Genomic DNA, 42,053 nt, shown 5'->3' on the forward strand with positions numbered 1-42,053 from the left:
ATAACTGTTACACCTGCAGCAGGTATTACGCTTTCTTCTGCAAATGGAACAGATGCACAAACTGTATGTAACAACAGCAGTATAATACCAATCACTTATGGTATTTCAAATGCTACCAATGCATCGATTACCTCAGGTGCATTACCGGCAGGTGTTGGTGGTGCATTTAGTGGCAATGTATTTACAATTAGTGGTACGCCATCCCCTGGTGTAAGTGGTACATTTAGTTATACCATTACAACAAGTGGAGGCTGTGCTTCCGCAACAATAACAGGATCTATTACCCTACAGGCGCAAACTATTAGTCTTACTTCTGGTGTAGCTTCTCCGTCAGTTTGTAATAATGCGGCCATGTCAGCAATCACTTATACCATTGGCGGTACGGCAACGGGTGCTACTCTCTCAGGTGCACCTAATGGTGTTACCGGTGCATTGGTTGGCAATATTTTTACAATTAATGGTACACCAAATGATGCTAACGGCGCTTACAATTATATAATTACCACAACGGGAACTTCCTGCGCACCAGTAACTATTGGTGGCACCATTACCATACAAGCTGCTGCCACGGGCGGCACGCTACTCAGCACTGTATCTATTTGTAGTGGTGGAAATGGAACACTTACCCTTTCGGGACAAACCGGTACCATTCAACATTGGGAATATTCTACCAATGGAGGTACTAGCTGGACTTCTATTGCAAACGCTTCCATCACACTAACCTATACCAATGTAACAGTTTCTACCAGTTACCGCGTAGTGGTAGGAAATGGTTGTGGTAATGTAAATTCTTCAATAGCCTTAGTAGGTATTCATAATTATTGGACAGGAGCTGTTAGCAACGATTGGAATACAGGTGGCAACTGGGCCGATGGATTGGTACCTTCAACTTCTTGTCCGGATGTAACTATTCCTGCTGTAACAACTAACAATCCTGTTGTAAGCACAAGCACTTTAGCCATAACTAATCTAATCATTAAACCAACTGCTAGTTTAACCGTTAGCGGTTCCGGAATTTTGCAGATAGCAGGTACTATAACGAACACTGGAATTTTTGATGTAAGTAACGGTACGCTTGATTTTAACGGTGTATCCGCCCAGAGTTTTTCCGGTAGCCTGTTTGTTGGTAATACCTTAAAAAACCTTACCGTAAGCAATGCCGGCGGTCTTACTGTATCAGGATCAGGAATTCCTTTAAACATAACCGGTGTACTTGGCTTTGGCAATGTAGGTAACGCCAATCTAAATACAGGCGATAATATAGTATTGATATCTAGTGCATCAGGTACTGCTATGGTAGGTGATATCACAAATAATGGTGTAAATTCAGGCAATCATTTTACTGGCAAGGTAGCAGTAGAGCGCTATTATCCAGCCCGCCGGGCATGGCGCCTTGTAACAGTGCCTCTGTCTGGCACGGGCAGCGTGTTTAACACCTGGCAAAATGCAGGCACTTATATCTCTGGAAGAGGAACCTATGTTTCAGGCCCGGGAGCTAATATAGCCACAAACGGATTAGACCCAAGCCCGCGTAATAATACATCCTTAAGGCTTGGATCGGAGCTTGCCTATGTACCCAATACCAAAACCTTGTCGCTTTCTGGTTCTACGGGTACTGCTGATAACAAAGGATTCCTGATTTTTGTAAGAGGAGACCGGTTACCCGGACCTACTCTTTTCGATGCTGTTTCCAGCAACAACACAACTTTAAGCAGCACGGGTGCTTTGCAAACCGGAAATCAGCAGTTTTCAGCAACAGCAACTTTGGGAGGGTACACCCTTATAGGTAACCCTTATGCATCTCCTGTAGATTTTGCTAAACTTACCCTGAATAATTTAAGCAAAAAATTCTATGTGTTTGACCCCAATATTAACACCCAACAGGGAGCGTATGTAACCATGTTAGAGACATCTCCTAATTCAGGAATATACTATGGAACACCGAACCGTCCTGGTGGCCAAACAGGTATTATTCAATCCAGCCAGGCATTTTTTGTAAAAACATCCGGAGTTTCACCGTCAATATTATTTACAGAAAAATCAAAATCCAGTATTAATAATCTAAGTCTTTTCAGACCAATGAATCCAACGGTATCCCAATCCTTCAGAACCAATTTATACCTGATAGATAATAATGGCAATACAGTTTTAGCGGATGGTAATCTGGCAAAATTTGATAACAGTTATAACGCAGGTGTAGACTTAGAGGATGCCTTAAAATTTGGCAATGTGTATGAAACCTTTGGTATATTAAGCGGCAAAACTTCACTGGCTGTAAGCTTCAGACCGGTACTTACCAAAGAAGATACGATCTATTACAAATTCTCCAGAGCAAAGCAACTAAAATACCAGTTTGAATTTGAGGCTGATAATCTGGAACAGGATAATCTGGCAGGTTTTATAGAAGATAAATTTCTGAACAAGGCTACCCCAATCAATATGAACGGTACTACCCGGTTTTATTTTGAAGGAACGCCGGATGTAGCTTCCAGAGCAGAGGATCGCTTTAAAGTGGTGTTTAAACCCTCTGTTGTGTACACCAGTCTTACGGCCAACGTGCTTAACAGCGATATAGCGGTAGAATGGAATGTGGCCAGCGAAACAAACATCAAAGGGTACGATATTGAACGTTCTGCCGATGGGAATCATTTTACCAAAGTATCCGACAGGGCCAGTTCGGGCAACAATGCAACATCGGTTGGATACAACTGGCTGGATGTGTCACCTGCATTGGGTTATTACTATTACCGCATCCGCAGTATTAGCAATAACAATGTGGTTGGTTACAGCAATGTGGTTAAGGTAAAGCTCAACAAGAGTACACCAGCCATGTATGTATTCCCTAACCCGGTTACAGAAAACATCCTTCACCTGCAAATGAATAGCATGCCAAAGGGTGTGTATGGTACCAGGTTAATTAATAATCTTGGACAGGTGTTAGGCACCAGCTATATTGATCATCTGGCAGGCACGGGTACGGAAACCATTGAGCCAAATACCAGACTGCTTTCGGGGATATATCAACTGGAAATAACTGCACCGGATAAAAAAACAACTAGTATTAAAGTAATTGTGAAATAAACACACTATTGTCACATGAATTACCGACTGCCCCACTTTGGGGCAGTTTTGTTTTAAAAAGATGCCAAGCTAATAAATCGATTGGGAGTTTTCCTTTCAACGGCTGCACCCGGTGGGTTTTTAAACCAAACGGCGTAAGATTTGACAGCAACCGAAGATAAATAGTCATCAATGTTGGGCAGTATTAAATTTTTCGATAACTTTATGGTCAATTACTGTTAAAAATATCTACCTTCCATCCTCTGCAAAAATTTATTGCTTACTTTATAAAACAGAACTAATTAATCCCTACATTAATTTTTACTGCTAAAATTTAGCTGCTTCTAACCAATTCCTTTACAACGTATTACCTGTTGTTGAATAACTAACTACTCATTTAGTTGCCTTGCCGGTGCTGGTATTATTTGCCACTGCCTTTAACAATTATACACGGATTATTTTTATGCTGTTTGTTTTTAATTTATGTTATAAACAATCTTATAACATCCAGATTCCAAACTAAAATCAGGGTTAATTTAATTTGGTAATTCCTTTATATTTCATTTCAGCAATTGATGCAGAACAGCTGGAAGATCTTTTTAAAATCATAACATAAATTGCATGAAAACTACATTGTACGCTTTAGAAAACTGGAGTAAAGTATTGGATGCTGTAAAAAAAGGATTGTTATCGCTTCTGCCCCAACCTGCTTTGCAACCGGTTGCAAACAGGTTACCTAATAGAAGAGAAGACTTATTGCGGTCAGGAAGAAATGATAGTTAATTTATTGATTGCACAATTACAAATTTCGGTCACACCAACAATGATTAAGACGGCAATATCCCCGTCGTAAAAATCATCGATACCTGCCCTGTTACCTGCCGGGGCTTACTGATGATCATTTTTCATAGTCAATCGAATACATTGAAGCTTAGCTGGCTGATTTTAGTATCACTATTGTGCAACAGTAAACTAAAAGTTGCTGAAATTAATCAGCACTTTATGGTTAGTATTTCAAAGAAACACGCAGCTTAAATGTACGATTTTTAAAAAAGCAGGGTTAAGCAGGTGAGTTAGCAGCGGCAATCATTTCAAGATAAAGTTGTTTTTGAACTGTTCTCAGTTTTTTATCGGTAGTAGTAAAATAGCTATGTTGTTTAAAAAACTTAATTTGTATTACATTCCAGTCGTATTCAGTGGCCACAAAATTGCGTGCTTTTAATTCTTCAAATAAAGTACGACTAATGTTAAAAAAATCTGCCCGTCCAAGGTAATCCAGGTCTGCATCACAAATAATTTCCTCCTGTACAGTAAGCGGTGTTTGAGGAATTTTAGTGGCCATTATTAAACCGCACACGATATCAATTTGTTTATTTGTAAGGCCAAAGGCGGGCAGTTCCTTTTTAGCAAGATCGCATCCTGCAGTTTCATGCTCATGATAAGTAAAAAGAAAACCGGTATCGTGGTATAGGCAACCAGTTTTTAAAAGAAACAGCTCTTCCTGGTCAGTTATTTTTTCACTTTGTGCAATTCTTATTGCCTGCGTTTCCACATCAATGGTATGGTGCACCCCATGATACAAAAGATCATGAGTTAGTTCGTGGGCCAGCTTTAGCAAAATAGCTTTGCGTATATTCTCGTATATTTTTTCTAACATAAATTAACACAAACTTAACTAAAAAAATTAAACAGTAAAACGATAGATTGCGTGTAAAAATCAAAAGTATTTTACACTTTATGCGAAGATTTATAAATTGACTGTTTTGTAAACAGTTTTTTTTAAAATTTATTTCAGGCAAATAAAATAAAAACCTAATAATTAATTATCTCGGATATTGTTTATATTTGAATTACAATACTTCACGTTTCAAAAGTATTCTCTATAGTCAATTCCTATAATTAACAAATAAATCCTTCCTTTTATTTTACAATAATGATGCAGCTGCAAGAATTTGTGCTGTCTCCATTAACATGTAAATTGTTGAAATAAGTTCTATGCTAAACTTGGTTAACTTAATCTTTTAGACTTACTTTTTAACAACTTATTTTATGCGACGATTTTCTACCTTCAGTAGATCAATAAAATTATTATTGGTCATTGCACCTTCCTTTTTTTTAAGTGCAAAATTATTGGCACAGCAGACCAGTATTTCAGATTTTGTAATTTTTGGGGGCAGTAAAAGTAGTGGTCAGGCAGCGCCTTCAGCGCCTGGCTATGCTGTTCAGATAGGCTCTGCGTGTAATATTCAAGGTGGTTCTATTGGCAGTTTTGGTCTGGTAAAATCGACCGGAAACTTAACAGCCAATACAAATATTTTTAGCGGAGGTACTATTCAGCTTGCAAACGGGAATGTGGTAACCGGAAGAATTGCGGCAGCAAATTATCCTTATACAGCAGGAACTATTCTTTCAGTAGGATCCAGTACAAATATTGGCGGCAATATTGATGTAAATGGAAATATTATAATTGGCCTGGGAAATATATCAGGAAATGTTACACATCCTGCCGGGACAACCTACACCGGACCGTCCATTGGCTCAAGAAATATAATTGGTAAACCGGCTCTTCCAGTACTTCCTTCAATGCCGGCAATCAATACTTTTCCTACTGCCGGAACAGTAAATATTACTACTTCCCTGATCATTAAGCCAGGGTCATTTGGTAACCTTAGTTTGGCAGGAAATAAAACGCTTACCCTTTCAGGCACCGGGATATATGTTTTTAACTCAATAAAAAATTCCGGCAGTACCAATAATTTTGTTTTTGATTTTGGAAATGATCCCGTCGGTACCATCAAAATATATGTTTACGGGGATGTGGATTTAAATAAAGTAATGGTCAGCATAATCAATGGAGGGAGTGAATCAAGAATTTATAGTGAAACCCATGGTACTGGTTCAACTTGTTCCTACGGGCCAATTGCCTGGAATATAGCCAATGGATCTTCTGCGCAACCATTCAAATGGGTAGGTTCAGTTTGGGCGCCGTTCGCTGCCATTAATATTGGTTCGGGAGCAGGTTCAAGCTCTATTAAAGGGGCTTTATGGAGTGGTACACAAGTAAATATTCAGTCAAACAACACCATCACCTTCGCCCCATTTAATTTCTGTACACCACCCAATGTAAACGCGGGTGCAGACAAAGCGTTGGACTTCGTAAATCAAACTACACTAAATGGTTTATCCACTACTTCCGGTGTATCTTTTAGCTGGCAGACATTAAACGGTGGAGTAATCACCTCACCTGTAAATGCAGCATCCATTACTGTTTCCGCGGCGGGAACTTACGTATTTAAGGCTTCTTCAGGAAGTGGATGCTCTTCAACAGATACAGTTATTGTAACCGGTAAAAATAATAGTATTATTGGATCAGAATTGCAGTCCATATATGATAATTTTAATCCGAACGCGGCTCCTTCGCCCTTCTTCACTGTACAACATGACAGCATCTATATTGATATCATTACAGTAGAAGGACAATACGCAGCAGCGTTGGCAAAGTTTACCAACGCTCCCTTCGGGTTAACAAATCTTTTAAGTAACGGATCCAGTAATTTTATTATCACGGGGTTGTTTCCCATTAGCAAACTGCCATTATTAAATGTAGAGACTTCTTTGATTGTTTATGTCAGACCTTATTATGCAGCTTTTGGTAATAGTGGTATTGTAACAACTGCGGGTGATACCGCCATGCGTTCAAATCTTGTTCGCAATGGATACCAGTTACAGGGTGCGGGAGTTAAAGTGGGGGTAATTTCTGATAGCTATAATACCATTCTTGCCGGCACCTCCAATCCAAAAACAAATACCGCTGCCCAGGACGTTGCCAATGACGACCTGCCGGGCATTGGAAATCCTAACGGGAATACAATACCGGTAACTGTTTTGAAGGATTTTCCTTTTAAGCGTACCGATGAAGGAAGAGGCATGCTGCAAATAGTGCATGACGTGGCTCCCAAAGCAGAACTATTTTTCAGAACCGGATTTATCAGCGCAGGTGATTTTGCAACGGGTATCGGAGAATTAAAGCAGGCGGGCTGCAATATAATTGTGGATGATGTAACCTTTATTACCGAGCCTTTTCTTAAAGACGGTGTTGTAGCAGCAGCCGTAGATGCGGTTACTGCATCAGGCACCACCTATTTTTCTGCAGCAGGAAATTTTGCCAATAAATCATACGAAAATTCTTTTAACCGGATCACGCCTGCCGGGAAAGCACATGATTTTGGAGGCGGCGATACTTTGCAAAGCGTTACGCTCAAACCAGGAAACTATACAATTGTACTTCAATGGTTAGACGATATTTATTCTTTGGGCCAAACCTCAGGGGGTGGTACAAAGAACGATCTGGATATTTATTTAACTCCTGATGGAAAATCCCTTTTTGGATTTAACAGGAACAACACCAATGGTGATCCGATTGAAATATTACCATTTACAATAGCTGGTACCAGTCCGGTTAACACCAATATTTTAATTACAAATAATACACCTGGCAGTAATCCTGCACGTTTTAAGTACATCGTTTTTCAGGGTGATATTACCATCAACGAATACAATACTGGCTCTTCAACGCTTGTAGGACAGGCAAATGCTTTAGGTGCTATTGCAGTGGGCGCAGCCAGGTATGATAAAGTACCACCATATCCCGGACCATTAGCTGTAGAGTCTTTCTCTTCTATTGGTGGTACTTTTGTAAACGGTCAACAAAGAAAAAAACCTGACCTGGTAGCTCCGGATGGAGGCAACACTACCGTAAATTTAGGACCTGATTATCCGGCCAATGCACTGGATGGGTATCCTAATTTCTTTGGAACCTCGGCTGCGGCTCCGCATGCAGCCGCTGTTGCTGCGTTAATAATGGAAGGAAAGAAAAAGTATTCAAATCAGCCATTGACTTTACCAGGTGAAATTAGAAGCATTCTGCAGATTTCAGCCACAGATATGTATACCGCAGGATTTGATTTTACCTCAGGTTATGGATTTGTCAATGCCGATTCTGCTATGCGGACATTTGCCAAACCAGATCCAACACTGATTCATTTAGTAGTTCCTTCAGGTGTGGTACCGGGAACATCTACATTTACATTAACGGTGACAGGAGTAAATTTAAGCCCTACTTCAATAATAAAGTTTAGAGATTCAAGCCTTGCCACAACAGTACTTAATTCAGGTGCGGCCACTGCTGTAGTGCCTCCTTTTATTGGCAATCCTTTAATAAGCGTATATACACCTCCCGCCAGTATAAGTGGTTTGGATGGCGGATCCAGTGATAGTCTGAAATTTTTTACTATCGCTAAAAAAACAATCATTATTTCTGCAGACAACAAAACAAAGAAATTTGCGCAAGACCTGCCTGCTTTTACTACTACTATCCTGGTAGATAGTATTTCATTACAAAATACCCAACTAACCCTGTCAGATTTAGGGCTTTCAGGTATGAACTTAATTTCAGCGGCAACTGCCAGAAGTAGTGTCGGTACTTATGCTATTGTTCCTTCACGGGTATTTGATCTAAAAAATGCAGTTGATATAGGTCTTTTAGAACTCTATAATTATAAGTTCAATCCCGGAAGCATTACCATTGCAACATTACCGGTTACTGTTACAGCCAAAAGTTCCACCATTGTCTATGGGCAAAAAATTCCTGATATACAGTTTACCTATCAATTTAGCGGAATAAATATCTCAGATTCTGTGGGTTTATTGACTAGTATTCAATCCACTCATCAAAGCCAATTGGCGAAGGATGCATTGGGAAATGATATATTTGGGTTGGTAAATGGTAAAGCCATTACAATAGTAAACGGCCAGGCTGTACCAATTGTAAATGGGCAGGCGGTTACCATTGTGAATGGTAAAGCAGTAACTATTGTAAACGGCCAGGCTGTTCCAATTGTAAATAGCCAGGCAGTTACGATTGTAAATGGTGCACAAACCACCGGAACTATAAATGGCCAGGCTGTAACCATTGTTAACGGAACGGTTACTGATACCAGCAGAATTAATTTGACTGCTGCCCAGGTGAGTAACCTAAGTTTTTCGGCAACAGTACCAACGCTGCAAAATGCACACGACACCGTTAACAAAACACTGGTAAACGGCATTTATGTAACCGGAACTACCAAAGTGGTTGATATAACCCAGGAGTCAATTTTGGATTTTAATAATAACTCGGCCCAGACTTATATGCTGAGCTCTGTGTCTCAATCAACGCCTAAAGGATTGGTTGATATGGAATCCATTACAAATGGGCAAGCGGTGACTATTGTGAACGGGAATACAACCTCTGGAATTTTAAACGGTCAGGCGGTGACAATCGTGAATGGTCAGGCGGTAACGATTGTAAATGGTCAGGCGGTGACTATTGTAAATGGCCAGGCTGTTACCATCGTAAATGGCCAGGCAGTAACTATTGTAAATGGTCAAGCCGTGCCGATTGTAAACAATCAGAACAAAGATGCAGTGATAGTAGATTCAAGTGAAATTGGTCTGGGGATAAGTACATTAAAATCGCTGAATATGATTACAGGTCTTGAAGCGGGCAACCAGTTTGTGATTCCCGGAACGCTCTTGGACGATAATTTGGATATAACCCATATAGCGGGTATCATAACAATACTTCCAGCACCGGTTACTATTACCGTAGCTTCAGGCCAAACTAAAATATTTGGTTCAGCCGATCCAATATTTACTTTTGGTAATAATATTGGATTAAATACTACTGCCTTTAGGGGAGCGGTTGGCCGGGTAAGTACCAATGATGTTGGATCCTATGCGTATACATTGGGAACGCTTTCTGCCGGAACTAATTATAGTTTAAGTCTTTCTACTATAACACCCCTTTCAACTTTTTCCATTACTGCAAAAACAGACACTATATCACCAACCGCGGGGCAAAATAAAATTTACGGTGATCCAGATCCAGCAGCATTTACTTACACAGGTACCGATCCTTTGGCAACTTTCACAGGAGCACTAGGCCGGGTAAATGGCAGCGATGTGGGTAATTACGCATATACGCTTGGTAACCTATCTGCTGGTACTAACTACAACCTGGTTCTTTCCGCCACTGAGCCAGTATCCAGTTTTGCTATTACAATAAAAACAGTCACTATATCACCTAACACTGGTCAAAGTAAAACTTATGGTGATTCAGATCCGGTGGCATTTACTTATTCAGGCAGCTACCCTTTGGCAACCTTTACAGGAGTATTAGCCCGTGTAAGTGGCGGCGATGTGGGTAATTATGCCTATACCCTTGGTACCTTATCTGCCGGTACTAACTACAACCTGGTTCTTGCTACCACTGCACCTTTATCGGTTTTTGCTATTACAAAAGCTCTATTGTCTGTAAAAGCAGATGATAAGGTGATTTTTAAAGGAGATGTTAAACCAATATTTACATCAACAATTAAAGGGTTAGTAAACGGAGACAATCCCATCGTAAGTTATACGCTAAATCCTAACTATACTGGTGCAGCAGGTGTGTATTGTATTCAACCATCTTTGGATTTAACCAACTACACAGTCAATATTACGAATGGTAATTTATATGTAAATCCAAAAGGGTCAGGAGCTGAAGATGTTGACATCCGTCTTAGTTGTGTAGAAGATCGGGGTGCCGCATATCTTCCTGCCAACCGCAGGTATATTGCACATTTCTATGCCGAAAATGAAAATACAACTACCGTCTATGTACCCATTGGAAATGATAATAAGCTTACTTCCACCGGTTCATTCGATGGGTCTATGCAGCCGATGATATTTGTACCGGGAATTACGCATTACAATGTTCTTTTTGATGGCGGCACACTGAAATTGTCGCTGGGAACTTATAGTGGAAATACTAAAATAGTGGAATCAGTTACTGCCAGTTCTTCATCGTATAAGTGTGTCAATTATGCAGGGGGAAGGACTGATAATACCAATACGACGGCAGTACAGAATGCTTCGAAAATAGTACAGCCCGAAAAAAATCCGGCAGGCAATGTAAATGTATTTCCAAATCCTGCACGGAACCTGGCTACTATCTATCTATCCAATGATATCATCAATGTGAAGGGTTTATTGCTAATAGATGCCTATGGAAGGCAACATCCTGTAAAACTGGTCAGACAGGTTTCAAAGCACTCCATAGAAATTGATTTATCCGGGTTGGTGAGTGGTATGTATTTTATAAAAGTGAAGGGTGAAAATGGTTATAAAAACATTAATATTGTAAAAGAATAAAATGACAGGCAAAGAAAGGGAAACGATCAACGTACTTTGTAAAAAATATCAAGTTCACTATAAAAATCTATAGTGTTAAATGATTGACATGAACTATAAAAAATTAATTCTATGTCTGTCTCTTTTATCTGTTTCTCTGAAGGGTTGGTCGCAAACCGATGCAGTAAAAAAAACAGGTGGGGGAGACAGCATTCTTGTAAATATTTTATTAGATCAAAGCAAAAGTTATTTTGCTGATTCGCCGGCAAAAGCCATTGCCCTTGCCGTTAAGGCTAAAGGAATAGCAGATAATATTCATTTTCCCAAAGGTGAAGCGTACGCATTAAAAAATATAGGTATCGCTTATTATTATCAGGGCAAATATCTGGAAGCATTGGACTATTACCGCCAGTCTTTAAACTTTTTTAAAGAGATAAAAGATAATGTGGGCATTGCCAATGTGTACAGTAATATGGGCGTTGTTTATTACGAGCAGGGGGACGATGTAAAGGCACTTGAAAACTACCTGGAGTCTTTAAAGTATGCAGAACTTTCCGGTGATAAGCTCAGGATGCTGACCACGCTTAACAATGTGGGAGGAGTATATAACAATAAGCCAGCTACACACGATAAAGCACTTCAATATTATTTACTGGCGCTGCCCATTTCCGAAGCATTGGGTAGAAAAGTAGAGTTAGGCGCTATTTCCGTAAATATCGGTTCTATTTATGCTGATAAGCAGGATCATGCAAAAGCAATGGTTTATTTTAATAAAGCGTTGAAAGTATACGGCAATGCTGAAGGTAGCCAAAATGCTTACAATGCTATCGGCGAATTGTATAACAATGAGAAAAATTTTGATCTGGCATTGCAGAATCATATCCAGGCATTGACTATTGCAAAAAAACTAAACAATAAACTTTCTATTGTAAATTCCCTGATCGGATTGGGTAAAGTTTATGTAAAGAAAGGGGATTTTAAAAATGCCATTATTTATTTTAAAGAGGCCGAATCTCCGGCTTTAGAATTGAGTGCCAATACCCAATTAAAGGATATTTATGAAAAAATGTCTTTCTCATATGCATATTCTGCCGACTATAGAAATGCGTTTGAATACCAGACATTATTTTCGAACATTAAGGATACGCTGTATAATATAGCGAACGATAAAAAATTAGGAAGCCTGCAGAACGATTTTGACCTGCAAAAAAAGCAGGGAGAAATTAATTTACTTACAAAAGTGAAGGCTTTGAATGAGTTGCAGATTGAACGGCAAAAATTTGCCAGAAACGCCTTCGCCGCCGGTCTTGGATTGGTTTTTTTAATAGCGTTGCTTATTTTTAGAAACTATCGCGAAAAGGTTAAAACCAATAAAATTCTTGACCAGCAAAAAGTTCAGATAGAAAATTTATTATTAAATATTCTGCCTTCGGAAGTAGCAAAAGAATTACAGCTAAAAGGACAGGCCACCCCCAGAAATTACGAATCGGTTTCAGTGATGTTTACTGATTTTAAAAGCTTTACCATTCATGCCGATAAAATGTCGCCACAGCAATTGGTAGAAGAATTAAACACCTGTTTTATAGCATTCGATAATATCATTGAAAAGTACGGCCTTGAAAAAATTAAAACTATCGGAGATTCGTATATGTGCGCAGGGGGTATACCAACTCCTGATAAAAAACATGCCTACAATATTGTAAAAGCCAGTCTTGAAATTCAGGAATACATTGTGCTAAATAACAAAAGAAAATTTGCAGCAGGGCTGGAGCCATGGGATCTGCGCATAGGCGTTCACGTTGGGCCCGTGGTGGCTGGTGTTGTGGGTAGAAAAAAATATGCATATGACATTTGGGGCAGCACCGTTAATATCGCAAGCAGACTCGAAAGTAATGGAGAACCTGAACAGGTAAATATATCCGCCTCTGTATACGAGTTGGTAAAAAATGAATTTTCCTGCAGCTACCGCGGAAAAATATATGCCAAAAATGTGGGGGAAGTAGATATGTATTTTGTTGAGTCAGAAACCAGCATTTCAATTGATAAACACTCTTCCAGCACCATCTCCATTTAACAATTATTATCGAAGGATATCATCACCAGACCTTGCGGCGGACTATATTTTCTGCAATCCTTTTTTTCTTACTTTATCAGTAAAAATGATAAAAACTAAAATACAGGCAGCGGCAGTATGATAAAAATATAAAAAATTACTAACGGCTGTTCGCCGGTAATCCTTACCTGCTTATTTTATAGTTGTGAATACGTTATCCGCAACCTGTGCATTAATCAATCCTAAAAATTTATCATAAAGCACAGTGTAGTGGCCATCTTTATCTGAATATTTCAGTTGCTCCATTGTACTCCTCAGTTCATTTTGTATGTATAAATCTTTTTTTCCATATTCCCATATCGGTTGGAAGCACTCCAAAAAAAGTGGTTCAAAATCCCATTCACAGGTTTTTATCCTTGCATGTCCATCGTTGTCTTCAAAAACTGTTTTTATAATATTTTCCATCCTAATAAGAAACAGCCCTGTCAACGCATTGACGGCCAGTACTGCAGTTTCAGGATCATTTATACCAGGGCTCAATGCTTTTATAGCCACTTCTGCCAATTGATGAAAACCAAAATAATGATTCTTCTCAATGGGTTGTCCTTTATAAAAATCAACCGTGTCAATAATTCTTTTTTTATCTTCTTCCGTTAATTTTTTTGTACCAAAAAAAGCCAGCAGTGGTATGCCTTTTAATAAAAAACTTCCGGCAGGTTTCAAAAACCTTATCATGCCTTCAAACTCTACTGCCAATTCCAGCATCGCCATTTTATTAAACTCCTGAAAAAAATTTGAATCAGGTACATTAATATGCTGCGGGTTTCCCTGTGGTTCAAACGGAAAGGGCTGTTCAACAAAACATGCTTTTTTAAGACTTTTAAAAGTCTTTTTTCCTACATGCCCGATAATGATTTCAAATTTTACTAATTGAGTAACATAATGCAGAAAATAAATAAATAAAAAAATATCAAGTACCGTTAACAACAACAACAAATAAATACTTAATGCAGGTATATACACACCGGAGTAGATATCGCGGATGGTACTTAATAAAAAAAGTGCATACACAATGGTGCCGATATAAAACCCCAGTATAATTTGTTGAAAGCGATTACCTATCATACTTTCCAGCATGCGGTTGCTCATTTGCGAAGCTGCCTGGTTCAATAAGATCATTACCATTGAAAAGCTAAAAACCGTAAGCGAGATTATGCCACTGGCAATTGTGGAAACGATGGAACGGGCGGTACTGGCATCCTTTAACCTGACCCATGAATAATTGCCTTTGATTTGTTTACCCATCGCTGAAAAGTCGAGTTCAAGCATGGCCCAGGACAATAGCAGAAAACCTATCGCTATGATGGCAGGGAAAAACGCGATACTGTTTACCACAATATTGTAGCTTTTTCTAAGCCATTTGATCATATTATTGTATTAGTTAAGCGAATGAAAGTAAACGGAACAGAAGCAATCATCAATTACTATACCTGTTATTTTTGAGCCGCTAAAAAAGCGACCAGATTACTCAGTTCATTTTTATTAAGTATACTGCCGTATGCAGGCATGTTTCCACCGCCGTTTACAATCCGGATGGCCAGTTCATCCTTCGATAATCTATTACCAACGTTTGTAAGATTTGGACCGGCTTTGCCGCCATAGTCGTGCATGGTGTGGCAATACTGGCACCCTTTTACATAGAAGAGATTCGCGCCATGTGCAACGGAAGTATCGCCATGGCTATTTTTTATAACCGCCAAGGGCAATGCTTTGGTTTCAAATTTTGGCGACCATGGAGCCTTTAATCCCAACACCAGCAAACTGGTTACAAAAACCAGCACAATGATTACACCAAACATCGACCACGGCCTTTTTAAAGGGCTACGCTCGCCTTTATTTGATAAAAAAGGTATTGCCAATAAACCAACTACTGTAAGCACAGGCCCAAGCATCATGGCAATAGATTCTATACGTTTAGGCATTAAAGCGAAAAGCGCAAAAAATGGCAGCATGTACCAATCCGGATGAGGTGAAGTATGTACCATGGAAGGGTCTGGCGGACCGGTAAGTGCTGGCGCGCCAAAAATAAATGCAAGGCCAAGGATAATCATAATAATAACAGAACTAAACAAAACATCACCAATAACAGCATTAGGCCAAAATGGAACACCCTTTTCTTTTAAAAATATTTTATACCATTGGCGATAAGTAGCAGGATCTACCAAACGGCCCGCTTTGGGTGGTTCTGAAATACCATTTCTTAAAACGAGGTACAGGTGAAGACCAATAAAAGTAAACATCAGCGCCGGTATAATAAAAACGTGGTAAGAATAAAACCTGCTAAGGCTTTGGCCACCAATGGTGTCGCCACCTATTAGCAAACGGGCCATGTATTTACCCACTAGAGGTATTCTTCCCAACTGCTCCGCTGCCACAACCGACGACCAGACACCATTAGAATCCCAGCGAAGTAACTGCCCGGTAAAGCCCATAAAAATAGTAAGCAGTAGCAGAAATACACCACTTATCCAGTTCATTTCGCGGGGAAATTTATAAGAAGCCGTGATGTACACCCGCATCATGTGAACGCCCACCAAAATAATCATGCCCGATGCGCCAAAATAATGGATGCCTCTTAATACGTTTCCAAACTTAGCCTTATTGGTAATAAATTCCAATGACTGGTATGCGTTGTTGGAAGACGGCTGGTATAGCAACGACAATGATACGCCGGTTATCACCTGCAGTAAAAAACAGAAAAGCGTGCCACTTCCAAAAACATAACTCCACAATTTTCTGGGTGGAATCTTGTGGTTGAGCAATGGCTTTAGCAACCCGGTGATGCCTATCCTGTCATCGAGCCAGGCCCATATTTTTTTTAAGATTTTTTTCATTGAAAAGTAATCATGCTGTGAAGGGAAGCGATGCCGTTTTAATCTGAACCTGTCCATTGGAAACCCTGACATCATATTTTGTAAGTGGGTTTGGAGGTGGCCCTGCGGCTACCGTACCATCTTTGTAATAAACGCCGCCATGGCAGGGGCACATAAATAATTCCGCCTGTGCTTCCCAACGAACCGGACAACCCAGGTGCGAACAGTTAACGGCAAAGGCAATAAAATTATCCTTGTCCGTACGCCTGAGCCAGGCTGCAGATTGGGCGGTTACACCTGCGTAAGGTTCCGGATCAGCATTGGTAAAATTTACCAGACTGGTACTACCAATTTCAAAACCTTCAGGATTGCCCACGTTGCGCCATTGTGCCTTTTTCGTTTCTAAGATGGGTGCCAGCAAAGCGCTCATTACGGGAATTGCCGCCAAAGCGGCACATGCCCCAGCCAGGCCCAGACTTAATTTGAGCATAAATTTTTTTCTGGAAATCTGTTTTTCGTTTGTCTTATCAATCATGGCGTATAAGGTTTATCCACCCAACGAGTGAGATGATAAAAGTAATGAAACCGGCTAACGAAATCAGCCAGATAGTAAGCAAGCCCCAGCCCATAAAAGTTAATCCCAGCGCCATAAAAAATGGCCAGTAAGTTGGCTTCAGCAATATCTCAGGTTTGGCTTTCACCATTTCTTTTATTGGTTTTTTATTTTCTTCCATCAAATTAATTTTTTACAAGTTTTGGCAATGTAACAGGCTGATGCCAGTTGAACCATTTTATCAAAATAACCATACAGGCAGAGAGGTAAATAAAACAACAAGGCACCCACATAATAAGGCCGGCCATTTGTTGATCGATGGCTGCAGAAATATTCCAGTTGTTACGGATAGTCGGTAAAAAACCATACATATCGTGAACGTTTTCGTAATGCGGGTAAGTGCCCGGCGGTGCGAAGGTTATCATCAACCCCAATAAAGAACAGCACACACAGGCCGAAGAAAGGTATAAAACAGCACTCAATGCAGGCATTTTATTTTTTACATCAGGGCGTATAACCGGCCATGCAAATAAAATTCCTGCCATCAGTAAACTAATAAGGTGAACGTAATGCAAAATGCCCATTTGATGGGTTTCTCCCATCATCATCATTCCATCCATTAAAAACATTTGATTAAAAATGGACGGAATATGCCAGATCCACATTATGCCAACGCCTGCTATCCAAAACAAAAAAGGAAATTTCGCTGCCTTGCCGGAGATAAAATCAAATTGTTTTTTACACCTGTTTTCTACAGGAAAACCCGCCAGCAACAAAGGCGCTGCAATCAATAAAAGAATGGTATGCGTGGCCATATGCACACTGAACAGATAATTTTCACCCAAAAAGTGCAGCGGCGATAAAGTGCAGATTATCACTAAAAAAATACCTGTAAAAAAATAAATCGCCTGCTTATTTAATTTATAAAAATTGGTATAAAAATAACCAGCGCAAAGCAGCAGGATAAGGGTGACTATCACCCAATCAAAATTCCAATAATAAAATAAATCGTGCATGGGTTATCTTTTAAAATGATTAAAAAATGGCAATACGTACACCACCCCAAAAACAATGACCCAAACAATATCTACAAAATGCCAGTAAATAGCTACTGTGCTGATGGCACTTGAGTTTGGCCGGTTAAAATCGCCCAAAAAAACCAGTAACAACATAATGGATAAAATAACCAACCCAATAAAAACATGCAGCCCATGAAAGCCGGTAAGCGCATAAAAGCTGGTACCAAAAATACTGCCGCTGAGTGTGATGTTTTTATGAATGAGGTTAGCGTACTCATTGCCCTGGCCAACTAAAAAAATTGCACCCAGTAAAATGGTGATACCCAACCAAATTTTTAAACTATTTATTTTACCATGTTTGTATTTATTTTCGGCCAGCATTAAAGTAAAACTGCTGGCAACTAACATTACCGAGAAAATACCTGTTTTTTCAATATTAAGCTGCTCTACCTGGTGCGGTTCAAAACCGGCGTTATACGCCATGTACACAAAACCTATTATCAACGATAAAAAAAACATCGCTTCAGTGCCAACTACCAGTTTCATCATTGTTCTGTTCATCATCCTTTATTTTGATGTTTAATATCCCATAACGGTCTTGTGCTTTCAACAACCTGCACTTCATCAAAATTTTTTAAAGCTGGTGGTGATGAAGTTGTCCATTCTAAAGTAATAGCGTCCCAGGGATCTTTGCCCGCAGGTTTGCCCTGTTTAATACTTTTTTTGATGAGGTATAAAAATAACAGCATTGAAATGCCCATAGTAAAAGCACCCATGGTTGAAACAAAATTAAGTGTACCATAACCAGGCAAATTGGGGTAAGTAAAAACCCTTCTGGGCATACCCATTAAACCCAGTAAATGTTGCACCAAAAAAGTAAGGTTAAAGCCAATCACAAATAACCAGAAAAACCATTTGCCCAATTTTTCATCCAGTATTTTCCCCGTCATTTTTGGAAACCAATAAAACAGACCAGCGAACAAACCGAAGATAGTACCACCAATGAACACATAATGCAAGTGCGCTACTACATAATACGTGTCTGTCAACTGCCAGTCTATCGGCACAATTGCAAAGGCAATACCGCTTAATCCGCCAATCGTAAATTCTACCAAAAAAGCAATTGCAAACATCATGGATACAGAAAAACGTATTTTTCCGCCGTACATGGTTGCTAGCCAATTAAAAATTTTGATACCAGTTGGAATGCCGATGAGCATGCTGCTGGCGGAGAAAAACGCATCGACCGTGTTGCCCAGGCCAACTGCAAACATGTGGTGTATCCATACGCCAAACGCAAGCAGGGCAATGGCTACAGAAGAAGCCGCGATGTAGGAGTACCCAAAAATAGGCTTGCGGGAAAACACCTGAAACACTTCTGACAAAATACCAAATGGCGGCAAAATCAAAATATACACCTCGGGATGGCCAAACAGCCAAAACAGATGCTGCCACAACAGCGCGGAACCACCGTTTTCAGTATTAAAAAAATGGGCATTGAACTGCCTGTCCAATAAAAGCATTGATAAGGCAACATTCAAAGATGGAAAAGCAGCCAATAATAAAAAAGAATTGACAAATACCATCCAGACAAATAAGGATAATTTATTAAGCGCCATTCCTTTAACCCGATAATGTAAAATGGTCACAATTAGATTGACAGAAGTAGTAACACTACCAATACCCGTAATCAATAAACCCATGGCATAATAATCGATGCCTGGCGAACTGGAATAATTTTTTTGGTTTAGCGGCGCATAATTGAACCATCCCGCGTCTGGCGCACCACCTGCTAAAAAGCTGAAATACAATAATAGACCGCCAAAAAAAGTAAGCCATAAACTAAATGCGTTCAATCTTGGAAAAGCCATTTCATTGGCACCAATCATCAACGGTACCATGTAAACCGAAAACCCAAATACAGCCGGCATCGCAACCAAAAAAATCATAGTTGTGCCGTGCATGGTAAAAATCTGGTTGTAAGTTTCAGGGCTTAAAAAGTGGTTGAGCGGTTGCGCCAATTGGATACGCATCAGCAATGCTTCTGCCCCACCAATCAGGAAAAATAACAATGACACCAACAGGTACAAGATGCCCAGCATTTTATGATCGACAGCCGAAATCCATTGCAGCAGCCCCTGATCAGAACTTTCTCCCAAATTTGGGAACGATCTTAATGGATCTGGTATTTCAACCAATGCTTCCATACGTTACTTTAGTTGTGACAGATAATGTGCAATTGCCCGTAGTGAATCTTTTTCCAACATAAAATCGGGCATGTGAGCTCCAGGTTTTATCTGTTGTGGATGATTGATCCAATCATTTAAATTTGATTCGTTGTTTGCTAAAAGTCCGGTTAGCAGATATTGCCGGCCGGCCAAATGTGTCAAATCGGGGCCAACCACAGCAATGGCAGATGTCCCTTCTATTCTATGGCAACCTGCACAACTTTTGTTCTGAAATAATTCTTTTCCGGCTATAGCCTCTTTGTCCATTGGTTCTGCGGCCTTTTTAGTATTTGCCATTAACCAATTATTATAATCGGCTGTTGATTGTGCTACTACCTTTATCCGCATCCACGCATGCTGTGCCCCACAGAACTCGCTGCACGCACCAATATAATCACCCGGCTTATTAATATTTACCCATAAAAAATTTGTACGGTTAGGAATCATGTCCATTTTATTTCCCAACTCGGGTACCCACCAATCGTGTATCACATCTTTAGTTCGCAATTCCAGCAAAAGCTGTTTGCCCACCGGTAGATGTACTTCGTTTGCCGTCACCATTTTTGTAGAAGGATATTCCACTTCCCACCACCATTGATGGCCGGTTATAATTACGTCTGGTTTCATCGAAGCATTTACAGTTGGAGAAATTGCTTTTACAGTTATCACTGTTTCATAAAAAAAATAAATCAGTAATAGTGCCGGAACACCAATCATCAATGCTTCCAGTTTACCACTGCCGGTTGTTTGTTTTGGTTCAACATCATCGCCCTTTCGGTGGCGAAATTTTATACATATATAAGTTACCAAAAAAATAACTAATAAAAGCATACCCCCTGCCGCAATATTGAAGGAATGTAAAAGGCTGCTTATTTTTTCTGCTTGTTGCGAAGCAGGATTGCTAAAATATTGTAGCAAAATGGTTTTTTGCATCTTTATCAGGTTACTTTAAGTAAGATATTGCATCAATAAAATTTAAGCACAAAAGAATTATTTATGAACCAATAAAGCTCCATCAGCATTATTTTTAAATTTATCCTTCATCTTTCTAAAAATAAATTTACCAAACAACATGCCTAACAGCGGAGTAGTGCAATACAACCAAAAATCTTTCCAATTAACCGCTACAATAGCTGAAGCAAATGTTCGTGTATGATTCATGCTCATACCACTGAAAGGTGCTTAAAAAGTGATGATAAGTGTAATTAAAGAAGAGACTACAACGGGCGTGAACTTATTTCAACTTTTTTATCCCCATAAATAACACCGGCCATATCAACAAAAATTCCATTCCAAATAGTACCAATATCCCAGACTTCCCCGGCACTGTTACCACATAATTTATTTCGGGGTTTTTTGTCCACAATGGAAAAATCATTGCAACGAGATAAACAATTAAACTGCCACCTGGCAATTGTAAAACAATATTGAAAACGAATGGGCCAATTTTATATCACCTAAACTGGGAACAAAGTATCGCAACCATTTTCGGTGCCAATGACATTAGAGACGGAAATTTTCCTTGATGTATAAATTTTTATTTGACGCTGATACTGTAATTCCTGTTTTCCCAATGGCCGGCTTCCTTCCAAAAAAAGGTGAACACTATTTCTTTACCGGTAAGCTTTTCTGACGGTATGTCGATGTAATAAATACCGAATCCTGTATCAGCACTATCCGTTTCGTTGGCAGTTTGCCAATCATCAACAGACCAACACAATTTTGTGGCTGCTTCCGTTACAATCCTAAGTGAATTGCCTTTGACTATTCCGTTGCAAGGGAACATAAACCGCCAAATATCCAATTTATTTTTTGTACCTTTTTTGATGTAGCGTTCCATGGTATGGTCCGGCATATCAAAAACCTTTTTTTGGTTGATGGAAGCGCAAAGCTTTACGTATTCGGCATGTGCCCAAACCAATGGAATAGCAGAACCGGAATGTTTTCCAAAAAATAATTCTTTTTCGGGTATATCGTTGGTATCCCAAATCTGTTCAGAAAAAAGTTCGTGACTGGCGAAACTTTCCATTGTTTGCATTAGCTCCCTGGCTTTTTTCATATTACCAGCGGCTATTTCATAGTGCGCCCGCTCGCCTGTAAGTAACGGCCATGCCCTGCCAATGCCCGTTCCATCAAAAGCGCTTCCGTCTTCCTGTTCGCCGTATCCATCATTGATGTACCTGTGCCAGCAGGGGCCAGTGGGTGTTTCCACTTTTAGTTTTGCGTCAATAACTTTTATGGTATCCAATATTTTAGGATCATCGGCGCTGCGCAATCCAAAGCGCACCAGTGCCAGTGCGTCCACACTTATCAGTTCGTTTAATGCTATATTTTTTTTATCATCGGGCCTGTTTTTTAATCCAAGTATCTGTCCATCCAGTTGGCCCGAAAAGCAACCTGTGGGATTTATCCTGATATAGTAACCCTTAACGCCCACTTCTTGTGCCAGTGGCGTATCAGTAACATATAACCAGTCTTCAATTTTATGGTTCCAATAATCGGCCGTTTCCCGGCAGTACCGGGCCAACACAGCTTCATTATTTTTATCGGCCAATTGCGCAGCTACCAATAAAGCTGCAATACAGGTGGCGATGGTTGAAATAGAAATACCGCTCTCCTCCTCCCATCGTTCCTGCGGCGATAATGGTCCGTAGCGTAACAGAAAAATCACTGCTTTTTTAGCTGTTATCCATGCAATCCCTTTTAGATAATCATCCAGCATATTTTCTTTAATGCAACTGCCAATCAGTAAAATAGGGAATGCTGTTTGGTCTAATTGCAGTGCATTTAAATATGATGTCCCTTTTAACCACATATTTTGTGGCCAACAACCAGTTGGTTCCTGGGTAGCCATTAAATAATGGAGCACCCTTAAACAATCTTCACGGGCATTGAAAGCCAAAAATCCGCCTGAACATTCTACCAGGTCGCGGGGCCAAACCAAATGGTAACCGCCTAAATCACCATCGCCTCTGGTGTTGCCCCAGGGGATGGACATACTGGCAATAACTGCACCCGGAAAATGAAAAGCCTCATGCATGCGCATTACCGCAATACTGTTTCTGAACAATTTGCCAGACTTCAAATCTTCCGGGTTACCATTATTGATGGATTTGTGCCAATCTTCCCATTGCCGGATGTATAATTTTTTGGATGATTCAAATCCCGCCAATAAGCTGGCATGCGCATGCAACGCAGCTTCATCAGCGTCACGGCCAAAGGCAATGGCCAATGTAAATTCCGATGCATTACTTAAATCTATTTCCGCTGTCAGGGCCAGGTTGCCAGATGCTGCTTTTTGATATTCCCACTCCATTTTTTTGTGGGCAGCCAAATCGGTGTAGCCATCGGACGTTCCCACAAAACCTACCGATCTTTTTTTCCATGGCAACGAACAGGCAAGGGCGAGGGAAATACCTTCCCTTTTTGCAAACAACATGTGCACGCCTTTGTATTCGCCCAACCAGCCGGTATTGTCTGCACTTTGGTTACCGATATGCGGTGCCAGCAACACAAATAGCCCATAGTCTTTTTTATCGCCTTTTAAAGTTGTGAACCTTGTTTTTTGTAAAAAAGTATTCCTGCGTGGGTCGGTTAATATTTCCTTTTCTATTTTAAAAATTCCGTTGTTGCAGGTATTGGTTATTTTGAAAGCGGGAATACCATTTCCCATCATTTGAGTTTCGTGCTGTGTATCCCTTTTTTCTTCTGAAAAAAATTCTTTTCCGTCGGTTACGAGCATTCCCATATCGCGGATGCACGCATTGTCTTCCCTTGGAAAATAAATTTCATTTAAAATGCCATGGCTGATGGTAAAATTGATGGGGCTATTAGAACCGAGCGATTTTCCAATACCAGATTTTGCACTAGATGTCCATTTGCCTAAAATACCGGGACAACCCGGGGCATTTTTTTCGTTATTTTCCACAATAAGATATTTAAATGAAAGATGAAATACTGTCAACTTAATACATGGTTGAACAGCACTTCTAAAACAATCATTTAATAAATACAAACATCATTCCTCAACTCTCTTAAATGTGTTGCTTTTATTTATTTTTTAGAAAAATATTTTCGGACTTTTTAGTGTAATGCAGTGGGATAGACAAAACTTTTAAATTTAAATAATTCAAAAAATAAGCAGCGCAATTTTCTAGCGTTTAACAAGTTGTTTACAATTTTTTCCGTAACCCTTTTTAAGTCAATTTTCCTTTGAGCATTTTGCTGCAGGTAATCCCAATATAGCCTGTGAGAAACAGGAAGAATATAATTGGGTATGCTAATTAATCTAAAATAGTTGTTGCAGAAATAATGCTATAAAAAAATTATAATACCTCACTCTTTTCCACTTTCAAATTAAACTGCGCCTTGTTGTATGCAGTAAACGCTTTTAAATAATCGATCTGGATCTCTACATAAAACGGCTATTCTTGAAATATTTTAAACAGTTTGGTCGTTTCCAACTTTTACCTTTCCTTACTTCACCAGGTAACTTCTCTTATTAATTGCAATACTTTTTTAGCGATGCCGGTTTGCTCTTGGACGTTTTCAAGCTCTGTGTTGGATGTATATATTTCTTCATTAAACTGGCTTTTAAAATCTGCCAGTTTGTTTTTGATCTACCATAAAACAGAAAAAGCATCCATAGTAAATCTTTATCTTTCACGGCTGACTTATTGGATAGTAAATACCATCCGCCATCAACTAAAACAAAAAGATATCATCAACCAATGGAGGGACATGATAACAAAAATGATGAAAGAAAATAACGGGCACCATAATAAACAATGATTGCTATCAACAAATCACCATTCACCAATGCAGTGAAACCACACAGCAGGTAAACAGCATTTAAATATAAACTGTAACCATTTTTCCGCAAAAAATCTGTAGTCCCGCTGCGAAGGTCAAAAAAATAAAAGTTATGCTTCGCCTGGTTTATTTTCTGATTAATTGCAATGTGTAATTAATATACAGAGTTTACAACGTTGCGGTTTAAAAACAACCTGGTATAACCAATATTTATTTTTACGCTATTATTTATTGCAGCAACAATTTTTATTTTTTTTGTAAACAATTTATTTGGAATTAATGCTCATGTAAACTATCTGTATTGTGGTGGAAATAGTAAACACTTTATAGATAGGTATCTGAAAATTACTGAAACCTTGCTGAGCATACTTTATTTTACATCGCCCCAGTTTTCACCGGTTTTTATCCTGTGAATCTGCATATCGCTTACTTCATACTTTACTGCAAGCGCTTTTAAAGTGGAGCCTTTTGCCAATTGTTTTTTTATAACTTTTACGTTTTCGAGGGTTAGTTTTGTATTGCCACCGGTGCCGGTTTTTCTGGAAATTTTCCTGGCTTTTATTACAAGCGGACTACTTTGCGCATGACCCGATGCTTCAGCAATGTTGGCCCATTCAAGATTGGAAAAACGGTTGTCATCTTTTTTGTAGTTTAAATGAATGACAATATCCTGGGCTTTTTGTGGCGCTGGCAAAAAGTGCTGGGCCACCAAACGATGCAATAAGATTCCCCGGTAAACAATGTCGCCGTTTTTTTTCTTTTTTGTAAAACGCCAGATGGGATAACCCTCCTGCAACGATCCTTTCAATTGCACGCCATCGTTAGGATCTTTGTCAAAACAAACCAGCCTGCCCCAATTTGAAATAGCGTAACGTTTGCCAAAAGCACTCTTATGAAAAGCAAGCACTTTCCATATTTCTCCATCTATTTTTTTCATGTTGAAATTATTGAAGGTAACCCGGTAAAGATAAATTATTTAATAATCTAATTGCTTTTAAGAGTAGTAAAGATTTATGAGCCGATGCAAATAATTATCTTTTAATAAAGGCTGGTAATCCTGATAATAATGATCAACTGCCCGTATCTACATAATTTCAATTAACGTATTTTTGATAAAAATGAAAGATATGTCCTTACAGCTTAACAGAAGTACTTTTGGAAATCCTGCCAATGCAGGCAATGTTTTACCAAGGCAGGCTGCAGACGAATTATTTTCTTCCTGGGTTTTAAATCCACGTTTGCAACTACACATGAAGCAGGTAGCGCATTTAATGAAATGCTGGGCTGCTGAAAAAGAAAATTTTGATGAAGCGGATCAATGGAGATGGGAGCTGGCCGGGTTGCTGCATGATGCCGACTGGGATCAATGGCCGGATCAGCACTGTAAAAAAATAATTGAAGAGCTGGAAGCCAGCAATATTGATCCTGAAATAATTCGGGCTATCGCAAGCCACGGACCTTTGCATTTTGGTGTAGAACCAGTTACCGGCATGGATAAAATGTTGTACGCATTTGATGAACTAAGTGGTTTAATACATGCGTATGCGCTGATGCGTCCCAACAATTATGCGGGCATGGATTTAAAAGGAGTAAAAAAAAGACTGAAAGAAAAATCTTTTGCGGCCAATGTATCAAGAGAAGATATTGATGATGCCTGCGCCCGTGCCGGTGTTGTGTTGGATGAACTGATTAATTTTATTATTCCCCGCCAGGCAACGGTAAAATAAAAAATAGTAGCTTTTTAAAGTAGTTTGAATAGCTAGTTGGTGGTTTGTTTTTATAATTTATTTGCATGGCAGCAGGTGTCACCCTGCCTTAAAATATTTTATATCTTTCATAGATTAGTTTGTATAGGCGGTTACAATTATTATCACAATTCTTCAGAACAATGAACAACAATATCGTTATCAGATAAAACTGAATGATGCCTTATTGCGACATTTGTGGTGCACACTGAAACAATAATAATTTATAAAGCCTGTTGATAATATTGCATAAATAATCAGGGGATATTGCATTTAACTGGCAGTGGATATATTTGAATGATACACTTGATTTATATTGCAATAGTTAAAATAAACTCAGTAAAATATAAATCATAAACTAAAAATTAATGAAACAGGCAATTGTAAATTGTACCGTACACACCGGCGATGAAATAATAGAAAATGGTGTAGTGGTTATTGAAAATAGTGTCGTCCAGAGTGTACAAAAAGAACTGCCTGAAAATTGTGCACCCATCAATTTAGGGGGTAATAATATTGCGGCTGGTTTTATCGACATCCACATCAATGGCGGAGAACAATTCTATTTTACGCAGTCACCCACAGAAGAAGCCATCCATGATATTTATGAGAGCAGTTTGCAATATGGTACTACACATGTTCTTCCTTGCCTTATCACTTCTACACACGAAAATATTTTGAAGGGTATTGAAGCCATTAAAAATTACAAGGTAAAATATAACAACGGTGTAATTGGAATGCATTTGGAAGGACCGTTTATAAACCCCGTTAAACGCGGTGCACATCTGGCAAAATATGTGCGTACACCAACCAATGCAGAGCTGGAAGAAATTATCCGGTACGGAAAGGGGGTTATTAAATTAATTACTATCGCACCTGAATGTTTTACGGGTGAACAGCTTGATATGATGCTGGAAAGCGGTATTGTTGTTTCATCCGGCCATTCCAATGCAACCTATGAGCAGGCACAGCACGCATTTTCAAAAGGCATCACACTGATCACGCATTTATTCAATGCCATGACGCAGTTTGGCCATCGTTCCCCCGGCTTGGTGGGCGCTTCGTTAAGCAATGACACGGTTTATACACCTATTATTTTAGACGGTGCCCACTGCGATTATGCAGCAGCAAGGCTTGCGTACAAATGCAAAAAAGATAAACTGGTACTGATAAGTGATGCACTTTTTTTGAGCAAAAAAAAGAAGGAGTTTATCTGGGAAGGTTTCAACGCCCGCCTCGAAAATGGTTTTTACCGAAATGACGAAGGTAATTTAGCCGGTGCAGCCATTTCAATGGCCGATGCTGTACGCAATGCCGTATTGGAGTTAAATATTCCCGTAAGCGAAGCCATAAAAATGGCTACCTGCAGGGCAGCAAGTGCTATCAAAATGGAGGAGCAGGTAGGTAAAATTAAAACCGGTTTTCCTGCAACCTTTGTGCAATTCAACCATGACCTGTCCTTTGTAGAAGCCATGGTTTTGTAAAAGCCAGTTGTTACTTAGGTTATTCGGTTTATTGATTTGAATATATTGATTTTAAAGACTGGTTGCAACAAGGCAGACAGGAACCTTAATAACCGGGTAATTTTATTTTGTAAAATAACGATGGGCTGCATATTTTTGTTGAACTTACGTTTAGCTCACTAAAATATGATTGCTGTTTTTTAAGTAGTAAATATGAAAAGTTTTTATTGTTGTTTTTCAACTGCGGTTGTGCTTTTTGCTTTATCTGTTGCAAGAGTGTCTGCACAGGATACCATTGTAGTAAATTATCCTGCCAGGGATACTACAACTATAAAAGATGTAAAGCCAGGCAGATATTTAAAACCAGCGGCAGTAATACTGCCAGCTTCATTGATGGTATATGGTGCTTTAAAGCCTGAGGTAAATGGTATACGGCAACTGGATGATAACATCATGGCCAACATCAAAAAAAATCATGCTGATTTTCATACAACTGCAGACGATTATATGATGTGGGCACCTACCGCCTCAATTTATCTGATGGATGCTTTGCATTTAAAAACAAAACACAGTTTTACCGAACACCTTATTTTAGATGCGGGCTCATTAATAATTGCAGGTGGTGTGGGTTTTGTGATGAGAAAAATTTCTGGTAATATAGATGTCTACCATACACAGGATACAAAATTTCCAAGCGGTCATACAACTAACGCATTCAGGGGTGCAGAAATTTTTCACCAGGAGCTAAAGGATACGCATCCGGTATTTAGTTACACCGGTTACCTTGTTGCCACTTCAGTTGGTGTGCTCCGGATGTACAATAAGAGTCATCTGCTTACAGAAGTGATTACCGGCGCAGGGTTGGGTATTTTATCAGGTAAACTTACTTACTGGATTTTTGATAAAGTAAAATATAAAAGGAAGAAAAAGTAAACTGCACAACCCGCGTATCTTATTTATCTTTCACCTTCCCATTCTTTATAAAACTGCGCTAGAAAATTCTCCATAAATACATGTCTTTGTTCAGCCATTTGCCTGCCTGTATTGGTATTCATTTTATTTTTTAGCAACAGTAGTTTTTCATAAAAATGATTAATAGTAGGGGCGGTAGTATTTTTATATTTTTCTTTTGTCATATTTAAATCCGGTGCAAGGGTAGGGTTATACAATTCCCTGTTCTTAAAACCGCCGTAGTTAAAGGCCCTGGCAATACCAATTGCGCCCATGGCATCTAATCTGTCTGCATCCTGCACCACGGCCAGTTCCAGACTGGTAAATGTTTGTGTAAAATTGCCTCCCTTAAAAGATATGTTGCGAATAATGTTTGCTACCTGCTCAATAACTTCTTCTTCCACGTCAATGGATTTTAAAAATTGTGTTGCCGTAACAGGGCCTATTTCTTCGTTGCCACCATTAAATTTTGCATCGGCAATATCGTGCAATAAAGCTGCCAATGCAACTACAAAGCCATTTACATTTTCTGTTGCAGCAATGGCGGTTGCATTTTTCCATACCCTTTCTATATGCCACCAGTCGTGGCCACCTTCTGCATTTTGCAAAGTGACCTTCACAAAATTTATCGTTTCATCAATTATTTCTTTTTCAGTCATGGATATAAGTTGTATTTGTTTATCCATTTTTGTTAAAAAAAAAGGACGCCTGCAAAATAGCATAAGTTTTTTAATTAGATTGCCGGAAGTTTTAAAATAGGTATCAAATATTTTATTGCTTATCCAACATAAAATAACAAGGCAGCAGACCTTGAATGCCCGCCAAACGACCCCGTTTAAGCGGGAATAAAAACGGATTTTTTTTTAGCTCTGCTTAAACTTAATCATGGATATATCAACCTCTGTAAATTAATACCATGCCACCAGATAAAATTATTGTTATCCATCCGGGAATGAATCTTTCAGATTTGAGTATTTCTATTCTGTCTCTTTTTTGTTGTATTGTAATTAAGAAATGGTTATGATCTTCACGATTTCATCGTATTATTATTTCCCAGGCATGCACTGTATATTCATAATGGAGCAAAGGCAATTATCTCTTTGGTAAATAAGAATCGGTATTAAAATTGCTTATATCAGAAAACAAACATTCATAAAAAAAAATTGTTGTGTAATTAAACATTACGATTTTACATAAAAATCTGAACACAAAAATTTATTAAAAAAAAGAAAAATGAATATAATAGTAATAGGTGGGGGATTTGCCGGTGTAAATTTTGTAAAGACGCTGGCTAATAAAGAAGAATTTCAAATAACGTTGGTAGATAAAAATAATTATAATTTCTTTTCACCATTGATTTACCAGGTTGCAACTGGTTTTTTAGAGCCCACCAGCATTAGCTATCCCTTTCGTAAATTATTTTCAGGGAAAAAGAACATCCAATTCAGGCTGGCTGAGTTATTAAAAGTTGTGCCGGAAGAAAATAAAATTATTCTGGATGATGGCGAATTGCAATATGATATGCTGGTGTTTGCTACCGGTGCCGAAACCAATTATTTTGGTATCAAAAATGTGGAAGAAAACTCGTTGCCGATGAAAACCTTAGGCGATGCACTTGAAATGCGCAACCGGTTATTGGAAAGTATGGAAGCCGCTGCCATTAGTACCGACCCGGCTGAAATAAAAGCATTGCTGACCATTGTAATTGCCGGTGGTGGCCCAACAGGCGTAGAACTTGCAGGTATGTTTGCAGAAATGCGGAATGGAATTTTGCGAAAAGAATATTCTTTTTTATCTGGTAATGGCGGAGAAATTTATTTGATAGACGGGGTAAATGCTTTGTTAACTCCAATGAGTCCTGAATCACAAAAGGATACTTTTGAAGCGCTTACAAAACTTGGCGTGAAAATTAAATTAAACTGCCTTGTAAAAGATTATGTGGATGGTAAAGTTATACTTGCCAATGGAGAAACCATTGTTACAAAAAATTTAATTTGGGCTGCCGGCGTGTCGGCAAAAATGTTTGATGGGTTACCTAAAGAAAGTTATGGACGTGGAAAAAGAATGCTGACTGATGAATATAATAAAGTACAGGGCACACAAAATATTTATGCCATCGGCGATACCTGTTTACAAACTACCGATACTAATTTTCCCCAGGGTCACCCGCAGGTTGCCCAGGTAGCAATTCAGCATGGCAATATGCTTGCTAAAAATTTTCAATCAATTGCAGCAGGTAAGCCCGCAAATGCTTTTGCTTACAATGATAAAGGGTCTATGGCCATTATTGGCAGAAATAAAGCGGTGGTTGATATACCCAAACTAAAGTTGCACATGAACGGTTTTTTGGCGTGGCTGGCGTGGCTGTTTATTCACCTGTTGTCGCTGATAACTTATCGCAACAGGGCAAGAACTTTTTATAACTGGATGATTGCTTATTTTACAAAAGATCAATCGTTGCGCATGATCATACGTCCTGCAGCAAAAAATAAAGTTGCTTAAAGAGAAGTAAGCGTTTTAAAACTGCAGTTGAAAGATTGATTATTGTGATAGTAAAAAATTAAAATTCATTTTTTACCAGTTCATACAACCGTTCTACTTTTGCACATTGCTTTTTGTAAATTTCATGGTTTGCTACATCTGGCGTAAAAATATTTTCTGTTGAAAGATTAATCGTCGGGGGTAATTTTAGTGCATCTATTCCAGTGGTAACCGCACCCAAAGCAGCGCTTTCTTCAGCAGCACTCACTATCACCTGCAGGTTAAAAATGTCTGCCAGCATCTGCACCCAAAGGTTGCTTTCCGTAAAGCCGCCACTTGCATAAATCGTTTGTACGCCTGATTGCTCCATCAATACTTTACCAATAGTATACACATTGTATATCACCGATTCCATGGCAGCCCTTACAAGATGTGCGGTGGTATGTTTTATATCCAGTCCAAAATAAACACCCCTTGCATTGGGGTTCCATAAAGGCGCCCTTTCGCCCAAAATATATGGAAGCAGGAGCAAGTCATCACTGCCGGCAGCAACCGTTTCAGCCATGCACATAAATTCACGATATGCCGTTTTATCCTGTAGTAATTTTTCTTTCAGCCACTGAATTACAATAGCTCCATTGCTGCTTGCCCCACCAATAATGTATTGCTTCCCTCCCAGGTGGTAACAAAACGTCCGCATATTTTTATCTGTTTTGGGCTGCGTGGTAATAACTCTTGCAGCACTGCTGGTACCAATAGTAATGGCCATAGAGTCCTTGGCTGTGGCACCGCTGCCAAGGTTAGCCAACGCCCCGTCACTGCTGCCAATTACAAAAGGTGTTCTGGTAAAAGCGTGTAGCCGTTCAGTTAAATTGGTAGTACCAGATGCAGGTAAATATTCAATATGCGTTACCGGTACAATGGCCGATAGTTGTTTTTTATCAATCCCTGCAATGTGTAGAATTGCTTCCTCCCATTGCAGTTGAACCGTGTTTAATAATCCTGTTGCAGATGCGATGGCGGTATCAACAATATATTTTCCAAACATACGCTGAAAAACAAATTCTTTTATGCCAATGAATTTTGCCGCCCTTTTTAAAAGAGCTGGTTCTTCATTTTTAAACCACAATAATTTGCACAGTGGCGACATGGCATGAATGGGCACACCGGTAGTATGATAGTAATTTTTACCTTCTTCGGTTTGCCGCAACGCAACGGCTAACTCACCGGCACGGTTATCTGCCCAGATTATACAGCGGGTTAAGGGTTGATCATTTTCATCCATCAATATCAAACTGTGCATGGCCGCAGAAAAGCTGATAAATAAAGGCGTATGTTGTGGTAATTGTACAGCCAGATCTGTAAGACAATGAACAACGGCTTCCAGTATTTCTTCAGGATTTTGTTCACTTTGATTTTCCTGCGGATGTAGTATTGGATAGCCAGATGACTGTTTTGCCAATACCTGCCCGCTGGCAGTAAAAGCCATTGCTTTGGTAGAAGTAGTGCCGATATCAATGCCAATAAAATAATCCATGCTGTAGTTGATTGTGTAAGGTTACCCGTTTAATCCGCATCTAATTTACCAATTAATTATAACGCAGCTAAAATAGCTTTCGTGCAGGCACTATTTCTATAAATAAAACCAGGTTGAAGGCAACATTTAGATATCTTTATGAGCATAAAAGTCATCTTGAATTTATTTTGAAGAAATTTTTTCACCACTGATTCAAAATTCAACTGGTGCCAATTTTTTAATTGCCTGCTAAATAAAACAGCTATGTTTATCCGGCCCATAACACACCATAAATTATTTAATTATCAATGCAACAATAAAAGCAAAACAATTGCTATTAACTTTTAGAATTATTTATATGGTTAATCACAACACAGCATTGTCATTTTTTTTAATGATCGCCACTACTTTATTATTGTCTGTGCAAAGTACCAATGGTCAAAGGGTAAGAGAAAGTTTTAACAGCAACTGGAAATTTAAATTAGACAGTGCCACCGATTACAGCATGGCGTCAGCAAACACAAGTGGCTGGCGTACCTTAAATGTACCACACGACTGGAGCATAGAATTTGCCTTCGATTCCACCAGTCCAACAGGCAATGGTGGCGGCGCATTGCGTGGGGGGCTAGCCTGGTATATCAAAAAATTTAGTTTGCCGGTTGCGTCAAAAAATAAAATTGTGAGCATTGATTTTGACGGCGTATATATGAATAGTGAAGTGTGGATTAACGGCCATTGGCTGGGTTTGCGGCCGTATGGTTTTAGTTCTTTCCGGTATGATCTTACACCATATTTAAAATATGGTGCAGAGCAGAATGTGATTGCTGTAAAGGTGGATAATTCAAAACAACCCAATTCCCGATGGTATTCCGGCTCTGGTATTTATAGAAATGTATGGCTGGTTACAACGGATAAAATATATGTTGATCATTGGGGAACATTTATTACCACACCGGTTATCAATGATAAGTCTGCCACCGTGCGTATCAATACCAGTATCCGGATGAGTGGCAGTCAGCAAAAAAATATTTCAGTCACAAATATTATTTATGCTGCGGAAGGAAAAGTAGTAGCAAAAAAACGACTCTAAATATAGTTTTGAAAGATACTGTTACAAATGTTGAACAGGAACTGCAGGTACCTGCTCCAAAGTTATGGTCAGATACCAGACCTTATTTGTATAAAATGATAACCCAGGTTAGCAGCGGTGGAAAAATTATTGATGCCTACACAACAACAACGGGCATCCGCAGTTTTCTATTTGAGGTAGATAAGGGCTTCCTGCTAAACGGAAAACAGATTAAAATAAATGGTGTTTGCGATCACCATGATTTAGGTTGCCTCGGCACAGCCATTAATACCAGGGCATTGGAAAGACAGTTGGAAATATTGAAAGGTATGGGCTGTAACGGCATTCGCACTTCACACAATCCACCGGCACCGGAGCTGCTGGATCTTTGTGATAAAATGGGTTTTATTGTAATGGATGAAGCTTTTGATATGTGGAAGATGGCAAAAAATAAATACGATTATCATTTGGTGTGGGATCAATGGCATAAAAAAGATTTGCAGGATTTGGTGTTAAGAGACCGCAATCATCCCTCTGTTTTTATATGGAGTATCGGCAACGAAATACCAGAGCAATGGGACAGCAGCGGTAGTACAATTGCAAAAGAACTGGCAGGCATTGTAAAAGAACTTGATAATACCCGACCCATAACATCCGCAATGAATGATCCACAACCTGGTAACAAAATTTATAAATCCGGTGCGTTGGATTTGGTGGGGGTTAATTATCACCATCAAAGTTTTGCAAACTTTCAAAAGAATTTTCCAGGCCAGAAATTTATTGGTAGCGAAACGGTCTCGGCACTGGAAACCCGTGGACAATATGACCTCATTCCTTCTGACAGTATCCGCCGCTGGCCCAGTCGCTGGGACATCCCATTTAATAAAGGCAATAAGAACATGACGGTTTCCGCCTATGACAATGTATCTACACCCTGGGGATCAACACAGGAAGAAACATTGAAGGAAATGAAGAAACATGATTTTTTATCGGGGCAATATATCTGGACTGGTTTTGATTATATCGGCGAACCTACGCCCTATCCATGGCCTGCAAGAAGCAGCTACTTCGGTATCATTGACCTGGCTGGTTTTCCAAAAGATGTTTATTATATGTACCAAAGCGAGTGGACCAATAAAGATGTATTGCATCTACTTCCGCATTGGAACTGGAAGCAGGGAGATACAGTAGATGTGTGGGCCTATTACAATCATGCAGATGAAGTAGAATTATTTTTAAATGGAAAATCTGTTGGGATGAAAAAGAAAGCAGGTGATGACTTGCATATAATGTGGCGACTGCCATTTGAAGCCGGTACTTTAAAAGCCGTAAGCCGTAAAAAGGGTAAAGTTGTATTAACCAAAGAGGTTAATACAGCAGGCCCTGCATATAAAATTGAATTAATTGCCGACAGGAAAACTATTGCTGCAGATGGCAACGACCTTAGTTTTATAACAGTAAAAGTGCTGGATAAAAATGGAAATCTGGTACCTGATGCGGTGAACCTGGTACAGTTTGAAGTGACTGGAGGAGGAAGCATTGCCGGGGTAGATAACGGCAGTCAGACCAGTATGGAAAGTTTTAAGGATAACAAGCGGAAATCCTTTAACGGACTGTGTTTGGTAGTAATAAAGGCAGGTAAAATGAAGCGTGATATTCGTGTAAAAGCAACGGCAGTGGGTTTGCAGACTGCACAAATAAACATTACGCTAAAGTAAACAGATTAGAAACATGAAAAGAATTTTTTCGGTTGTTTTATTGCTTATTTTAATGCAACATAACTATGCACAGCTATTGCTTAAAAACAAGGTATTGATGTTTGCTTCATTTAGGGATAATGGAGAAGATGGTCTTCATTTGGCCTGGAGCAAGGATGGCTTAAACTGGACTGCGTTAAAAGGGGATAGTTCTTTTCTTACGCCAATAGTAAGTAAGGATAAGCTGATGAGAGATCCCTGTATCATTAAAGGACCTGATAATTTATTTCACATGGTATGGACGGTGAGCTGGAAAGATCAGGGAATTGGCTATGCCAGTTCGAAAGATTTGGTGCATTGGAGTACACAACAGTTTATACCAGTAATGCAACACGAACCAACTGCATTAAATTGCTGGGCACCGGAAATTATTTATGATGAGCAGCATAAAAATTATATGATCTACTGGTCAACCACCATTCCCGGCAGGTTTGCAGCAGGTGACACCAGTGGCGACGAAAAATACAATCACCGTTTGTATTATGTTACTACAAAAAATTTCAAAAAATATACAACTGCTAAGCTTTTATATAATCAGGGATTTAATGTGATAGATGCAACGATTCAAAAAGCGGGAAAAAAATATATACTCTTTTTAAAAGATGAAACCTTAAAACCAATACCGGAAAAAAATATCAGGATGGCAATAAGTGATGATTTAAATCGTGGTTTTGGAAAGCCTTCAGCATCCATAACCGGTCATTACTGGGCTGAAGGGCCTACCGCTGTAAAAGCCGGCAATAAATGGATGGTATATTTTGACAAATATACCGAAGGAAATTATGGTGCTGTAATTTCGACCGATTTGGTAAACTGGAAAGATATTTCTGCGATGGTCCATTTTCCAAAAGGCACAAGGCATGGAACCGTTTTTAGTATTTCTATCAATGAGTTTAAGCAATTTTTTAAATAGTGAAAGTGCTTTTCTATTATGGGCATTGTATGCCACAAAGAAGAACATATAAAAAAACAGCATGATACAAAATACCTGGTGGAACATTTGCAAAAATTTTATTCGGTGCAGCATAGCAATATATTTATTTGTTGCACATGCAAATGCGCAGCAAACAATTGTTCAATATTTATCAGGTACAGATAAAGACCATACAGTGCAGTGGGATTTTTTTTGTACCAAAGGAATGAATAGCGGCAAGTGGACAACCATCGCTGTGCCCTCCAATTGGGAGCAGCAAAGCTTTGGAGGCTATAGTTATGGTCATGATAAGATTAAAACAGATGAACAGGGTTTGTATAAATATAGTTTTAAAACAGACCAGCAATGGAAAAATAAAAAAGTATTTATTGTTTTTGAAGGCAGCATGACGGATACAGACGTAAAAATAAATGGCCGTTCTGCAGGTGCCATTCACCAGGGAGCATTCTACCGCTTTAAATATGATATCACCAGGTTGCTAAAGTATGGCACCAATAATTTACTGGAGGTTAAAGTAGATAAACAATCTGCCAATACTTCTATCAACAGGGCCGAGCGCAATGGCGATTTTTGGGTGCTTGGTGGTATTTACCGGCCGGTTTATTTAGAAATTGTTCCGGCAGATCTTATCGATAGGGTAGCCATTGATGCAAAAGCCAGCGGTGCCTTTAGTATGGATGTTTTTACACCCAATATAAAAGCAGGCAATACCATTGAAGCACAGGTGCAGCAATTAAATGGAGAAAATGTGGGCGATCCTTTTTTTATACCGACTACAGCAGCATCAGAAAAATCAGTTTTAAAAAATAATTTTATCAACCCGGATTTATGGAACCCTGAGTTTCCCCATTTATATAAAGTAAAAGTTTTGGTTAAAAACAAGGAAACTATTTTGCATACCATTACCCAAACCTTTGGTTTTAGAACTGCCGGACTTCGATTGCATGACGGCTTTTATGTAAATGGAAAAAAGGTAATTTTTAAAGGAGTGTGCCGCCACAGTTCCTGGCCTTTAACTGGCCGTACGTTAAGCAAGGAAATAAGCATTCTTGATGTAAACCTTATGAAGGAGATGAATATGAATGCAGTGCGGATGTCGCACTATCCGCCCGATCAGCATTTTTTGGATGTATGCGATTCACTGGGTTTATTTGTACTCGATGAGCTAACAGGCTGGCAGGCTGCCTACGATACTACCGTTGGCAGAAGGCTGGTAAAAGAACTGGTGATAAGAGATGTAAATCATCCCAGCATTGTATTGTGGGATAATGGCAATGAAGGTGGCTGGAACCGGGCATTGGACAATGACTACCAGTTGTACGATCCGCAAAACCGGTTGGTCATTCATCCATGGGAAAAATTTAATGGTACTGATACCAAACATTATCCCGATTATAATTATGTTGTAAATTCCTCGCTGTATAATAAAGACATATTTTTTCCTACCGAGTTTATGCATGGCCTGTATGATGGTGGTCATGGTGCCGGACTGGATGATTTCTGGAATGGTATTCTTCAGCATCCTTATGGTGCAGGTGGTTTTTTATGGAGTTTTCATGATGAAGGCATTGTAAGAATGGATAAGGATAGTATCATGGATACAGATGGTAATCATGCACCGGATGGCATTGTCGGGCCTTACCGGGAAAAGGAAGCCAGCTTTTTTACCATCAAAGAAATATGGTCGCCGGTGTATATAAAACAGGCTGCTGTAATGCCTGGTTTTGATGGCAGCATTGAAATAGCTAATCGTTATTTATATACCAACCTTAATCAATGTTTGTTTCAATGGAAGCTGGTTAAGTTGCCGGCGCCCAATGATAATACTGCAACAGCAAATACAATTTTAGCTTCAGGAAAAGCAACATTTATTTCATTGGCACCTGGCGAAACCGGATCACTGCAATTGAATTTGCCGGCTGCCTGGAACAACGGGGATGCATTGTATCTTACTGCATACGACCCATATAAAAAGGAAATATTTACCTGGCGCTGGCCATTGCAATCAACCGCATCTGTTACAAAAAAGATGATTCCTCCCCCAACAAACTCAGCCATTGAAACCAAAGAAGAAAGGCAAGATTTTATGGTGCAATCCGATGGTATCCATTATTATTTTGATAGAACAACCGGCTATCTTTCAAAAGTGATTAATAGCCAATCCACCATCTCTTTATCAAACGGGCCAATTGTTACCGATGTAAAACACACTTTAAAAGAGTTAAAACATTATGCCGATGGAGCGAAATTTATTGTAGAGCCCGTGTATGAGGGAGCATCTTATTTTAATGTAAAGTGGATATTTACTGCAGGCCAACCCGTTAAGCTCACATACAATTATTCGCAAAAAGGCGAAGCCCCCTGCATGGGCATCAGTTTTAATTATCCGGAAGAAAAAATTACAGGGATGAAATGGATGGGAGAAGGGCCCTACCGTGTTTGGAAGAACCGTCTGAAAGGGCAGCAGTTTGGTGTTTGGCAAAAAAAATACAATAATACCATTACGGGCGAAAGATGGGACTATCCTGAGTTTAAGGGCTACCATGCTAATTTGTACTGGGTGGTAATTGAAAACAAAGAGTCTTCTTTTAAAGTGTACAATGAAGAAGAAAATGTTTTTCTTCAAATGCTGAAACCGCAAAAGCCAGCGGGTGCAAATAACGATAATACAAGCCCTGCCTTTGCAGAAGGTAATATTGGTTTTATGAATGCCATCAGTCCTATTGGCACAAAGTTTCAGCCAGCCGCTAAAATGGGGCCGCAAAGCCAGCTAAATATGCAGTTGAATTCTGCGCCAATTAAAGGTAATTTGTGGTTTGATTTCAGGCCGAATCTTTAGCTGTAATTATTTTACAAAATGTTCAGCGATGATCTCGCCGCATTACCTGGCTTGCGAATCTATTGTAGAAAAATATTGATTCGAAATAACGGGAATTAGGGTCATTTTTTTCTGCTGCTTACTGAGCCACTTCCTTCCGAAGCCTTCACAATTACTATCAGTCTTCTCTGGCATTGGGGCTTGCATAATTATCTTTTAATTACTATCAAGGATATCTTTTAAAGCTGAAGGACAAAAATTTACAACTAATCCGGCTTCAGTTATAAAAATGAAAACTTTTCAATAACCAGCATAAATAAAATATTGTGCAAATAACTCTTTAGGAATAAAAAATCAGCCTGATAATAAAATTAAAAAAATTAGCGCAGTATGCAGGATGATATTTCCAACCCCTATGGAATATTGATTTGGGTGACTACACAATTGGCGCTGTGCAGAATTATTCTAAAACGGGCTATAAAAGGCATACGATACAAATACATCTTCCAATGATGATTAATTGTTTTCATCATTTTTGATTACTGATGTTATTTAATTACTACTATAAGGATGTACCACCAAAACCTTATACCAAGCTTTAGGCTTATCGTGCAAAAACAGCAAACCATATTTGTTGTAATTAGTATGTACCACTATAAAACCGGGCTATAGAAAATACACTGATCCATATATTTTGTAAACGGTTGTACCTATTAAACTTTCGTTGAAATAAGGTCTTTTAAGATTCTTCAATTAATTATAATTGGCAAAGGTTGAAGTAACCATATTATAATAAATATTTTATTGTACACTTTACTATGAGCAATTTATTTGAGGTTAAAGCGTTAGTTGCAATTATGGTAAAATCTATTGATTTGTCATAAATAAAAACATACATATAATTACCACTCTTTAACCACAATGTATGAATTGGATTGAAATAAGTTTTTGGACGTGCCTGGGGATTATATTTTATGCCTTTGTGGGCTACGGTATTGTGTTGTATGTTTTGGTAATAATTAAACGCATTGTTAAAAAAAACAAGGGCATATCAAAATCTTTTGAACCCGGTATTACCCTGGTAATTCCCTGTTTTAACGAGGCAGATATATTAGCGGATAAAATTGCCAATAGTAAGCAACTGGATTATCCGGCTGATAAATTAACGATTGTCTTTATTACGGACGGCTCTACAGACGGCAGCCAAAATTATTTACAAGCATGGCCCCAAATACAGGTGTTGCACGAGAATAGGAGAGGAGGAAAAACGGCGGCAGAAAACCGGGCAATGAAATATGTACATACGCCTTTTGTAATTTTTTCTGATGCCAATACAATGCTAAACAGTGCTGCTTTAAAAAATATTGTGCGGCATTTTGAAGACGATATAGTGGGTTGTGTATCTGGCGAAAAAAGAATTATCAACAATGCTGCTGACAACGCAAGTGCAGCAGGGGAAGGCATTTACTGGAAGTACGAATCATTGTTAAAAAGGCTGGATTCGGAGTTAAACAGTACATGCGGTGCCGCAGGAGAACTGGTAGCTTTTAGAACTTCGTTATACCGCGATTTACCGGAAGATACCTTGCTGGATGATTTTATGCAGTCGATGCAAATGGCCACTTCCGGCTATAAAATTGTTTATGAATCGGAGGCTTATGCGGTTGAGACCGCTTCTGAAAATGTGACTGAAGAATTAAAACGAAAAGTACGTATTTGTGCCGGAGGCTGGCAGTCCATTCACCGCTTGTATGGCCAGCTCACAATAAGAAAAACACCGTTGTTGTACTTTCAGTACCTATCGCACTGGGTATTAAGATGGACGTTTATTCCCTTTCTTTTAATTGCTTTCTTTGTATTAAATGTGTCAATGATAAAAACGGGTAGCCAGGTTTATGCTATAATGATGTTGGTGCAGGTAATATTTTATAGTGCTGCAATTGTGGGCTTTATTTTAGAAAACAGGCGGGTAAAATTTAAAGCGGTATTTGTACCTTATTATTTCTGCATCATGAATTATGCGGTGCTGGCGGACCTGCAAAGATATTTATCCGGACAACAAAAGGGAATCTGGGATAAAGCACAACGTAAAGTAATCACACATAATTAAAATCATTTCTGTTAATAAATAAAATAAATACAAATCTCAACAAGTTTCGATTTTTAAAAATCCAATATAATCAGTTATGAAAAAAGATCTATTCAATGGTGTTGTAAAATATACGGCGGCAGGCTTTATGCTAGGTGTACTACTAATCATCATTGGTCTCGGTTTGAGCTATGCTCATGGGTTTAGAGGTCCCTGGTTTCATATATTTGACTTTGCACCTAACTTTGTAATCATCATTTTTTCTCCCATTTTTTTAAGTCTTCTTTTTTATTTTATTGGTTTTAAAACAGAGCAACTTCTTTTATCGAACCGTGAAATAAAACAAAGTTTAGTGCTGCAGCAAATCAATAATTCTGCCGCAGATATCCAGTTAAAATTACTGGCAAAAGTGGTTGCGCAG

At 39.0% G+C, this 42,053-nt stretch carries 30 protein-coding genes; 15 read left to right on the forward strand and 15 right to left on the reverse strand.

What is annotated here, in order from left to right; genetic code table 11:
• A partial coding sequence (locus H7254_RS00885) for a T9SS type A sorting domain-containing protein (RefSeq protein ID WP_301931178.1) occupies nt 1-3,081 on the forward strand: 3,081 nt, incomplete at its 5' end.
• Between the two features lie 600 nt (nt 3,082-3,681).
• Entirely contained in the window at nt 3,682-3,843 is a 162-nt protein-coding gene (locus H7254_RS00890) for a hypothetical protein (protein ID WP_301924003.1), read from the forward strand.
• A 277-nt stretch (nt 3,844-4,120) separates the two neighbouring features.
• Here H7254_RS00890 and H7254_RS00895 read toward each other — a convergent pair whose 3' ends face one another.
• Nucleotides 4,121-4,717, reverse strand: coding sequence for an HD domain-containing protein (locus H7254_RS00895; protein WP_301931180.1), 597 nt, complete (start codon nt 4,715-4,717; stop codon nt 4,121-4,123).
• A 392-nt stretch (nt 4,718-5,109) separates the two neighbouring features.
• On the opposite strand from H7254_RS00895, the gene H7254_RS00900 reads away from it, so the two are divergent.
• Nucleotides 5,110-11,292 (forward strand): MBG domain-containing protein, encoded by a 6,183-nt coding sequence (locus H7254_RS00900; protein WP_301931181.1) that lies wholly within the window; start codon nt 5,110-5,112, stop codon nt 11,290-11,292.
• An 88-nt stretch (nt 11,293-11,380) separates the two neighbouring features.
• Nucleotides 11,381-13,345 carry an adenylate/guanylate cyclase domain-containing protein gene (locus tag H7254_RS00905; RefSeq protein WP_301931182.1) on the forward strand — a complete coding sequence of 655 codons (1,965 nt, stop codon included), beginning with the start codon at nt 11,381-11,383 and terminating at the stop codon, nt 13,343-13,345.
• A gap of 171 nt (nt 13,346-13,516) precedes the next feature.
• Here the strand turns inward: H7254_RS00905 and H7254_RS00910 are convergent, their stop codons facing one another.
• From H7254_RS00910 to H7254_RS00960, 11 genes are all read right to left on the reverse strand, one after another.
• Nucleotides 13,517-14,752 (reverse strand): DUF2254 domain-containing protein, encoded by a 1,236-nt coding sequence (locus H7254_RS00910; RefSeq protein ID WP_301931183.1) that lies wholly within the window; start codon nt 14,750-14,752, stop codon nt 13,517-13,519.
• Between the two features lie 65 nt (nt 14,753-14,817).
• Nucleotides 14,818-16,218 carry a cytochrome b N-terminal domain-containing protein gene (locus tag H7254_RS00915; protein ID WP_301931184.1) on the reverse strand — a complete coding sequence of 467 codons (1,401 nt, stop codon included), beginning with the start codon at nt 16,216-16,218 and terminating at the stop codon, nt 14,818-14,820.
• 10 nt (nt 16,219-16,228) lie between these two features.
• Nucleotides 16,229-16,687 carry a ubiquinol-cytochrome c reductase iron-sulfur subunit gene (locus H7254_RS00920; RefSeq protein ID WP_301931185.1) on the reverse strand — a complete coding sequence of 153 codons (459 nt, stop codon included), beginning with the start codon at nt 16,685-16,687 and terminating at the stop codon, nt 16,229-16,231.
• A 37-nt stretch (nt 16,688-16,724) separates the two neighbouring features.
• Nucleotides 16,725-16,931, reverse strand: coding sequence for a hypothetical protein (locus H7254_RS00925; protein ID WP_301931186.1), 207 nt, complete (start codon nt 16,929-16,931; stop codon nt 16,725-16,727).
• A 4-nt stretch (nt 16,932-16,935) separates the two neighbouring features.
• Nucleotides 16,936-17,766: a cytochrome c oxidase assembly protein gene (locus H7254_RS00930; protein WP_301931187.1), complete on the reverse strand. Its 831-nt coding sequence runs from the start codon at nt 17,764-17,766 to the stop codon at nt 16,936-16,938.
• Nucleotides 17,767-17,769: 3 nt separating this feature from the next.
• On the reverse strand, nt 17,770-18,333 hold the full coding sequence (locus H7254_RS00935) for a heme-copper oxidase subunit III (RefSeq protein ID WP_301931188.1): 564 nt from the start codon (nt 18,331-18,333) through the stop codon (nt 17,770-17,772).
• Complete coding sequence (ctaD, locus tag H7254_RS00940; protein WP_301931189.1) at nt 18,330-19,976, reverse strand: cytochrome c oxidase subunit I; 1,647 nt, start codon at nt 19,974-19,976, stop codon at nt 18,330-18,332. The genes H7254_RS00935 and ctaD overlap by 4 nt, the downstream gene beginning before the upstream one ends.
• A 3-nt stretch (nt 19,977-19,979) precedes the next feature.
• Nucleotides 19,980-20,930, reverse strand: coding sequence for a cytochrome c oxidase subunit II (coxB, locus tag H7254_RS00945; protein WP_301931190.1), 951 nt, complete (start codon nt 20,928-20,930; stop codon nt 19,980-19,982).
• Between the two features lie 57 nt (nt 20,931-20,987).
• Entirely contained in the window at nt 20,988-21,164 is a 177-nt protein-coding gene (locus H7254_RS00950) for an aquaporin (RefSeq protein ID WP_301931191.1), read from the reverse strand.
• 50 nt (nt 21,165-21,214) lie between these two features.
• Nucleotides 21,215-21,361: a hypothetical protein gene (locus H7254_RS00955; RefSeq protein ID WP_301931192.1), complete on the reverse strand. Its 147-nt coding sequence runs from the start codon at nt 21,359-21,361 to the stop codon at nt 21,215-21,217.
• 173 nt (nt 21,362-21,534) lie between these two features.
• Nucleotides 21,535-23,925, reverse strand: coding sequence for a glycoside hydrolase family 15 protein (locus tag H7254_RS00960; protein ID WP_301931193.1), 2,391 nt, complete (start codon nt 23,923-23,925; stop codon nt 21,535-21,537).
• A gap of 686 nt (nt 23,926-24,611) precedes the next feature.
• Between H7254_RS00960 and H7254_RS00965 the strand changes: the two genes are divergently transcribed.
• Complete coding sequence (locus H7254_RS00965) at nt 24,612-24,788, forward strand: hypothetical protein (RefSeq protein ID WP_301931194.1); 177 nt, start codon at nt 24,612-24,614, stop codon at nt 24,786-24,788.
• Between the two features lie 391 nt (nt 24,789-25,179).
• Here H7254_RS00965 and H7254_RS00970 read toward each other — a convergent pair whose 3' ends face one another.
• The gene (locus tag H7254_RS00970; RefSeq protein WP_301921356.1) at nt 25,180-25,746 is read right to left on the reverse strand and encodes a hypothetical protein; all 567 of its coding nucleotides are present in this window, start codon (nt 25,744-25,746) and stop codon (nt 25,180-25,182) included.
• A 190-nt stretch (nt 25,747-25,936) separates the two neighbouring features.
• On the opposite strand from H7254_RS00970, the gene H7254_RS00975 reads away from it, so the two are divergent.
• The 3 genes from H7254_RS00975 (at nt 25,937) to H7254_RS00985 (ending at nt 28,950) form a co-directional block, all read left to right on the forward strand.
• A complete protein-coding gene (locus H7254_RS00975) occupies nt 25,937-26,536 on the forward strand; it encodes an HD domain-containing protein (protein ID WP_301931195.1) in 600 nt (199 codons plus the stop codon).
• A gap of 386 nt (nt 26,537-26,922) precedes the next feature.
• Nucleotides 26,923-28,038 carry an N-acetylglucosamine-6-phosphate deacetylase gene (gene nagA / locus H7254_RS00980; protein ID WP_301931196.1) on the forward strand — a complete coding sequence of 372 codons (1,116 nt, stop codon included), beginning with the start codon at nt 26,923-26,925 and terminating at the stop codon, nt 28,036-28,038.
• Between the two features lie 192 nt (nt 28,039-28,230).
• Nucleotides 28,231-28,950 (forward strand): phosphatase PAP2 family protein, encoded by a 720-nt coding sequence (locus H7254_RS00985; protein WP_301931197.1) that lies wholly within the window; start codon nt 28,231-28,233, stop codon nt 28,948-28,950.
• 23 nt (nt 28,951-28,973) lie between these two features.
• On the opposite strand, the gene H7254_RS00990 is transcribed toward H7254_RS00985, so the two are convergent.
• A complete protein-coding gene (locus H7254_RS00990; RefSeq protein ID WP_301931198.1) occupies nt 28,974-29,654 on the reverse strand; it encodes an HD domain-containing protein in 681 nt (226 codons plus the stop codon).
• Nucleotides 29,655-30,201: 547 nt separating this feature from the next.
• Between H7254_RS00990 and H7254_RS00995 the strand changes: the two genes are divergently transcribed.
• The gene (locus tag H7254_RS00995) at nt 30,202-31,470 is read left to right on the forward strand and encodes an NAD(P)/FAD-dependent oxidoreductase (RefSeq protein WP_301931199.1); all 1,269 of its coding nucleotides are present in this window, start codon (nt 30,202-30,204) and stop codon (nt 31,468-31,470) included.
• Nucleotides 31,471-31,528: 58 nt separating this feature from the next.
• Here H7254_RS00995 and H7254_RS01000 read toward each other — a convergent pair whose 3' ends face one another.
• Nucleotides 31,529-32,986, reverse strand: a complete 1,458-nt coding sequence (locus tag H7254_RS01000; protein ID WP_301931200.1) for a gluconokinase — start codon at nt 32,984-32,986, stop codon at nt 31,529-31,531.
• A gap of 337 nt (nt 32,987-33,323) precedes the next feature.
• Here H7254_RS01000 and H7254_RS01005 point away from each other — a divergent pair, with 337 nt between their 5' ends.
• The 6 genes from H7254_RS01005 to H7254_RS01030 all read left to right on the forward strand — a co-directional run.
• Nucleotides 33,324-34,055, forward strand: a complete 732-nt coding sequence (locus H7254_RS01005; RefSeq protein ID WP_301931201.1) for a sugar-binding domain-containing protein — start codon at nt 33,324-33,326, stop codon at nt 34,053-34,055.
• 8 nt (nt 34,056-34,063) lie between these two features.
• Nucleotides 34,064-35,752, forward strand: coding sequence for a glycoside hydrolase family 2 TIM barrel-domain containing protein (locus H7254_RS01010; protein ID WP_301931202.1), 1,689 nt, complete (start codon nt 34,064-34,066; stop codon nt 35,750-35,752).
• 13 nt (nt 35,753-35,765) lie between these two features.
• Complete coding sequence (locus tag H7254_RS01015) at nt 35,766-36,704, forward strand: glycoside hydrolase family 43 protein (protein ID WP_301931203.1); 939 nt, start codon at nt 35,766-35,768, stop codon at nt 36,702-36,704.
• A 61-nt stretch (nt 36,705-36,765) separates the two neighbouring features.
• Nucleotides 36,766-39,564 (forward strand): glycoside hydrolase family 2 TIM barrel-domain containing protein, encoded by a 2,799-nt coding sequence (locus H7254_RS01020; RefSeq protein ID WP_301931204.1) that lies wholly within the window; start codon nt 36,766-36,768, stop codon nt 39,562-39,564.
• 904 nt (nt 39,565-40,468) lie between these two features.
• Entirely contained in the window at nt 40,469-41,653 is a 1,185-nt protein-coding gene (locus tag H7254_RS01025; RefSeq protein WP_301931206.1) for a glycosyltransferase family 2 protein, read from the forward strand.
• Nucleotides 41,654-41,729: 76 nt separating this feature from the next.
• On the forward strand, nt 41,730-42,053 hold a 324-nt coding region (locus H7254_RS01030), incomplete at its 3' end, for a hypothetical protein (RefSeq protein WP_301931207.1).

It is taken from the genome of Ferruginibacter sp., from assembly GCF_014377975.1.
In the GTDB taxonomy this organism is placed as follows: domain Bacteria; phylum Bacteroidota; class Bacteroidia; order Chitinophagales; family Chitinophagaceae; genus Ferruginibacter.

Excerpts from the sequence above, each read along its gene's own strand:
- H7254_RS00890 (WP_301924003.1), top strand. The coding sequence starts at position 3,682 with ATGAAAACTACATTGTACGCTTTAGAAAACTGGAGTAAAGTATTGGAT.
- H7254_RS00895 (WP_301931180.1), bottom strand. The coding sequence starts at position 4,717 with ATGTTAGAAAAAATATACGAGAATATACGCAAAGCTATTTTGCTAAAG.
- H7254_RS00900 (WP_301931181.1), top strand. The coding sequence starts at position 5,110 with ATGCGACGATTTTCTACCTTCAGTAGATCAATAAAATTATTATTGGTC.
- H7254_RS00905 (WP_301931182.1), top strand. The coding sequence starts at position 11,381 with ATGAACTATAAAAAATTAATTCTATGTCTGTCTCTTTTATCTGTTTCT.
- H7254_RS00910 (WP_301931183.1), bottom strand. The coding sequence starts at position 14,752 with ATGATCAAATGGCTTAGAAAAAGCTACAATATTGTGGTAAACAGTATC.
- H7254_RS00915 (WP_301931184.1), bottom strand. The coding sequence starts at position 16,218 with ATGAAAAAAATCTTAAAAAAAATATGGGCCTGGCTCGATGACAGGATA.
- H7254_RS00920 (WP_301931185.1), bottom strand. The coding sequence starts at position 16,687 with ATGCTCAAATTAAGTCTGGGCCTGGCTGGGGCATGTGCCGCTTTGGCG.
- H7254_RS00925 (WP_301931186.1), bottom strand. The coding sequence starts at position 16,931 with ATGGAAGAAAATAAAAAACCAATAAAAGAAATGGTGAAAGCCAAACCT.
- H7254_RS00930 (WP_301931187.1), bottom strand. The coding sequence starts at position 17,766 with ATGCACGATTTATTTTATTATTGGAATTTTGATTGGGTGATAGTCACC.
- H7254_RS00935 (WP_301931188.1), bottom strand. The coding sequence starts at position 18,333 with ATGATGAACAGAACAATGATGAAACTGGTAGTTGGCACTGAAGCGATG.
- ctaD (WP_301931189.1), bottom strand. The coding sequence starts at position 19,976 with ATGGAAGCATTGGTTGAAATACCAGATCCATTAAGATCGTTCCCAAAT.
- coxB (WP_301931190.1), bottom strand. The coding sequence starts at position 20,930 with ATGCAAAAAACCATTTTGCTACAATATTTTAGCAATCCTGCTTCGCAA.
- H7254_RS00950 (WP_301931191.1), bottom strand. The coding sequence starts at position 21,164 with ATGAGCATGAATCATACACGAACATTTGCTTCAGCTATTGTAGCGGTT.
- H7254_RS00970 (WP_301921356.1), bottom strand. The coding sequence starts at position 25,746 with ATGAAAAAAATAGATGGAGAAATATGGAAAGTGCTTGCTTTTCATAAG.
- H7254_RS00975 (WP_301931195.1), top strand. The coding sequence starts at position 25,937 with ATGTCCTTACAGCTTAACAGAAGTACTTTTGGAAATCCTGCCAATGCA.
- nagA (WP_301931196.1), top strand. The coding sequence starts at position 26,923 with ATGAAACAGGCAATTGTAAATTGTACCGTACACACCGGCGATGAAATA.
- H7254_RS00985 (WP_301931197.1), top strand. The coding sequence starts at position 28,231 with ATGAAAAGTTTTTATTGTTGTTTTTCAACTGCGGTTGTGCTTTTTGCT.
- H7254_RS00990 (WP_301931198.1), bottom strand. The coding sequence starts at position 29,654 with ATGGATAAACAAATACAACTTATATCCATGACTGAAAAAGAAATAATT.
- H7254_RS00995 (WP_301931199.1), top strand. The coding sequence starts at position 30,202 with ATGAATATAATAGTAATAGGTGGGGGATTTGCCGGTGTAAATTTTGTA.
- H7254_RS01000 (WP_301931200.1), bottom strand. The coding sequence starts at position 32,986 with ATGGATTATTTTATTGGCATTGATATCGGCACTACTTCTACCAAAGCA.
- H7254_RS01005 (WP_301931201.1), top strand. The coding sequence starts at position 33,324 with ATGGTTAATCACAACACAGCATTGTCATTTTTTTTAATGATCGCCACT.
- H7254_RS01015 (WP_301931203.1), top strand. The coding sequence starts at position 35,766 with ATGAAAAGAATTTTTTCGGTTGTTTTATTGCTTATTTTAATGCAACAT.
- H7254_RS01020 (WP_301931204.1), top strand. The coding sequence starts at position 36,766 with ATGATACAAAATACCTGGTGGAACATTTGCAAAAATTTTATTCGGTGC.
- H7254_RS01025 (WP_301931206.1), top strand. The coding sequence starts at position 40,469 with ATGAATTGGATTGAAATAAGTTTTTGGACGTGCCTGGGGATTATATTT.